Origin of the sequence: Erwinia sp. SLM-02, assembly GCF_037450285.1 — a bacterium.
Taxonomy (GTDB): domain Bacteria; phylum Pseudomonadota; class Gammaproteobacteria; order Enterobacterales; family Enterobacteriaceae; genus Erwinia.
The window spans coordinates 56,869-113,089 of record NZ_JAQISN010000006.1; the positions used below are offsets into that span (position 1 = coordinate 56,869).

56 protein-coding genes (2 of these 56 running past the window's edge) are annotated in these 56,221 nt (G+C 56.2%); 23 read left to right on the plus strand and 33 right to left on the minus strand.

Going from position 1 to position 56,221, the window contains the following annotated elements:
- A protein-coding gene (locus PGH32_RS23315) for a glycosyltransferase family 9 protein (RefSeq protein WP_337895330.1) crosses the window boundary here: on the plus strand, positions 1–519 show its 3' portion. Its footprint begins 498 nt before the window's first position; 519 of the gene's 1,017 nt are visible here — the last part of the coding sequence; its start codon lies off the left edge, out of view; it ends in the stop codon at positions 517–519.
- Here the strand turns inward: PGH32_RS23315 and PGH32_RS23320 are convergent.
- From PGH32_RS23320 to rfaQ, 3 genes are read right to left on the minus strand one after another with little or no spacing between them, the layout of a single operon-like run.
- A complete protein-coding gene (locus PGH32_RS23320) occupies positions 508–1,617 on the minus strand; it encodes a glycosyltransferase (RefSeq protein WP_337895331.1) in 1,110 nt (369 codons plus the stop codon). The genes PGH32_RS23315 and PGH32_RS23320 overlap by 12 nt on opposite strands.
- A 3-nt stretch (positions 1,618–1,620) precedes the next feature.
- On the minus strand, positions 1,621–2,748 hold the full coding sequence (locus PGH32_RS23325; protein WP_337895332.1) for a glycosyltransferase family 4 protein: 1,128 nt from the start codon (positions 2,746–2,748) through the stop codon (positions 1,621–1,623).
- Complete coding sequence (rfaQ, locus tag PGH32_RS23330; RefSeq protein WP_337895333.1) at positions 2,745–3,815, minus strand: putative lipopolysaccharide heptosyltransferase III; 1,071 nt, start codon at positions 3,813–3,815, stop codon at positions 2,745–2,747. The genes PGH32_RS23325 and rfaQ overlap by 4 nt, the downstream gene beginning before the upstream one ends.
- A gap of 161 nt (positions 3,816–3,976) precedes the next feature.
- On the opposite strand from rfaQ, the gene PGH32_RS23335 reads away from it, so the two are divergent.
- Complete coding sequence (locus tag PGH32_RS23335; RefSeq protein WP_337895334.1) at positions 3,977–4,933, plus strand: polysaccharide deacetylase family protein; 957 nt, start codon at positions 3,977–3,979, stop codon at positions 4,931–4,933.
- Between the two features lies 1 nt (position 4,934).
- Complete coding sequence (locus PGH32_RS23340; RefSeq protein WP_314425759.1) at positions 4,935–6,029, plus strand: glycosyltransferase family 9 protein; 1,095 nt, start codon at positions 4,935–4,937, stop codon at positions 6,027–6,029.
- 6 nt (positions 6,030–6,035) lie between these two features.
- Here PGH32_RS23340 and PGH32_RS23345 read toward each other — a convergent pair whose 3' ends face one another.
- Genes PGH32_RS23345 through rfaD form a run of 6 tightly spaced genes read right to left on the minus strand, consistent with a single transcriptional unit; the run spans position 6,036 to position 12,394 of the window.
- On the minus strand, positions 6,036–7,019 hold the full coding sequence (locus PGH32_RS23345) for a glycosyltransferase family 2 protein (RefSeq protein ID WP_337895335.1): 984 nt from the start codon (positions 7,017–7,019) through the stop codon (positions 6,036–6,038).
- The gene (locus tag PGH32_RS23350; RefSeq protein WP_443112828.1) at positions 7,012–8,247 is read right to left on the minus strand and encodes an O-antigen ligase family protein; all 1,236 of its coding nucleotides are present in this window, start codon (positions 8,245–8,247) and stop codon (positions 7,012–7,014) included. The genes PGH32_RS23345 and PGH32_RS23350 overlap by 8 nt, the downstream gene beginning before the upstream one ends.
- A 19-nt stretch (positions 8,248–8,266) precedes the next feature.
- The gene (locus PGH32_RS23355; protein WP_337895337.1) at positions 8,267–9,436 is read right to left on the minus strand and encodes a glycosyltransferase; all 1,170 of its coding nucleotides are present in this window, start codon (positions 9,434–9,436) and stop codon (positions 8,267–8,269) included.
- Positions 9,433–10,398, minus strand: coding sequence for a lipopolysaccharide heptosyltransferase RfaC (gene rfaC, locus PGH32_RS23360; RefSeq protein WP_337895338.1), 966 nt, complete (start codon positions 10,396–10,398; stop codon positions 9,433–9,435). The genes PGH32_RS23355 and rfaC overlap by 4 nt, the downstream gene beginning before the upstream one ends.
- A complete protein-coding gene (rfaF, locus tag PGH32_RS23365) occupies positions 10,399–11,445 on the minus strand; it encodes an ADP-heptose--LPS heptosyltransferase RfaF (RefSeq protein WP_314425748.1) in 1,047 nt (348 codons plus the stop codon).
- 16 nt (positions 11,446–11,461) lie between these two features.
- Positions 11,462–12,394 (minus strand): ADP-glyceromanno-heptose 6-epimerase, encoded by a 933-nt coding sequence (gene rfaD, locus PGH32_RS23370; RefSeq protein ID WP_105594452.1) that lies wholly within the window; start codon positions 12,392–12,394, stop codon positions 11,462–11,464.
- Between the two features lie 227 nt (positions 12,395–12,621).
- Here rfaD and kbl point away from each other — a divergent pair, with 227 nt between their 5' ends.
- Both kbl and tdh read left to right on the plus strand, forming a co-directional pair.
- Positions 12,622–13,818, plus strand: coding sequence for a glycine C-acetyltransferase (gene kbl / locus PGH32_RS23375; RefSeq protein WP_314425744.1), 1,197 nt, complete (start codon positions 12,622–12,624; stop codon positions 13,816–13,818).
- Between the two features lie 12 nt (positions 13,819–13,830).
- The gene (gene tdh / locus PGH32_RS23380) at positions 13,831–14,862 is read left to right on the plus strand and encodes an L-threonine 3-dehydrogenase (protein ID WP_337895339.1); all 1,032 of its coding nucleotides are present in this window, start codon (positions 13,831–13,833) and stop codon (positions 14,860–14,862) included.
- 35 nt (positions 14,863–14,897) lie between these two features.
- Here tdh and PGH32_RS23385 read toward each other — a convergent pair whose 3' ends face one another.
- On the minus strand, positions 14,898–15,833 hold the full coding sequence (locus tag PGH32_RS23385) for a divergent polysaccharide deacetylase family protein (protein WP_337895340.1): 936 nt from the start codon (positions 15,831–15,833) through the stop codon (positions 14,898–14,900).
- Positions 15,834–15,835: 2 nt separating this feature from the next.
- Positions 15,836–17,143 (minus strand): murein hydrolase activator EnvC, encoded by a 1,308-nt coding sequence (envC, locus tag PGH32_RS23390; RefSeq protein WP_314425737.1) that lies wholly within the window; start codon positions 17,141–17,143, stop codon positions 15,836–15,838.
- Between the two features lie 352 nt (positions 17,144–17,495).
- Between envC and PGH32_RS23395 the strand changes: the two genes are divergently transcribed.
- From PGH32_RS23395 to cysE, 5 genes are all read left to right on the plus strand, one after another.
- Positions 17,496–17,927 (plus strand): rhodanese-like domain-containing protein, encoded by a 432-nt coding sequence (locus tag PGH32_RS23395; RefSeq protein WP_314425734.1) that lies wholly within the window; start codon positions 17,496–17,498, stop codon positions 17,925–17,927.
- Positions 17,928–17,944: 17 nt separating this feature from the next.
- Positions 17,945–18,199: a glutaredoxin 3 gene (gene grxC / locus PGH32_RS23400; RefSeq protein WP_314425731.1), complete on the plus strand. Its 255-nt coding sequence runs from the start codon at positions 17,945–17,947 to the stop codon at positions 18,197–18,199.
- A gap of 83 nt (positions 18,200–18,282) precedes the next feature.
- Positions 18,283–18,744, plus strand: a complete 462-nt coding sequence (secB, locus tag PGH32_RS23405; protein WP_123337460.1) for a protein-export chaperone SecB — start codon at positions 18,283–18,285, stop codon at positions 18,742–18,744.
- The gene (gene gpsA, locus PGH32_RS23410) at positions 18,744–19,763 is read left to right on the plus strand and encodes an NAD(P)H-dependent glycerol-3-phosphate dehydrogenase (RefSeq protein WP_314425727.1); all 1,020 of its coding nucleotides are present in this window, start codon (positions 18,744–18,746) and stop codon (positions 19,761–19,763) included. The genes secB and gpsA overlap by 1 nt, the downstream gene beginning before the upstream one ends.
- A 68-nt stretch (positions 19,764–19,831) precedes the next feature.
- Positions 19,832–20,653, plus strand: a complete 822-nt coding sequence (gene cysE / locus PGH32_RS23415; RefSeq protein ID WP_314425725.1) for a serine O-acetyltransferase — start codon at positions 19,832–19,834, stop codon at positions 20,651–20,653.
- 14 nt (positions 20,654–20,667) lie between these two features.
- On the opposite strand, the gene trmL is transcribed toward cysE, so the two are convergent.
- Genes trmL through cpxR form a run of 3 tightly spaced genes read right to left on the minus strand, consistent with a single transcriptional unit; the run spans position 20,668 to position 23,254 of the window.
- Positions 20,668–21,141 (minus strand): tRNA (uridine(34)/cytosine(34)/5-carboxymethylaminomethyluridine(34)-2'-O)-methyltransferase TrmL, encoded by a 474-nt coding sequence (gene trmL / locus PGH32_RS23420; RefSeq protein ID WP_337895341.1) that lies wholly within the window; start codon positions 21,139–21,141, stop codon positions 20,668–20,670.
- 38 nt (positions 21,142–21,179) lie between these two features.
- On the minus strand, positions 21,180–22,559 hold the full coding sequence (gene cpxA, locus PGH32_RS23425; RefSeq protein ID WP_337895342.1) for an envelope stress sensor histidine kinase CpxA: 1,380 nt from the start codon (positions 22,557–22,559) through the stop codon (positions 21,180–21,182).
- Positions 22,556–23,254: an envelope stress response regulator transcription factor CpxR gene (gene cpxR, locus PGH32_RS23430; protein ID WP_105594464.1), complete on the minus strand. Its 699-nt coding sequence runs from the start codon at positions 23,252–23,254 to the stop codon at positions 22,556–22,558. Before cpxR ends, cpxA begins: the two co-directional genes overlap by 4 nt.
- A gap of 152 nt (positions 23,255–23,406) precedes the next feature.
- Here cpxR and cpxP point away from each other — a divergent pair, with 152 nt between their 5' ends.
- The 5 genes from cpxP to PGH32_RS23455 all read left to right on the plus strand — a co-directional run bounded on the left by cpxP (position 23,407) and on the right by PGH32_RS23455 (position 28,248).
- Complete coding sequence (gene cpxP, locus PGH32_RS23435) at positions 23,407–23,916, plus strand: cell-envelope stress modulator CpxP (RefSeq protein WP_314425718.1); 510 nt, start codon at positions 23,407–23,409, stop codon at positions 23,914–23,916.
- Positions 23,917–24,106: 190 nt separating this feature from the next.
- Positions 24,107–25,003 (plus strand): CDF family cation-efflux transporter FieF, encoded by an 897-nt coding sequence (fieF, locus tag PGH32_RS23440; protein WP_314425715.1) that lies wholly within the window; start codon positions 24,107–24,109, stop codon positions 25,001–25,003.
- Positions 25,004–25,219: 216 nt separating this feature from the next.
- Positions 25,220–26,182: a 6-phosphofructokinase gene (gene pfkA, locus PGH32_RS23445; protein WP_123337500.1), complete on the plus strand. Its 963-nt coding sequence runs from the start codon at positions 25,220–25,222 to the stop codon at positions 26,180–26,182.
- Between the two features lie 144 nt (positions 26,183–26,326).
- Positions 26,327–27,316 (plus strand): sulfate ABC transporter substrate-binding protein, encoded by a 990-nt coding sequence (locus PGH32_RS23450; RefSeq protein ID WP_105594468.1) that lies wholly within the window; start codon positions 26,327–26,329, stop codon positions 27,314–27,316.
- Between the two features lie 185 nt (positions 27,317–27,501).
- Complete coding sequence (locus PGH32_RS23455) at positions 27,502–28,248, plus strand: CDP-diacylglycerol diphosphatase (RefSeq protein ID WP_314425708.1); 747 nt, start codon at positions 27,502–27,504, stop codon at positions 28,246–28,248.
- A 29-nt stretch (positions 28,249–28,277) separates the two neighbouring features.
- Here the strand turns inward: PGH32_RS23455 and yhjD are convergent, their stop codons facing one another.
- Both yhjD and PGH32_RS23465 read right to left on the minus strand, forming a co-directional pair.
- Complete coding sequence (gene yhjD, locus PGH32_RS23460) at positions 28,278–29,276, minus strand: inner membrane protein YhjD (protein WP_314425707.1); 999 nt, start codon at positions 29,274–29,276, stop codon at positions 28,278–28,280.
- Positions 29,277–29,330: 54 nt separating this feature from the next.
- Positions 29,331–30,230: a LysR family transcriptional regulator gene (locus tag PGH32_RS23465; protein WP_337895343.1), complete on the minus strand. Its 900-nt coding sequence runs from the start codon at positions 30,228–30,230 to the stop codon at positions 29,331–29,333.
- A 115-nt stretch (positions 30,231–30,345) separates the two neighbouring features.
- On the opposite strand from PGH32_RS23465, the gene PGH32_RS23470 reads away from it, so the two are divergent.
- A complete protein-coding gene (locus tag PGH32_RS23470; RefSeq protein ID WP_314425700.1) occupies positions 30,346–31,104 on the plus strand; it encodes an SDR family NAD(P)-dependent oxidoreductase in 759 nt (252 codons plus the stop codon).
- Between the two features lie 90 nt (positions 31,105–31,194).
- On the opposite strand, the gene PGH32_RS23475 is transcribed toward PGH32_RS23470, so the two are convergent.
- Positions 31,195–32,046 carry a PhzF family phenazine biosynthesis protein gene (locus PGH32_RS23475; protein ID WP_314425698.1) on the minus strand — a complete coding sequence of 284 codons (852 nt, stop codon included), beginning with the start codon at positions 32,044–32,046 and terminating at the stop codon, positions 31,195–31,197.
- A gap of 128 nt (positions 32,047–32,174) precedes the next feature.
- Between PGH32_RS23475 and PGH32_RS23480 the strand changes: the two genes are divergently transcribed.
- Positions 32,175–32,798, plus strand: coding sequence for a glutathione S-transferase family protein (locus tag PGH32_RS23480; RefSeq protein ID WP_314425696.1), 624 nt, complete (start codon positions 32,175–32,177; stop codon positions 32,796–32,798).
- A 24-nt stretch (positions 32,799–32,822) separates the two neighbouring features.
- Here the strand turns inward: PGH32_RS23480 and PGH32_RS23485 are convergent, their stop codons facing one another.
- Complete coding sequence (locus tag PGH32_RS23485) at positions 32,823–34,277, minus strand: aminotransferase-like domain-containing protein (RefSeq protein WP_314425693.1); 1,455 nt, start codon at positions 34,275–34,277, stop codon at positions 32,823–32,825.
- 138 nt (positions 34,278–34,415) lie between these two features.
- Here PGH32_RS23485 and PGH32_RS23490 point away from each other — a divergent pair, with 138 nt between their 5' ends.
- A complete protein-coding gene (locus PGH32_RS23490; protein WP_337895344.1) occupies positions 34,416–35,003 on the plus strand; it encodes a LysE family translocator in 588 nt (195 codons plus the stop codon).
- Positions 35,004–35,095: 92 nt separating this feature from the next.
- On the opposite strand, the gene mqo is transcribed toward PGH32_RS23490, so the two are convergent.
- The gene (gene mqo / locus PGH32_RS23495) at positions 35,096–36,700 is read right to left on the minus strand and encodes a malate dehydrogenase (quinone) (RefSeq protein ID WP_443112827.1); all 1,605 of its coding nucleotides are present in this window, start codon (positions 36,698–36,700) and stop codon (positions 35,096–35,098) included.
- 311 nt (positions 36,701–37,011) lie between these two features.
- Positions 37,012–37,467 carry a carboxymuconolactone decarboxylase family protein gene (locus tag PGH32_RS23500; protein ID WP_314425896.1) on the minus strand — a complete coding sequence of 152 codons (456 nt, stop codon included), beginning with the start codon at positions 37,465–37,467 and terminating at the stop codon, positions 37,012–37,014.
- Between the two features lie 90 nt (positions 37,468–37,557).
- Here PGH32_RS23500 and pdxR point away from each other — a divergent pair, with 90 nt between their 5' ends.
- A complete protein-coding gene (pdxR, locus tag PGH32_RS23505) occupies positions 37,558–38,997 on the plus strand; it encodes a MocR-like pyridoxine biosynthesis transcription factor PdxR (RefSeq protein WP_337895345.1) in 1,440 nt (479 codons plus the stop codon).
- A gap of 31 nt (positions 38,998–39,028) precedes the next feature.
- On the opposite strand, the gene tpiA is transcribed toward pdxR, so the two are convergent.
- The gene (gene tpiA / locus PGH32_RS23510) at positions 39,029–39,796 is read right to left on the minus strand and encodes a triose-phosphate isomerase (RefSeq protein ID WP_337895346.1); all 768 of its coding nucleotides are present in this window, start codon (positions 39,794–39,796) and stop codon (positions 39,029–39,031) included.
- A gap of 117 nt (positions 39,797–39,913) precedes the next feature.
- Positions 39,914–40,501 (minus strand): YiiQ family protein, encoded by a 588-nt coding sequence (locus tag PGH32_RS23515; protein WP_314425894.1) that lies wholly within the window; start codon positions 40,499–40,501, stop codon positions 39,914–39,916.
- 88 nt (positions 40,502–40,589) lie between these two features.
- Between PGH32_RS23515 and PGH32_RS23520 the strand changes: the two genes are divergently transcribed.
- On the plus strand, positions 40,590–41,024 hold the full coding sequence (locus PGH32_RS23520) for a DUF805 domain-containing protein (protein ID WP_314425682.1): 435 nt from the start codon (positions 40,590–40,592) through the stop codon (positions 41,022–41,024).
- On the opposite strand, the gene fpr is transcribed toward PGH32_RS23520, so the two are convergent.
- Positions 41,025–41,771, minus strand: a complete 747-nt coding sequence (gene fpr / locus PGH32_RS23525; protein ID WP_314425678.1) for a ferredoxin--NADP(+) reductase — start codon at positions 41,769–41,771, stop codon at positions 41,025–41,027. It lies immediately after the preceding gene.
- A gap of 308 nt (positions 41,772–42,079) precedes the next feature.
- Between fpr and emrD the strand changes: the two genes are divergently transcribed.
- Positions 42,080–43,258: a multidrug efflux MFS transporter EmrD gene (gene emrD / locus PGH32_RS23530; protein WP_337895347.1), complete on the plus strand. Its 1,179-nt coding sequence runs from the start codon at positions 42,080–42,082 to the stop codon at positions 43,256–43,258.
- Between the two features lie 52 nt (positions 43,259–43,310).
- Here the strand turns inward: emrD and glpX are convergent, their stop codons facing one another.
- The 3 genes from glpX to PGH32_RS23545 form a co-directional block, all read right to left on the minus strand.
- Positions 43,311–44,321 (minus strand): class II fructose-bisphosphatase, encoded by a 1,011-nt coding sequence (gene glpX / locus PGH32_RS23535; protein ID WP_337895348.1) that lies wholly within the window; start codon positions 44,319–44,321, stop codon positions 43,311–43,313.
- 93 nt (positions 44,322–44,414) lie between these two features.
- Complete coding sequence (gene glpK / locus PGH32_RS23540) at positions 44,415–45,926, minus strand: glycerol kinase GlpK (RefSeq protein ID WP_314425672.1); 1,512 nt, start codon at positions 45,924–45,926, stop codon at positions 44,415–44,417.
- A 54-nt stretch (positions 45,927–45,980) separates the two neighbouring features.
- Positions 45,981–46,823, minus strand: coding sequence for an MIP/aquaporin family protein (locus PGH32_RS23545; protein ID WP_314425669.1), 843 nt, complete (start codon positions 46,821–46,823; stop codon positions 45,981–45,983).
- A gap of 444 nt (positions 46,824–47,267) precedes the next feature.
- Between PGH32_RS23545 and zapB the strand changes: the two genes are divergently transcribed.
- Positions 47,268–47,507: a cell division protein ZapB gene (gene zapB / locus PGH32_RS23550; protein WP_123337548.1), complete on the plus strand. Its 240-nt coding sequence runs from the start codon at positions 47,268–47,270 to the stop codon at positions 47,505–47,507.
- Positions 47,508–47,571: 64 nt separating this feature from the next.
- Here zapB and rraA read toward each other — a convergent pair whose 3' ends face one another.
- From rraA to priA, 7 genes are all read right to left on the minus strand, one after another.
- The gene (gene rraA, locus PGH32_RS23555; RefSeq protein WP_314425663.1) at positions 47,572–48,057 is read right to left on the minus strand and encodes a ribonuclease E activity regulator RraA; all 486 of its coding nucleotides are present in this window, start codon (positions 48,055–48,057) and stop codon (positions 47,572–47,574) included.
- Between the two features lie 105 nt (positions 48,058–48,162).
- Complete coding sequence (locus tag PGH32_RS23560) at positions 48,163–49,092, minus strand: 1,4-dihydroxy-2-naphthoate polyprenyltransferase (protein ID WP_314425660.1); 930 nt, start codon at positions 49,090–49,092, stop codon at positions 48,163–48,165.
- Between the two features lie 173 nt (positions 49,093–49,265).
- Positions 49,266–50,597, minus strand: coding sequence for an HslU--HslV peptidase ATPase subunit (hslU, locus tag PGH32_RS23565; protein WP_314425658.1), 1,332 nt, complete (start codon positions 50,595–50,597; stop codon positions 49,266–49,268).
- 12 nt (positions 50,598–50,609) lie between these two features.
- Positions 50,610–51,140: an ATP-dependent protease subunit HslV gene (hslV, locus tag PGH32_RS23570; protein ID WP_105594491.1), complete on the minus strand. Its 531-nt coding sequence runs from the start codon at positions 51,138–51,140 to the stop codon at positions 50,610–50,612.
- A gap of 90 nt (positions 51,141–51,230) precedes the next feature.
- Positions 51,231–52,232 carry a cell division protein FtsN gene (gene ftsN / locus PGH32_RS23575; protein ID WP_337895349.1) on the minus strand — a complete coding sequence of 334 codons (1,002 nt, stop codon included), beginning with the start codon at positions 52,230–52,232 and terminating at the stop codon, positions 51,231–51,233.
- 172 nt (positions 52,233–52,404) lie between these two features.
- Positions 52,405–53,442, minus strand: a complete 1,038-nt coding sequence (gene cytR / locus PGH32_RS23580) for a DNA-binding transcriptional regulator CytR (RefSeq protein ID WP_314425653.1) — start codon at positions 53,440–53,442, stop codon at positions 52,405–52,407.
- A 250-nt stretch (positions 53,443–53,692) separates the two neighbouring features.
- Positions 53,693–55,891, minus strand: coding sequence for a primosomal protein N' (priA, locus tag PGH32_RS23585; RefSeq protein WP_314425650.1), 2,199 nt, complete (start codon positions 55,889–55,891; stop codon positions 53,693–53,695).
- 243 nt (positions 55,892–56,134) lie between these two features.
- Here priA and rpmE point away from each other — a divergent pair, with 243 nt between their 5' ends.
- On the plus strand, positions 56,135–56,221 hold the beginning of the coding sequence (gene rpmE / locus PGH32_RS23590) for a 50S ribosomal protein L31 (RefSeq protein ID WP_105594495.1). Its footprint extends 126 nt past the window's final position; only the first 87 of its 213 coding nucleotides appear in the window; the start codon lies at positions 56,135–56,137; its stop codon lies beyond the right edge, outside the window.

Sequence of the window (56,221 nt, forward strand, 5' to 3'; positions counted from 1 at the left end):
AGCGAGCGCCAGCAGGCCGCCCAGCGTTTTGCAGACAGGCGCTCAACTGAAGGGCCGGTGCTGGCGGTGCATATCAGCAGCCGCAGTCCCAAACGCCGCTGGCCGCTGGAGCGCTATGTCGAGATTATCCAGCGCCATCTGGCGACCAGTCGCGGCAGCGCGGTGATCTTCTGGTCACCACAGGGAACGCTGGCGCCCGATGATGTCGGCGATGAGCATCGTGCCGAGCAGGTACTGGCTGCCTGCGCCAGCGAACGTGTTTCCCTCTATCCCACCGCCTCGGTGCGCGAACTGGTGGCGGCATTTGAACACTGCGACCGCCTGCTGTGCAGCGACGGAGGCCAGATGCATCTGGCCTCGGCGATGAATAAAAAGCAGGTCGTGCTGTTTGGTGATACGGACAGCCAGGTCTGGCATCCGTGGTCAGGCGACTACCGAATAATGCAGACGCCTTCCGGTGAATGCGCCGATGTCAGCGTCGATGAGGTCTGGCATCAGCTGCAAAGCTTAGCGGATTGATTTCGCCTGAAGCGCCAGATACTGCCGGCAAACGGGTTCCAAATCATATTCGCTGAGTTTCTGGCTATCGATTAACGGTGGCGACTGCCAGGTCGCCGCTATCTTCCCGGCCAGTGAATCGGTATTCAGCTCGGCCAGCGCGTCGCTCATTCCCATACGTTCGAGAATTTCGGCTGGCCCGCCGGGGCAGCGCGTACTGACCACCGGGGTGCCGCACAGCAGGGCTTCCACCAGCACGTTGCCGAAACCTTCACTGTCCGAACTTAGCACCAGCATCCTGGCATGTTTAATCAACGGGTAAGGGTTAGCCTGGAAACCGGCGAAAACCACCCGGTCATCAATACCCAGCCGAACGGCCAGATCCTTCGTTTTGGCGATTTGGTCTTCGTTGCCGGTTCCTGCCAGGACCAGTTTGGCCGGAATGCCCGATGCCGCGAAGGCCTCCAGCAGGCGGTCGTGCCGCTTGTGCGGGTGAAAACGCCCGACGTGAACAATGTAAGGCACACCCGCGACGGATAATGGCTCCGCGGCCTGCTTTAAAATACCTTCAATATCAAAAGGATTATTAATTACCGCCAGACGGGAAGGCGAAATCGCCAGCTTTTGGGTCATGTCTTCTCCCACCGCACGGGATACCGCAACGATGTTTTTTCCCTGATAAATCCGGGCGATTTTACGCAGCTTCAGCCAGCGGCTGAACCCGCTGCGGTGCCCAAGATACGAGGTGGAGAGAATACCGTGGATGCAGTACCACAGCTTCTGCGGCGGAATGGTTTTGCAGCGCGCGACAATGCGATCGGTTTTATGCAGATTGGAGAAGATGAGATCGTAGCTGCCGTGATGCGATTCGCTTACCGCGATGGCATCATCCAGCGCGGCGGCGCGGCGCGACAGCTCGGTGAGCTTACGCCACGGCGCGCTGCTCGGACTTTCCACGACCTGATAATCGATCCCGTCCGGGATAGCGTAATTACACACGTTGCGCAGTGAAAACAGGCTGACATCATGGCCCATCTTCTGCATTCCTTCGCACAGCGTCAGCACCACTTTCTCGGCGCCGCCGCCCGGCAGGCCGTCAATAATCATCAAAATACGCATCGGTTAGTCCAGAATCTGTTGATAAAGCGATATCAGCTGCTGCGACAGCCGCAGCGGGGTGGAAGCCATAACCTGTTCGCGCGCCGCCAGTGCCATATTGCTGTCGGTCGCCTGTTCAGGAAGCGCCATGACCGCATCGCGCAGTGCCGGAACATCCAGCGCGTCACACACGAAGCCATTACGGCCCGGCTGAATAAACTCTGCGCCACCGCAGGTGGTCGAGGTGATGACCGGCAGGCCGCAGGCCATGGCTTCGAGAATAACATTGGGGAACGGATCGTACAGCGTGGGCAGCAGCAGCCCATCGGCGGCCTGATACCACGGCAGCGTATCCGACTGCATCCCCACGAAGCGGATCCGATCGGCGCAGCCCAGCTCTGTAGCCAGTGCCCGATACTGTTTTTCCGCTTTATCTTTGCCGACCACCAGCAGATAACGATCGGTGTTGGCTACGGCACGTATTGCCGCTGCCAGCCCTTTACGTTCGAAGCCGGAACCGACATAAATCAGCACGCTGGCGTTAAGCGGGAGCGAAATTTTTTGCCGGATAGCCGCGCGCGTCGTGCTGTCTGCCGGTACGAACTGGGCAGTATTAATCGCGTTATAGATAACGTGAATTTTGTTACTGGCAACGCCAAACCGCTGAATGATCTCCTGCTTGACCATCTCCGCATTGCAGATAACGGCTTTCAGTTCCGGGGCTTCATACATCGCTTTTTCCGCCGCCATCACGTAACGATGATAGCGATTCGCCAGCAGCAGTTTATGCCGCCAGCCCGGCATCAGTTGACCACGCAGCTCAAGCCAGCGCTGGTGAACACCGTCCCCGGCGCGATAGATATCGCATCCGGCAATACGCTCGTGGCTTTGAACGATATCGAAGTTTTCACGCTGCCATAGCGCCCGCGCGGCGTCGGCAAAACCACGCTCGCGGCTGATGCGGCCCCATTTTGTCGGGTTGCAGATATGCAGATGCCAGTTGGGCTGGCGCTGTCCCTGCCATTCGCGGGTAATCACATTCAAATCAAGCGACTGCTGGTCCAGCGCTTCCAGCGCGCGTGAGATGAAACGTTCGGCACCCCCATCGGGGCGGTATTTTTGCCGTACGATAGCCAGTCTGATGGGCTTCATGCTAAGAGCCTCCGTGCTGCGGCCAGTACATCGTCAACGGGAATGGCATCCAGATAACGTTCGCTGGTCTTCGTATCAACACTGTCCGGATCCGGCAGGGGGGCGTAGTCGCCTGCCCAGATGATCTCGCCCTTCACCTGCCACGGCCGCCAGAACACCAGTTTGGAGGGGCCAAACAGCGCGACCGTCGGCGTTTGCAGGGCCGCGGCCATATGCATTGGAACGGAATCCACGCCGATAAACAGCTGCGCACCGTCAATCAGTGCGGCAAGCTGAGTCAGCGTCAGCTTCCCGGCCAAAGAGACAACCCCCTCACGTGAGGCCAGGCGGGCGATAATCCCCTCCACCATGGCTATCTCTTTCCCGTCCGGGCCAGAGGTCATGACCACTTTTCGCCCGTCATCGAGCAGCCCCTGAAGCGTGGCGGCAAACTTCTCTTCGCTCCAGCATTTGAAGAACCAGCGGGAGGTCGGCTGCACAACGACATAATCTTCCGAACCGGCCAGATCCCGAACGATCTGACGATCCTCAGCGGAGTAGTGCATGGCGACGTTGTCCTGCCGCTCCGGGAGCCGTAAAGGCGCCAGCAGCGACAGGTTCTGCTCCACGGTATGCAGCGAATTATGGTCTGCCGTGGAAACCAACTGCGTATGGCACCGACGCCACAGCCTTCCCTGACGCTTAGGGAAATCAAACCCCAGCCGCACACGTGCGCCGGTGAAGCGGGTAATGATGGCACTGCGCCACTGGTCTGCCAGATTCAGTACCATATCGTAATGCCGTTTTCTCAGCGTGCTCATCAGCCGCCATTCCTGACTAATCTGGAAGCGTACACCCTGTTTTTTCCAGCTGCGGTCGATGGCATAAATCCGGTGAATATCCGGATGACAGCTGAGCATGGTGCGGGTTTCCTCAAAAAGCAGCACATCAATCTGAGCATCAGGAAAGGCAGCTTTTAACGAGTGAATAACCGGCGTAGTCAGCAACATATCGCCATGGTGGCGAAACTTGATCACCAGGATACGTGATACCGGGTGAGGGATGTGGGACAGATCCAGAGATTCCATGCTTTATCGCTGTTCAATAAACCAGTTGTTGATTCTAAAGCAGTCACCCTGGCGTGGCTAGCCTCGCCGCCCGGTATCGCCGGGGTGAAAGGAATTACCTTTGCGCTTTGCTGGCCCGCTACGTAACATAGCCGCAGGTAATTGTGCTGACAGGAAAGAATATGGGTAAGCCCGCGTTTATCATCACCATCGATACCGAAGGCGATAATCTTTGGCAAAATCACGATCGGATCGTCACCGAAAACACCCGGTTTTTGCCCCGTTTCCAGCAGCTTTGTGAAAAGTACGCTTTTAAGCCGACCTGGCTGACGAATTATGAAATGGCGGTCGATCCGGCCTACGTCGAGTTTGCTCGCGACGTGATTGCCCGTGATACCGGGGAAATCGGCATGCATCTGCACGCGTGGAATAATCCACCGATACAGGACCTGACCGGTGACGACTGGCGGCACAAACCCTATCTGATTGAATACCCTGACGCGGTCATTCGCGAGAAAGTCAGCTATATCACCCGGCTGCTGGAAGACACTCTGCAGACGAAAATGCGCAGCCACCGCGCCGGGCGCTGGGCGTTTAATGAATTTTATGCCGGTTTACTGATTGAGCTGGGCTATCAGGTCGACTGTTCTGTTACGCCACGCGTGAACTGGCAGTTCTCGCCGGGCGCGCCGCAGGGCAACGGCGGTACTAATTATCAGCACTTTCCCGATCGCGCCTATTTTATCGATCCGCAGGATATCTCCCGGGCGGGCGATTCGCCGCTGCTGGAAGTGCCAATGAGCATTCAGTACAAGCACTCGGCGCTGATGAACGGGGTTAAGCAGGGCTGGGATCGGCTGCGTGGAAAGCAGCGCAGTCCGTCGGTCCACTGGCTGCGGCCAGGGCGCGGTAACCTACAGCAAATGATCGGCGTGGCGGAAAAAACGCTGGCCGAGGGCAGCGACTATGTGGAGTTCATGCTGCACTCGTCGGAGTTTATGCCCGGCGGCAGCCCGACGTTCAAAACCGCAGCGGATATCGATGCGCTGTACGACGATCTGGAACAGCTGTTCAGCTGGCTGCAGTCGCGTACGACGGGATTAACCTTATCAGAATATTACCAGAGTAAAGTGGGTTGAGATGTCGAAGAAATGGAAGATTAAGCTCGCGAACTTTTTCCTTGACCGCTATACCGCCAGATACGGTCGTCTGCAGGATAAATCCACTTTCAACAGTGGGATTCATTTCGACAATATCGTTATCTATTCGACAACGGCACTCGGCGATTTTATGTTCAATACGCCCGTTATCCGCGCCGTACGCGAACGCTATCCGCATGCGCATATCACGCTGGTTGTGCATGAGAAAAACAGAGAGCTGGTGGAAGGCGGTCGCGACTATAACCGCGTTGTTTACTGGAACAGCAAAATCAAAACGCTGGGCCCACTGCTGAAATCATTACGGGAGCATCAGCCCGATCTGGCTCTGATCATGCATTCACATCTGCCCTATGATGTGATTAGCGCAGTGATGTCCGGCGCGAAATACATTATTCGCGATAACTACAGCTCTGGCATCAGCGGGCTGGAGAAATGGCTGACCAACTATGTCTTCCATTACTACGGACACTTTGTTCGTCGCAAGCTTGAGCTGGTTTCTATTCTGGGCTGCCGCAGTGACGATCCCACCATGGAAATCCCCGCACCCTTCGAGCGGGCGGTGAAAAATCCTGACCAGTTAACCATTGGTTTCCAACTGGGCGCATCAACCGAATCGCGCTGCTGGCCCGTTTCTCACTATGTCAGCCTGGCCGAAATGCTGGTGGCTGCCCGGCCGGGTGTGAAGATTGTGCTGATCGGGGGCGGGACGGACAAAGAAAGAGCGCAGCGCTTTCTGCAAAGCGTGAGTGCGGCCACCCTGGAACAGGTTGACGACCGGATTGGTAAAACCGGGTTACAGCAGATGATTACGCTGCTGGATGGCTTCGATCTGCTGGTGACCGGTGATACGGGGCCGCTGCACGTGGCGATTGCACTCAAGGTAAAAACAATCAGTCTTTTTGTCACTGCCGATCCGCGCTCTACCGGACCCATTCAGGATCTGGAACTGCATCGCGTTATTCATCTTTCCCGCACCGGCTATACGATGCCGCTGGAAGCAGAAAGCCCGATGGGGGTGATTCAGCCGCAGCGGGTCTATGATGAGGTTGTGGAACATCTGCAGCTGGTTCGGTAATCGTTGTTACCACTTCAGCCGCCAGCGAAGTTTCGACAGCCAGGTATCGATATAAGCGAATCGCATCTGCCGGACCTTTTTCTTCGGTACGGTAGTGCCATCGCACAGCTCGGCGGCCTGCGCTAATACCGTCCGGACTTTTTCCGGATAGAAGTAGTAGCCGTAGAGCTTCCTGGACATGGCCTTCACTTCGTTAAAGCAGTTCAGCAGCATCAGGGCGGCGAGCTGTTTTATCGCCTTATCGTGGCCGTGCTGCGCCGCAAAATTCAGCATCTTCTGCATCGCAAACAGCATATCTTCAATGTCCTTTTCTTTAACATTGCGGGTTATGCCCTGGCTGTTGTCGCGATAAAAATAGAGTTCGTGATCGATATGGCCGATTTTTTGGGTCTTGAAGTAGAAGAAGGGCGTAAAGATCACATCTTCATAGCGCCGGCCCGTTTCGAAAGATTCACCGATAAGCAGGGTGCGGTGGAAAATCCTGTTCCAGAGATGCCACATGGAGCGGCTGAAAAGCGGCATCAGGCAGCTGACCCCCTGACTGAAGTCGCTGGCGAAAAAGGCTGACTCAGCGGGCAGGGGATCGCTCGGGGCTGAATCCGCAAAGATATGATATTTGAAATCTATTAACTCATATCGTCCGGAAAACAGCAGCGGGCGAAGCGTCTTCAGATAGTGGCGGCTGAGTAAATCATCGCCGTCGAGGAAGGTGACATACTGCCCGCTGGCATGCTGGAGCCCAACGTTGCGTGCGTGTGCTATCCCCCCGTTTTGCTGGGAGATAAAGATAACGTGTGGATGGGCGTAGCGATCCAGCACCTTTTGCGCCAGGGCGGCTGAACCGTCCGTCGAGCCGTCATTAACCAGTACGATCTCAATATCATCATCAACCTGCCGCAATAATGATTCCAGGCTGTCACCCAGAAAATCTTCATTATTATAGAAGGGAATAATAATGCTGAGCAGACGGCCGTTTTCAGCCTCACTCATTGGCATGTTCCCGGGTTTTCTTCAGCGACAGCACGCTGAATATAATCGCCAGAGAAAACGTGATGGTCGCCTCTGAGCTGAAGAAAAGAACGTCACTCAGGCCATAGAAGATCAGTGCCGCACTGACGCCAAGCAGCATCGCGTTTCGTTCGGGCCTGAAAGACTGAACGATCAGGGAAACATAGATTGCCAGCAGGATGAGGACGCCCCAGATACCCTTCAGGGAGTAGGTTTCCAGCACTTCATTATGCATGTGTACGTTAAGATAGCGCTTGGCATTATATAACTTCGGTTCCCCGGCAATGATTTTTAGCGCTTCTTCCGCCCGGTGCTCAGCGGATTGACCCAGTGGCGCATCATTTCCCGTTCGGATAGCGATAATTTGCATCCAGACCCGGGAGAAAATGGAGTTACTCACCTTAGAATTATTGAGCGTTGCATAATTTTTTTGTGCATCATCAATTCTTTTTTCAATTTTATCCTTGAAGATAAATCCGCAGGCGGCAAGCAGCAGTGGAAGAAGCAGTATAATCACGATCTTATGCCGGTGAGATATCACGTTTTTCGTCGCAAGTACCGACAGCCCAATCAGTATCGGGTAAAGCAGCATAGCGGCACGCGTGCCCGTAAATACGATAGAGGCATAGGTAAACATAAACGCCAGCGCATAAAGCACCAGCCGATATCGGGTTTTCAGCATCAGAATGGACTGCATCATCAGCAGGCTAACGGCGGTAAGAATGTAGGCCACTATCGTGGCGCGATCGAAGCCCAGCTCAACGCGTGTATATCGTAACGCAATGCTTTGGTAGAACGCATAGAGATTAATGACAATCCCCGCGGCAATACATAAACAGATGATTTTACGTTGCAGGTTCAGACGTTCATTAAGGGCCAGCAGCAGTACAAAAGCCGTGGCAATAAACAGCCTGGACATGTTCATATAAGAGCGATAGATATTGATGTAGTCGCCCGGAGCTTTATATACAACCAGCCAAAAAAGGGTGCTGAAGGACAATGTCAGAAACAGTCCCGGCAGGATCAGGTTTTTTTTGTTATGGATGTAATATCTAAAATTGAACAAAAAACAGAAAAAAGCGAAGTACCCGCTCAGATAGAATAAATCACGCCCCGTACTGGGTAAAAAAGGCAGTGTCAAAATACTGATTGCACAACACGAATAGGCAAGATAACTCCATAATGGTGACGGAGTGGTGTTGTTGAAAATGCCGGCTAAATTTCTCACATCATTTCTCTTTTTTGTAATATTCAAGCGTGGTGTTAAATTCATCCTTAAATACTTCAAAATTAAAGTTTTCTAGTGTGAAGCGTTGTGCATTTCTGCTGTAGGACTCGTAGTGATTTTCCATCATCAGTTTTTCGACGGCGTTCGCGCAGTCGATATGTGAAACCAACTTTGCATCGACCAGGGAATCCTGAATGGGATCGTAAACCTGATGGGGGAAATCGACTTCAATACCCGTAAGCGTTTTATGCTGTTCAATACTGACTGAAGGGACGATGCCGATGCCGCAAACGCCCTCTTTAACCGCTTCTGGCTGTCCGTCCACCATGGGGAAGACAACGGGAACGCCAAAATATAAAGATTCCATGCATGAAAGCCCAAATGGCTCGGTCACCGGGGTGCTGAGATAAATGTCCGTACGGTTAAAAAAATCCGCAACATTATGCTGAAAGCCGCTGAACGTAACCCGATCGCCCAGCTGTAACCTTTCTGCCAGCGCCTCAAATTCAGCCCGGTCCGGACCTTTCCCGGCAATTTCCATCACCACGTTATGGCCACGGGCCAGCAGCTCTTTCAGGGTCAGTAATCCAACGCTGATGCCCTTCAGGCTGACCAGACGTGATGCCGTGCCCAAACGAACCGATGTGCTCAGATGGCGCGGCGAGTCCTGGATTCCGTCAGGGGTTTTAATACGGTTAATCACCACCTTATGCGGGCAGGGCAAATTGAAGCGCAGCTCCATGACCCGTTTAGAAGCATAAGAGGCGGAAATAACCCCATCAAGCATCGAGAAAAAACGCAGCGTCTTGGCGTTTTTAGCATAGCGCCATGAACAACCGTGATCGTAGTAAAGCAGCTTGCCGCGTTTGGGTTTTGCAGCCAGCCCTGGGATCAGATCCCAGACGATAATCACGTCTGCACTGGCGCGGGAAATTTTCCACTGCAGAAGATACTTTCGCAGAAACTGCGGGCAGCGCAGCGGCAACGCGTTAAAAAGACGCGTTGCAAATGTCACCTTTTGATGCGGCATTTGCTGCGCAATCTCTTTACCCACTTCGCTACTTACACAGATGATTTCGTTACTGTTATCATCCGCTTCATTAAGATACTGCAAAAAAAGGCGCTCTACGCCGCCCATTTTTCCCAAATTAATGATGTGTAGTTTCTTCATGAAATGACCTTGCTCAATGCCTCATGCACGGACGCAGCACTTAACGTTTCCATGTTTTTATCCGGAGAAATCAGCGCAAACTGATTCTTGCCGTAACCCCCGATCAGCCCGGGATCGGTTGGGCCATAAAGCGTGATGTTCGGGCGGTCCAGCGCGGCGGTCAGATGGCTCAGGCCGGTATCGACCGAGACGACCGCACGTGCGCCAGCCAGCGTCCGGGCGACCTGCTCCAGCGTCAGCTTTGGCAGCACGTCAACGAAATCAAAGCCTTCAGCCAGGCGAATAGCCCGCTGATGCTCGTGTTCCGCACCCCAGGGAAGCTTTATCCTTAACCCTGTAGGCGCTATTAAACCAATAAGTTCACGCCAGTGGCTTTCCGGCCAGTGCTTATTGTCGCGCGTAGTGGCATGCAGAAACACCAGATACCGATGAGCATCTTCCGGCAGCGCATCAACAAAGTGTTGGGCAATGGCGTAATCACCCGTTGTTTCCGGCAGCGTGTAACCCAGGCTTTTGGCGAACAGCTCCCGTGTACGCTGTACGGCGTGCTGCTGCTTGTTGATCGGGTGACGACGGTCGTACCACCAGCTGGCAAAAGGTTCACGTGCGCTGCGGCTGTCCGCACCGTGCTTGACGCCTTTTGCCAGGCGTGTGACCAGCGCCGCACTTTTAATCAACCCCTGCGCATCCAGCACCACATCATACTCTCGCGACTGTAGCTCGCGCTTGAATGCCACGCGCTCTTCGCGGTTCTGGCTGCCAAACCAGTGTTTACGCCAGCGGCGAATGGCCACCGGCAGCACGCGATCCACGGCAGGATGCCAGGATGGGATCTGAGCAAAGCCCTCTTCAACGACCCAATCAAAACGAATTCCGGGAATAGCCTGCATTGCGTCCGTTAATGCTGGTAGCGAGTGCAATACATCTCCCATCGAGGAGGTTTTAATAATCAGAACCCGCATTCAAACTCCTGGAGTAGGGCAAAGCGTTTCCAGCTCGGCGATAACGCGCGCTGGAGTAATATCAATCAAACTCTGGTGATAGCCTTCTGCAGCATCACCCTTGCGCACTTTATGATAGCCCTCGATCAAACGTATCACCCGGGCCTTGTCGGACAGCGGCGGCGTAAAATCAGGGCTGCTTGGACCGTACAGTGCGACCAATGGGCGATCGAGGGCCGCGGCAATGTGCATCAGCCCTGAGTCGTTGCTCACTACGGCATGGCAGCAGGCCAGTAGGATCACCGCCTGTTCCAGCTGGGTTTCGCCAGCAAGATTGCGGCAGTGCTGTCGGCTGTTTTCGTCCAGTGCCGCAAGGATTTGTTCGCCGGTTTCATGGTCTTTTGCCGAACCGAACAACGCTACCTGATAGCCCTGGTCGATCAGATGCTGCGCCAGCGCGGCATAGTGATAGTGCGGCCAGCGTTTCGCGGGGCCAAATTCCGCGCCCGGGCAAAAGCCAATCAGCGGTCGGTCGGCGGCGAGGTTAAACGCGGCGGCGGTTGTCTGCTTTTCCGCTTCCTGCACTGACAGCCTGGGCCACAGCAGCGGTTGGGGAAGGTCGCGGGCGCTGGCAATGCGCGATTTGTCGTATGCCAGCGCGACGTAACGCTGCACCATCAGCGGAAATGCAGCTTTATCGAGCGTGCGGATATCGTTCAGCAGGCCATAACGCATTTCACCGCGCCAGCCGGTGCGGCGTGGGACCGCAGCAAAAAATGGCACCAGCGCGGATTTAAACGAGTTGGGCAGCACAAAGGCGCGATCGTAGCCCTTATCCCGCAGCGCCTTGCCAAGCCGACGGCGTTCTCCCAGCTCCAGTGCGCCGTGGCCCAGCGGCATCGCCAGGGCCTCGTTCACTTCCGGCATGCGCGACAGCAGGGGCCGACACCAGGCCGGAGCCATGACATCAATCGTCGCTTCGGGATGTTCAGCCTTCAGCGTGCGATACAGGCTCTGCGACATCATCATATCGCCGACCCACGACGGGCCAATAACCAGAATTTTCATTGCCTGCCCCGCTCCGTTAACCGTTACGGTTCAGCCACGCCATATATTCAGCCACCCCTTCGGCGACGGTTTTGAACGGCTTATCGTAGCCAGCGGCGCGAAGTTTGGTCTGATCGGCAAGCGTAAATGCCTGATAGCGGCCTTTCAGTTTTTCCGGGAACGGAATGTATTCGATCTCACCTTTCTGGTGATAATTCAGTGCAGCATCCGCCACTTCCTGGAAAGATTCGGCGCGGCCGGTGCCGCAGTTAAAGATGCCGGAAACGCTGTTTTCCCAGAACCACAGGTTGACGGCCGCAACGTCTTCGACGTAGATGAAGTCGCGCTTAAATCCGTCGCTGCCCTCGAACAGTTTCGGATTCTCGCCGTTTTTCAGCTGGGTATTCAGGTGGAATGCCACGCTGGCCATGCTGCCTTTGTGGCCTTCGCGCGGCCCGTAAACGTTGAAGTAGCGGAAGCCACAAACCTGCGACTGCGCTTCAGGCAGGATGCTGCGGACATAATGGTCAAACAGCATCTTGGAGTAGCCATACACGTTAAGCGGCTCTTCAAACTGGCGCTCTTCAATAAAGTCGGCGTTACGGCCACCGTAAGTGGCGGCGGAAGAGGCGTACAGGAAGGGAATATCATGCTCAAGACAGTAATGCAGCAGCTCTTTAGAGTACTGATAGTTGTTATCCATCATGTACTTGCCATCCCACTCGGTGGTGGAAGAGCAGGCGCCTTCGTGGAACACGGCTTCAACGTCGCCGAAGTCTTCATCGGCCAGAATGGCAATCAGGAAGTCTTCTTTATCCATATAGTCTGCAACATCTAAATCAACCAGGTTGGCAAATTTAGTGCCGTCTTTCAGGTTGTCGACAACCAGGATGTCAGTATGGCCCTTATCATTCAGCGCCTTGATGATATTGCTTCCAATAAATCCAGCGCCGCCGGTGACGATAATCATGAGCTTTAACCTTTACAGTGGGGTAGAGCAGGAGGCTCCACGCGCTAATACTCTTATCATAACATCTCAACGAGCCGCAGACAGCCAGAGGAGTCTGTAACCGCAGGGCTGAGAAGAATTATTCCGTGAGATATGCTGCAATATTTGCATCTGACGCCATGTACGTCCGTCATTATGTTGTATTTTCAGTGCACAGTATCGCTGAAAATAGTTGGTGAGGGATAAACATGAAGGATGATTTTTATCAGCAGGTTAAGGAACAGCTGGTCGGTGCGGAACGTGACGGGTTGTTTAAACATGAGCGACAGATTGCGGGTGCACAGCAGGCGGTGATCCAGCTTGCCGACGGCAGCGAGCTGCTGAATTTCTGCGCCAATAACTACCTCGGGCTGGCGAATCATCCGGCGCTGATTACTGCTGCAAAATCAGGGTTGGACACGCACGGCTTTGGCATGGCCTCGGTGCGGTTTATCTGCGGAACGCAGGACAGCCATCGCCGGCTGGAACGTCAGCTAGCTGACTTCCTCGGGATGGAGGACAGCATCCTTTACTCCTCCTGCTTTGATGCCAATGGCGGACTGTTTGAAACCCTGCTGGGCGCTGAAGATGCGGTGATCTCCGACGCGCTAAACCACGCCTCAATAATTGACGGCATCCGCCTCTGTAAAGCCAAACGCTACCGCTATGCCAACAATGATATGGCCGAGCTGGAATCCTGCCTGCAACGGGCGAGGGAAGAGGGCGCCCGCCATATTCTTATCGCCACCGACGGCGTGTTTTCTATGGATGGCGTCATCGCCAATCTGGCGGGGATCTGCGATCTTGCCGATCGCTATCAGGCGCTGGTGATGGTGGATGATTCTCACGCGGTAGGTTTTGTCGGGGAAGCGGGGCGCGGCAGCCATGAATACTGCGGCGTGATGGGCAGAGTGGACATCATTACCGGCACGCTGGGTAAAGCGCTCGGTGGCGCATCCGGCGGTTACACGGCGGCCAAAAAAGAGGTGGTGGAGTGGCTGCGACAGCGATCCCGCCCCTATCTGTTCTCCAACTCGCTGGCACCTTCGATCGTCGCGGCATCATCACAGGTGCTTTCCATGCTGGCGGAAGGCGACGGGCTGCGGCAGCGGCTGTGGGATAACGTGAACTATTTCCGCACCGCGATGCAGGCCGCAGGATTTACCCTGGCCGGGGCCGATCACGCCATTATTCCCGTGATGCTGGGCGATGCGCGACTGGCGCAGACCTTTGCCAGCCTGCTACAGCAGGAGGGGATCTACGTCACCGGCTTTTTCTACCCGGTGGTGCCGGAAGGAAAAGCGCGTATCCGTACCCAGATTTCGGCCTCCCACACGCAGCCGCAGCTGGAACGCGCGGTGGCGGCTTTCACTCGTGTTGGCCGGCAGCTGGGCGTCATTGCCTGATAAGGAGGAGTGATGAAAGCGTTAGCCAAACTGCACGCCCGACCGGGCATCTGGATGCTCAATGATGCCCCGATACCCGAGCCGGGGCACAACGATGTGTTAATCAAAATCCGTAAAACGGCGATCTGCGGCACCGACGTGCATATCTATAACTGGGATGCCTGGTCGCAGAAGACGATCCCCGTGCCGATGATCACCGGGCACGAGTACGTGGGAGAGGTGGTAGCAGTGGGGCAGGAAGTGGTCGGTTTCCGCCCCGGCGACCGGGTTTCCGGCGAGGGGCACATTACCTGCGGGCACTGCCGTAACTGTCGGGGAGGGCGCACCCACCTGTGCCGCAATGCCATTGGCGTTGGCGTGAATCGTCAGGGCTGTTTTGCCGAATATCTGTCTATTCCGGCGGTTAACGCCTTCAAAATTCCCGACAATATTCCGGACGACCTGGCGGCCATCTTCGATCCCTTCGGCAACGCGGTACATACGGCGCTCTCTTTCGATCTGGTTGGCGAGGACGTATTGATTACCGGTGCAGGGCCGATCGGTATTATGGCGGCGGCCATCTGTCGCCACGTTGGCGCGCGGCATGTGGTGATCACCGACGTTAACGTATACCGGCTGGCGCTGGCGAAAAAAATGGGCGTGACCCGGGCGGTTGACGTCAGCCGGGAGGATCTGACGTCGGTGATGAGTGAACTGGGGATGACGGAGGGCTTTGATATCGGGCTGGAGATGTCGGGCGTACCTGCTGCTTTTCGTTCCATGCTGGGGGTGATGAACCACGGCGGGCGCATAGCCATGCTGGGCATTCCCTCAGAGGAGATGGCCATCGACTGGAATCAGGTGATTTTCAAGGGGCTGTTTATCAAAGGTATTTATGGCCGGGAGATGTTTGAAACCTGGTACAAAATGGTGGCGCTGCTGCAGTCCGGGCTGGATTTAACGCCGATAATTACTCATCGCTTCGACATCGATGATTTCCAGCAGGGATTTGATGAAATGCGATCCGGCCATTCGGGTAAGGTGATTCTGAACTGGTCGTCGTAAAACGTTGCCGCCAGCAGGCGCTGGCGGCAATGGGATTATCGTGTGAAATCAGGCTTTAATCCCGAAAACTGCTGCGACAGCGTTTTCAGTAGCGGGCTGTTGGCAACACTTTCAGCAACAATCCCCAGTGCCAGCGTGGCCGGAACCGGCGGGGTTTTCACCGGGCAGTTTTTGCCCACGCGGAACGGATTGCGCGGTTTGGCGGGCTGAGATTGCGTATCCGCCGGCAGCGGCGCGTTGCTGTAATGCTGCGGTTCGTTAAGCAGCTGGCTTGGACGCACCAGCGTGATATCGGCAGGCAGGGTTGGCAGCATCTGCTGCAGCACGCGTACCGTTGTGGGATGGGGATGCCCAATCGCGATAGCCGAGCCGTCCCGCTGAGCCAGCTTTACCGCCCGGGTAAACTGCCTGCGGATATCCGCCTCATTCTGCGTATCATCCAGGAATACGCGACGCTTGATCACCCTGACGCTGGTTCCGGCGGCGGCGCGCGTTGACTGGCTGTTGCCGATGGTCATGCTGTCGAGGAAATAAAAGTTATAGCGGTCAAGGACCTGCATCACCTTTTGCATACCGGGCAGGCTGGAGGTCATTGCGCTGCCCATATGGTTATTCAGCCCAACGGCATAGGGGACGTCTGCGGCGGCCTCGCGGACGATGCGCGCAATTTCATCCACGGACATGTCCGGGCGCAGGGTATCTTTTTCCAGGGGTTGTTTGCTGAGCGGGGCCATCGGCAGGTGGATGAGCACTTCATGCCCGCGCTGGTGGGCCTTGGTGGCCATCTCCCGCGCGTGCGGCGCATTAGGCAGCACCGCGACGGAAATGGCCGCAGGCATCTGCAGCACCTGATTCTCCTGCGCGGGGCGATAGCCAAAATCATCGATCACGATGGAAAGCTTTCCGGCAAACGACGGGCTGGTCATGAGCAGTGCAACCAGCAGGCCGCTGAATTTCCTTAACTGAAACAAACTTATCTTCCTAACCACGGCAGTGGATTAACGGCCTGTCCCTGGCGGCGGATTTCGAAATAGAGTGAAGGCGTGCCGCGGCCACCGCTGTTGCCGACCAGCGCGATGGGCTGTCCTGCCCTGACCTGGGTTCCCACGCTCACCAGCGCACTCTGATTATAGCCATACAGGCTCATATCACCCTTACCGTGCTCCACGACGACAACCAGCCCGTAGCCCTGCAGCCAGTCGGCCATCAGCACCCGGCCATCGGCGATCGCCTTCACTTCCGTTCCTTCCGGCGCGGCGATCACCAGGCCCTTCCAGCGTAGCTCGCCCTGCAGCTGTTCACCAAAGCGGTGTTCAATACTGCCGCGCACTGGCCACAGTGCCTGTCCTGCCGGCCGGCCAAGCCCACCGGTGCGGGAAACCAGTGCCCGCTCGCTTTCGGTAGGCTTATAGGTGGTGCCTTTACGCTTCGCCTGCGCTTCACGCTCGCGGACCTTCTGCGCCTCACGGGCTTCGCGCTCGGCACGGGCTTTCGCTTCCCGTTCGGCTTTGGCTATCTTGTCGCGCAGGCGGCTTTCGTTCTGCCGCAGCTCGACAAGCTGTGCCTGGTCTTTCTCAAGGGAGGATTCCAGCGTTGTCAGCGTCTTTTTCCGCGCCTGCCGCGCACCCTCAAGCTTTTGCTGCTGCGTCTGCTGCTGTTCAAGCAGGGATTTTTGCTGCGCCTGCTTGTCTACCAGGCTGGCTTTTTGTGCGGAAAGATCGCTGCGGGTTTGCTTCAGCTCATCGATGGATTTTTGCCGGGCATCGTTGAGATAGCCGAAATAGGCCAGCATGCGCTCGCTGCGCTGGCTCTCTTCGCCGCTGAGGATCAGCTGCAGGCCGCTGTGCTGACCCTGGCGGAAAGCGGCATCCAGCTGCTGCGCCAGCATCGATTCCTGCTGCTGCTGCTGCTTCTGAAGCTTGCTGATGGAGGCGGTGAGGGAACTGATATCTTTACTCAGTGAACCCAAACCCGACTGCGTTTCACGCAGCTGGCGGCTGGCCTGAGCGATGACTTTTTCCTGAGCCTGGAGCTGATCGATAAGTTTGCTGCGCTGCTGTTTTTGCAGCTGGACGCTTTTCTCTTTTTCAGCGATATCCTGCTGGATACTCTGCAGTTGTGACTTGTTGTCTTCGGCGGCGGAGGCAGAAAAAGACCACAGCAATGCGCTGGTGCACAGGACACTGACGGTCAGGATGGACAAGCTTGCACGTAGCGATGGCGCAGATGCCGGCTTGTTACGTGGGGTCCATGAATGTATCACTGTTGCTTTTTCCCTCATAGCTTAGGATTATTCCACGATGAACAGCAGCTTACCAGCCATCTCTACCGGGTTTTCAGTTACTGACAGTAACAGTAATTGCGACTCAGTACGGGATTTTCACGCGGCCGGCACGCTTCTCACAACGTCGAGAGACTTCGGCCATTATGGCCGACTGCGCAACAAATAACCGTTCAGGATCGATACACTGTTATCTCAGGATAGTATTTTTCACATAAGGCAACTTTTTTTTGTAATCTGCCGCAGAAAACATAACTCTGAGCAGCTTATCGACTGTACATGACAGCCCTGGCAGGTATACTCAGAAGCCTTATTTTTAGCTTATTAACCCTTCCGGGAGTTGTTACCCCTCATGCAAGATATTATGCAGTTTGCAGGCAATCACACAATTTTAAGTCTGGCGTGGGTTGTTTTGCTGGTTTTGGTGATCGTGACTACCGTTAAGGGTCTGTTCTCCAAAGTAAAAACGATTAGCCGCGGTGAAGCGACCCGTTTAATCAACAAAGAAGATGCCGTGGTTGTAGATGTGCGTGGGCGCGATGACTTCCGTAAAGGCCATATTTCAAATGCCATTAACGTACTGGCTGCAGATATCAAAAAAGGCAGCTTCAGCGAACTGGAAAAACACAAAGCGCAGCCGGTGATTGTGGTTTGTGCCACCGGCACCTCGGCAAATGAATCCGCGTCGCAGCTGAACGCTGCCGGATTTGCGCAGGTGTATGTGCTGAAAGACGGCGTTTCCGGCTGGAGCGGCGAGAATCTGCCGCTGGTTCGCGGTAAGTAAACTTCAGGAGTGTCGGCATGGCTAACATTGAGATCTATACCAAAGCGACCTGTCCTTTCTGCCATCGGGCCAAAGCGCTGTTGGATCAGAAAGGCGTGAGCTACCTCGAGATCCCGATTGATGGGGATGCCGAACTGCGTGAAGTAATGATCAAACGCAGCGGCCGGACTACCGTTCCTCAAATTTTTATTGATGCACAGCACATTGGCGGCTGTGACGATCTCTTTGCGCTCGACGGCCGCGGCGGTCTTGACCCGCTGTTAAAAAAGTAACGGGCTGAGCACGCACTGAGCGCTCACAGACTGAATAACACTGCGGCACAATAACGGATTATTAACCCATAGGATTACGTATCATGTCAGAACAAAACAACACCGAGATGGCTTTCCAGATCCAGCGTATCTACACCAAGGATATTTCTTTTGAAGCGCCAAACGCTCCACAAGTATTCCAGAAAGAGTGGGAACCTGAAGTTAAACTGGATCTCGATACCGCGTCGACTCAGCTGGCTGATGACGTGTATGAAGTGGTACTGCGCGTCACCGTTACCGCGACGGTAAACGATGAAGCCGCATTCCTGTGTGAAGTTCAGCAGGCGGGTATTTTCTCCGTTAGCGGTATCGAAGGCACGCAGATGGCGCACTGCCTGGGCGCATACTGCCCGAATATCCTGTTCCCGTATGCCCGTGAATGCATCACCAGCCTGGTTTCTCGCGGTACGTTCCCGCAGCTGAATCTTGCACCGGTTAACTTCGACGCGCTGTTTATGAACTATCTGCAGCAGTCAGAAGGTGCAGCGCCGCAGCAGGATGCTTAATGCGTAACTCTCATGCTTCCATGAGCGTCATCGGTGCCGGCTCGTACGGCACCGCCCTGGCGATTACGCTGGCTCGTAACGGCCACGAAGTGGTGCTGTGGGGACATAACCCGCAGCATCAGGCACAGTTACAGGCCGATCGTTGTAACACCGCTTTTCTTCCCGATGTGCCTTTCCCTGATACCCTACAGATAGAAACCGACCTGGCGAAAGCGATTGCTGCCAGCCGGGATTTGCTGGTAGTGGTGCCGAGCCACGTATTCGGTGACGTTCTGCAGCAGATCAAACCGCATCTGCGTGCGGACTCCCGTCTGGTGTGGGCGACAAAAGGCCTGGAGAAAGAGACCGGCCGCCTGCTGCAGGATGTTGCGCGTGAAATCCTTGGCGACACGATCCCGCTGGCGGTGATCTCCGGCCCGACCTTTGCCAAAGAACTGGCTGCGGGTTTGCCAACGGCCATTGCCCTGGCGGCAACCGACAGCGTGTTCGCAGATGAATTACAGCAGCTGCTGCACTGTGGTAAAAGTTTCCGGGTATACAACAACCCTGATTTTATCGGCGTTCAGCTCGGCGGCGCGGTGAAAAACGTCATCGCTATCGGAGCGGGAATGTCGGATGGTATTGGCTTTGGTGCCAATGCCCGTACGGCGCTGATTACCCGAGGCCTGGCTGAAATGAGCCGCCTGGGAGCCGCACTGGGAGCGGATCCCACCACGTTTATGGGTATGGCTGGTCTGGGTGACCTGGTGCTGACCTGTACCGACAACCAGTCGCGCAACCGTCGTTTTGGCATGATGCTGGGCCAGGGCGCAGATGTTGAAGGTGCCCAGCACACCATCGGTCAGGTGGTGGAAGGTTTTCGCAACACCAAAGAAGTGAAAGCGCTGGCTGCGCGTTTCGGTGTTGAAATGCCAATCACCGAGCAGATTTATCAGGTACTTTACTGTGGTAAGAATGCGCGCGAGGCGGCGTTAAGCTTGCTTGGGCGTACCAGGAAAGATGAGAACAGCGGTAGCTGAATTCGCATTCATCGTACCGCCGTCTGCTGGCGTCCCGATCGGACGCCATTTTTAATGGGGAGTGAGTCATGTCGTGTGTAGAGCCTGAACTGATCTGGGATAACATCAAAACGGAAGCGCGTGCGCTGGCCGATTGTGAACCTATGCTGGCCAGTTTTTACCACGCTACCCTGCTCAAGCATGACAATCTCGGCAGCGCGCTGAGCTATATGCTGGCTAACAAGCTGGCGAATCCGATCATGCCGGCGATCGCCATCCGTGAAGTTATCCAGGATGCCTATTCGCAGGATCCGTCGATGATTGTCTCCGCCGCCTGCGATATCCAGGCGGTGCGCCAGCGCGACCCGGCGATCGATAAATACTCGACGCCGTTACTTTATCTGAAAGGTTTCCACGCGCTGCAGGCGTATCGCATTGGCCACTGGCTGTGGCATCAGGGCCGTCGTGCGCTGGCGGTATATCTGCAGAACGAAGTGTCCGTCTCGTTTGCCGTGGATATTCACCCGGCGGCGAAAATTGGCCGCGGTATCATGCTTGACCACGCCACGGGGATTGTTGTGGGTGAAACGGCGGTTATCGAAGACGATGTCTCTATCCTGCAGTCCGTTACCCTTGGTGGTACCGGTAAAACCAGCGGCGATCGCCACCCGAAGATCCGTCAGGGAGTGATGATTGGCGCAGGCGCGAAGATCCTCGGCAATATCGAAGTTGGCCAGGGCGCGAAGATCGGTGCGGGTTCCGTCGTTCTGCAACCGGTGCCGCCGCACACGACCGCGGCCGGCGTCCCGGCGCGTATTGTCGGCAAGCCTAACAGCGATATGCCATCAATGGATATGGACCAGCACTTTAACGGCATGGTGCCAGGCTTCGAGTTCGGTGACGGGATCTGAGCCTGGCTCAAATCTCAGCTTCTCAGCAACGCACCCGCATAGCCGAGCTGCCGCCACGCTTCATACACCACCACCGATACCGCATTTGACAGGTTCATGCTGCGGCTTTCTGCCATCATTGGGATCCGAATTTTTTGCTGTGCGGGCAGGGCATCCAGAATGCTCGCCGGCAGGCCGCGCGTTTCCGGGCCAAACAGCAGATAATCGCCATCCTGATAGCTTACCGCGCTGTGGGCAGGGGTTCCCTTGGTGGTGAGTGCAAACAGGCGCTCAGGCGCTTCTGCGGCGACAAACGCCTCATAGTTTGCATGATGCTTAATGGCGGTGAATTCGTGGTAGTCCAGCCCGGCGCGGCGCAGTCGTTTATCATCCCAGGCAAAACCCAGCGGCTCGATAAGATGCAGCTGAAAGCCGGTATTGGCGCACAGGCGAATAATATTGCCGGTATTCGGCGGAATTTCAGGTTCGAATAAAACGATATGTAGCATGGAACGGCCCTCTGATACGAGGGCCGAAGGATAGCAAATTATTCGTGCTGAGTGGTATACAGCGGCAGCCAGATGGTCAGCCGGAGCCCGCCCAGTGGGCTGTCATCGGCTTTGACCCAGCCATGGTGCTGCTGAATGGCGTTTTCCACAATCGCCAGCCCCAGTCCGGTACCGCCGGATTCACGGTCGCGGGCTTCATCGGTACGGTAGAACGGCCGGAAAATCTGTTCCCGATCCTCCGGGCTGACGCCCGGGCCATCATCATCCACATGGACGGTGACGCCTTTTTTATCAACCGAGAAGCTGACCGAAATTTTGCTGTGCGAGTAGCGCAGGGCGTTACGGACGATATTTTCCAGCGCGCTGTCGAGCGTGCTGGGGTTACCGTACAGCGGCCACGGACCCGGTGGATAAGGCACCTCCAGCGACTTGCCCATCTGTTCCGCTTCGAACTTCGCGTCCTCCAGTACATCCGACCACAGGTGATTGGCTTTTATCGCCTCGCTGACCAGCGCATTTTTGTGCTGAGTTCGCGATAGCACCAGCAGATCGTTAATCATACCGTCCAGGCGCTGGGCCTCCATCTCAATACGCTCCAGCTCTTTGGCTTCGCCGTGGCGGCGGCGCATCAGTGCGGTGGCAAGCTGCAGGCGCGTCAGCGGGGTACGCAGCTCATGTGAGATATCGGATAACAGCCTCTGCTGTGAGGTCATCATCCGTTCCAGCGCGCTGACCATCTGATTGAAGCTGGCACCCGCGGCAAGGAATTCCTGCGGTCCGGCTTCCAGTTCCGGGCGCTGGCGTAAATTCCCGGCGGCAACATCATCCGCTGCGTGTTTCAGCTTACGAGCGGGTTTTGCCAGGCTCCACGCCAGCCAGAGCAGCAGCGGTGAACTGATCAGCATGGTGACGATCAGCAGCAGCAGCGGCCGGTCAAACAGCAAATTAATAAAGTCGAGCTGTGAACTGCTGGCGGGACGGATCAGATAAAGCTGGTAGCTGTCTTCCCCATCCCGCACGGAGAACGGGCCCGCCATTTCCAGGCGGCCATATTTTTTCTTCTGCGGCTGATCGGAATTATCAGACTGGCCGATAAAGTTACGGATCACCTGCATTTCACTGTGCTGTGCGCCAATGACCCGGCCTTCGCTGGTGACCAGCAGCAAGCGCTGGCCGGGGGGAGCCCACTTGTCAATTGCGCGAAACAGCCTGCGCCACCACATCAGATCGTTGGGCGGATCCTGTGACAGCTCCGCCTCAACGTGCTGCTCAATCATCACGCCCTGCCGCTCCTCGCTATCCAGCAGCGGCGTCATCTGGCGGGAGTCGAGTTTCGGCAGCATTAACACCAGCATCAGCACCAGTGCCAGCGTCAGCCAGAATATGGCAAAGATGCGGGTGGTCAGGCTGGATATCATGTTGCGGATACCATCAGATAGCCGCGTCCACGCAGCGTCTTGAACCACGGATGCTCATCTTTACGCTCCGGCAGTTTGCGCCGCAGGTTTGAGATGTGCATATCGATGGCGCGATCGAACGGCGTCAGGCGCTTGCCAAGCACTTCCTGGCTCAGATGTTCACGTGATACAACCTGGCCTAAATGCTGTGCCAGCAGGTAGAGCAGGGTGAATTCTGTGCCGGTCAGATCCAGCGTCACGCCGTCGAAGCTGGCTTCCTGTCGGCCCGGGTTCAGGCGCAGTAAATCCACCTCCAGCGTGGGCGAACTGTTATCGTGCTGTTGCTGCTGCTCACTCCAGTTGGAGCGGCGCAGAATGGCACGAATACGCGCGACCAGTTCGCGATCGTTGAACGGTTTTGGCAGGTAATCGTCCGCCCCCAGCTCAAGGCCGAGTACACGGTCCAGCTCGCTGCCGCGAGCGGTCAGCATAATCACCGGCGTCTGATGCTGTTGACGTAGTTCTTTCAGGGTATCGATGCCGTTTTTCTTCGGCATCATCACATCGAGTAATAGCAGGTCGACACTGCTATCCAATAGCGCCAGCGCCTGTTCACCGTCACCGGCAACCAGCACATTGAAGCCTTCCATTTCCAGCAATTCTTTCAGCAGCGAAGTCAATTCGCGGTCATCGTCAACCAACAGGATTTTATTCATTTTTTATTGCCCTCCGCAGGCAAAATACCGTGAACGAACGCGCTCAATCTATGACTTTACGTAGTTTTACACCCCCTGACGCTAGTTTGCAGCTGGCCCCGTAGACTGAATCTCGTTGAATCGAAATACGGAAACAAACTTGGGAGTAAACGATGCGCAGAGTTACCGCCGTCGTTGTGGTTCAGGCGCTGGTGCTTAGCCTCTCCACCGCATGGGCCGCTGACGCTACGACGAATGACGAGATGCATCACAATGATGGAGCAGGCAGCACACTCAGGCTGGTTCCGCAAAATCACATGTTTGATGGCATCAATTTGACGGAGCAGCAGCGTCAGCAACTACGGGATCTGATGCAGCAGGCACGGCACGATCGTTCTCCTATAAGTATTAACGATTTAGAGCAACTGCACGAACTGATTATTGCAGATAAATTCGATCAGGCAGCTTACGAAGCTCAGGTGGAAAAAATAGCGCAGGCGGAGGTTGGGCGCCAGGTTGAGATGGCCCGGGTACGCAACCAGATGTATCACCTGTTAACACCACAGCAGCAGGCTGTCTTAGAGCAGAAACACCAGCAGCGCATCGATGAATTGCGCAAGCTAACGAACTCGCAGCAGGCTTCGCCTCTGCAGGCAGTACGTAACACCAGCAGTAACCCGTAAAGTACCAGTAAATACTATCCCTGTTTTCCTTGCCATAGACACCATCCCTGTCTTCCCCCTCATGATGAGGGGGTTTTTTTTGCCCATCAGATTCTCACGCTTCTCCGTATGCGCCGGCGCGCAATAATCCCGGGGATTTTTTGTGCTCAAATCTCGTATACTGTCGGTACTTATCCTGCCGGAGTGCGTCATGAATCAACGCTATGCTCGGCTGGTCAACTCGGCAGCACTGGCCGCTACGGTTCTTGCTTCACTGCTGTTGATCATCAAAATTTTCGCCTGGTGGCACACCGGATCGGTCAGCGTACTGGCGGCGCTGGTGGACTCACTGGTAGACATCGCCGCCTCTCTGACTAATCTTCTGGTGGTTCGCTACTCGCTGCAGCCTGCCGACGCGGAACATACCTTTGGGCACGGCAAAGCCGAATCGCTCGCCGCTCTGGCGCAAAGTATGTTTATTTCAGGTTCGGCCCTGTTTCTGTTCCTCACTGGCCTGCAGCACCTGGCCACACCTGCGCCGATGCATGCGCCGCTGGTGGGGATGATTGTGACCGTTATTGCGCTATTTTCTACGCTGATCCTGGTGACTTTTCAGCGCTGGGTAGTGCGCCGCACCCAGAGCCTGGCGATACGCGCCGACATGCTTCACTATCAGTCTGACGTGATTATGAACGGGGCAATACTGCTGGCGCTTGGCCTGAGCTGGTACGGTTTTCATCGTGCGGATGCGCTGTTTGCCTTAGGTATTGGCGTTTGGATCCTGTATAGCGCGTTAAGAATGGGGTACGAAGCCGTGCAGGCTCTGCTCGATCGCGCGCTACCCGATGAAGAACGGCAGGCTATTGAAGAGATTATCGCTGCGAAAGCCGGCATCCAGGGGGCCCACGATATTCGCACCCGCCAGTCCGGGCCAACCCGCTTTATTCAGCTCCATCTGGAAATGGATGACGATTTACCGCTGGTTAAGGCGCATAAGATAGCGGATGAGCTGGAGCAGACGCTGCTGGCGCGTTTTCCCGGTTCAGATGTCATTATTCATCAGGATCCGTGTTCCGTAGTGCCAGTGGAGCCAAAAAATAATTTTTAGTCGTAAACTTTTTTTAAATGAAGACGTTAGCTTTGTTACGTGTAAAACGTGAGTTACCGCAAAAAAAATAGGCAAATCTAGCCTGACCTGAATCAATTCAGCTAACAAGTTTTGATATACTATCAGCTTAACTTAGTCGGTTATCTCTTGTGCGCGCGTCCTGCCGCTCCCGGCGTTCAGAATTCAACATTTGCATCAACAAGTTCAGAGGTTGTCATGATCAAGAAAATCGGTGTACTGACAAGCGGCGGCGACGCCCCAGGTATGAACGCTGCAATCCGCGGCGTCGTGCGCGCGGCGCTGAGTGAAGGACTGGAAGTTTTTGGTATTTATGACGGCTATCTGGGCCTGTATGAAGATCGCATGGTCAATCTGGATCGCTACAGCGTTTCCGACATGATTAACCGCGGCGGTACGTTCCTTGGATCTGCACGTTTCCCGGATTTCCGTAAAGACGAAGTGCGTGCGGTTGCCATTGAGAATATGAGAAAGCGCGGTATTGATGCGCTGGTGGTCATCGGCGGTGACGGCTCCTACATGGGTGCCAAGCGTCTGACCGAAATGGGCTTCCCGTGCATCGGCCTGCCGGGCACGATCGATAACGACGTTGCCGGTACCGACTACACCATCGGTTATTTCACCGCGCTGGAAACCGTGGTGGAAGCCATCGACCGCCTGCGTGATACCTCCTCTTCACATCAGCGTATTTCTATCGTTGAGGTGATGGGCCGCTACTGTGGCGATCTGACCCTGGCCGCGGCGATTGCCGGTGGCTGTGAGTTTATCGTGCTGCCGGAAACCCCTTATACCCGTGAAGAGCTGCTGGCGGAGATCAAAGCCGGTATCGCTAAGGGTAAAAAGCACGCGATTGTGGCGATTACCGAGCACATCTGCGATGTGGATGAGCTGGCGAAGTACATCGAAGTTGAAACCAAGCGCGAAACCCGTGCAACGGTGCTGGGCCATATCCAGCGCGGCGGCGCACCGGTCGCCTATGACCGTATTCTCGCTTCCCGCATGGGCGCCTACTCCATTGAACTGCTGCTGCAGGGCTACGGCGGTCGCTGCGTGGGTATTCAGAACGAGAAAATGGTTCACCATGACATCGTCGATGCGATTGAAAACATGAAGCGTCCGTTCAAGGGCGACTGGCTGGAAACGGCCAAAAAGCTTTACTGATAAAAAACAAGGCGCTGCGCTCCAGCGCCTTTTTTATGCAAAGTGTTATTCCATAAAGTTATTACAGCTTCTTTTTAATTCTTTAATTCGCAGTCTGCTTTATGTCACGCTCCTTCTCAGATTAAACCTTTGGGAGTGCGTGCAATGAAGAAGTGGAGTGTGGGAATTACCCTGTTACTGGCCTCAACCAGCGTGCTGGCGAAGGATATTCAGCTGCTGAATGTCTCTTACGATCCAACACGTGAACTGTATGAGCAATATAATAAAGCGTTCAGCGCTCACTATAAGCAGGAAACCGGTGACAACGTGGTGATTCGCCAGTCGCACGGCGGTTCCGGCAAACAGGCCACCTCGGTAATTAACGGGATTAAAGCGGATGTTGTTACCCTTGCGCTGGCCTCAGACGTTGATGCCATTGCGGAACGTGGCCGCATTGATAAAAACTGGATCAAGCGCCTGCCGGATAACTCCGCGCCGTACACTTCAACGATTGTTTTCCTGGTACGCAAAGGTAACCCTAAACAGATTCACGACTGGCCGGATTTGATTAAGCCGGGCGTCTCCGTGATTACCCCGAACCCGAAAACTTCCGGCGGCGCACGCTGGAACTATCTCGCAGCCTGGGGATGGGCACTGGATCAGAACAACGGCGATCAGGCGAAAGCACAGGAATACGTTAAGTCGCTGTTTAAGAACGTTGAAGTTCAGGATTCTGGCGCACGTGGCGCCACCAACACCTTCGTTGAACGCGGCATTGGCGATGTGCTGATTGCCTGGGAAAACGAAGCGTACCTGGCGGTGAACAAACTGGGTAAAGATCAGTTTGAAATTATCACCCCGAGCGAATCAATCCTGGCCGAGCCGACCGTTTCCGTGGTGGACAAAGTGGTCGACGAGCGCGATACCCGTAAGGTTGCCGATGAATATCTGAAGTATCTCTATTCGCCGGAAGGCCAGACAATTGCGGCGCAGAACTTCTACCGACCGCGTGATGAGGCGGTGGCGAAGAAATTTGCCAGCACCTTCCAGCCGGTGAAGCTGTTTACCATCGACGGCAAGTTCGGTGGCTGGACGGCGGCGCAGAAAACCCACTTTGCTGAAGGTGGCACCTACGATCAGGTGATGAAGCGTTAAACACCAATCAGGATAAGCGTAAAAAGGCCGACAACACTGTCGGCCTTTTTGTTGTTAGCTGCAGCATGGCGGAGCCGTATTTACCGCTCATCCCGCTGTGAAAGCGCTCCCGCCGATGATTTCACATGACCTTGCGGCCGGCTTCGATTACATTGTGAACGATCGACGGCTGAGGTAAAAATTTGATGCATGGAAGAAAGCGCTTAGCGATTTTGCTGGTGGGGGTGATAGCGGCATCGGCTGGCGCTATGGCTCTGTATTTCAATAACAATGCCGATGCGTTGTGGAAGATTGTTAGCCAGCAGTGCGTGGCGGGCGAGCAGCAGAAAAACGATCCCGCTCCGTGCAGCCTGGTCAGTGAAGCCGATGGTTATGTGGTGCTGAAAGACCGCAACGGTCCGCTGCAGTTTTTACTGCTGCCGATAGCAAAAATCACCGGTATTGAGAGCCACAAACTGTTAAGCCCGGCTACGCCGAACTTTTTATCCGAGGCCTGGCGCGCCCGGCACTTTATGGAAGAACGTCGCGGTTCGGCGATTAATGACCGGGTCTATTCGCTGACGGTGAATTCCCAGTGGGGACGCACGCAGAATCAGCTGCATGTGCATATTTCCTGCCTGCGGCCTGACGTTCGCCAGCGGCTGGATGCACTCGATAGCACGCTGACTGCGCAGTGGCAGACCTACAGACTGGGTGAACATGACTACGTTATACGGGCGATCACCCGCGATGAGTTTAAGCGCACCAGCCCGTTTATCCGCATCGCCAACGAACTGCCCGACGCACGCGAAAAAATGGGCAGGTACGGTGTGGCCATTGCCGCGCTGAAAGACGGGCGGCGAGCGCTGATGGTGGTGGAGCGTAACTGGCTGCTGTTGAACCGGGGCTCTGCGGAAGAGTTGCAGGATCACAGCTGCGCCCTGCTGAAATAGTCAGGCCGGATCCCTCCGGCCCGATAATATTATTTTCCGACCGGCTCCGGGTCGTCTTTATACTGCGCGGTGGCGATCCATGCCGCGCAGAACAGCGTCAGGCGGGCAAAGAAATAGAAAAACGCCATCAGCCCCAGCACGGAACCGAAAGCGGCACCGGACGGTGAGGAAGCCAGCTTCGGCAGCGTCAGGGTCATAATAAACTTAATCACCTCAAAGCCAATCGCCGCCAGCAGTGTCCCGCGCAGCAGCGCCTTTTTACGCGGCTTGTGGCGCGGGAGGATCCAGAAAATCCACAGGAACAGCAGATAGTTGGCAAAGATGGAGATCGACAGCGCAATGGTCGTCATGGCCGGGCGCAGCCACTCGATATCCTCCAGCCCCAGCGCCCGTACGATCGACGCCTGGGCCGCGCCGGCAATGGAGGTCAGCGACAGCGTGATAATCAACGCCAGCACCAGCCCCGTCAGCGAAATAAAATCTCGGGAATATTTGAACCAGACTTTTTCCTGATCCTGCGGCGTCCGCTCCCAGACATCACGGGACTGAGCGCGTATCGCTTCACGCAGATTACCCATCCAGCTGATACCCGAATACAGCGCCACCAGCAGGCCGGTTATCCCAACCGTGGTACGCTGTTGAATCGCCGTATTTACCGTATTTTTTAATGTGGCCGCCAGTGCGGGATCGCTGATGCTGGTAACGATCTTATCGATCAGCTCGGTCAGGAGATCCTGATTTGAGGCAAGCAAAAATCCGACGGCGGCAAAAGACACCATCAGGATAGGGATCAGCGAGAGAAATGAGAAATAGGTAATCGCCGCACCAAACTGGCTGCCGAGCCGATCGTTAAATCGTTCACCCGCACGAATGAAATGCGCTACCGCCGGAATGGCACGGAACCAGCTGACCAGCCGGGAAACCCGGGTGATGGATTTATCGACCGTATGGTTCCCGGTTTTGATGTTGATCAGCGGTTTTTCCGCCGTGTGTGTTGCCTGGGGATCGCGCCGTTGAGTATCCGCCATGAATCTTTCTCAGTCCTTTTAATTAACGTTTAATTGCACATTATAGCCTGCCGATCAGGCAACGTAGCGTTTCAGCGCCTGGCTCAGCCATTCAATGAACACCTGAACCCGTCGCGCCTGATTCCGCCGATGCGGCCAGAGCAGCGACAGCTGCATCGGACAGGCCGGGAAATGGGGCAAAATCTCGACCAGTTTTTTTTCTTTCAGCGCGCTCTGCACGCCCACGCGCGGTACCTGAATAATGCCCAGGCCGGCCAGGCAGGCCGAGCGATAGGTTTCCGTACTGTTCACGGTGACCGCCCCGCCGGTTTTAATCAGGGTGGTGGTTTTACCATCAAAATATTCAAAACCGCCGGCCTGAATGCCGAGCTGCTGGCTGTAATGCACCATGGCATGCTGGGAAAGGTCCTTCAGCGATTCCGGCGTACCGAAGCGCGCCAGATAGTCAGGGCTGGCACAGTTAATCAGCGGAAGATGGCCCAGCGGCCGCGCGACCAGCCCGGAATCTTCTAATACACCCACGCGTACCACGCAGTCGAAGCCCTCCCGCACCACATCCACCCGGCGATCGCTGCTGCTCAGCTCCAGTTCAATCCCCGGATAGTGCTGAAGAAATTCGGGCAATAGCGGGATCAGATAGCCGCTGGCCAGGCTGACCGGCATGTCCACCCGCAGCCGTCCGCTGAGCGTGGCCGGATCGTGCTGGAACATCGAGTCCATTTCCTCCAGCGTGGCCAGCACATCACGGCAGCGCTCATAGTAAATCTGACCGTCCTGGGTCAGCTGTACCCGCCGCGTTGTCCGGTGCAGCAGGCGCGAACCAAGACTGTTTTCCAGCGCCTGAATCTGGCGTGACAGGCTGCCTTTGGGTAGCCCAAGGCTGTCCGCGGCCCGGGTAAAACTCTGCATTTCCGCCACGCGTACAAACACTTTCATTGTGTGTATTTTATCCATTATTTCTCTTATTGTTGTTGTGAGTGCAACAGTGAAGCGTAGTTAAGGCTATTTATAGTACGTCAGAGCAGTAATATCCTGTTTTTTGTCCACAGCCCACCCCCTGGAGAAACAAATGAGCGAGAAAATTGCACTGATCACCGGCGGAAGCCGCGGTTTAGGCCAGAATGCAGCGTTAAAACTGGCACAGAAAGGGATTAATATCATTCTGACCTGGCACAGTCAGGAACAGGAAGCGCAGGCGGTCGTCGCGCAAATTCAGGCACTGGGTGCGCGTGCAGTGGCGCTACAGCTGGATGTGGGCGACAGCAGCCGCTTCGATGCCTTTGCCGGACGCGTGCGGCAAACGCTGCAGGAAGTGTGGCAGCGTGACAGCTTTGATTACTTATTCAACAATGCAGGAACCGGCCTCTATACGCCGTTTGCCGACACGACCGAAGCGCAGTTTGACCAGTTGGTGAACGTCCATTTCAAGGGGCCGTTCTTCCTGACTCAAAAGCTGCTGCCGCTGATTGCCGACGGCGGGCGCATTCTGAATGTGTCCAGCGGGCTGGCGCGCTTTACGCTGCCGGGTTCCGGTGCTTACGCGGCCGTTAAAGGGGCGATGGAAGTGCTGACGCGCTATCAGGCTAAAGAGCTGGGAGCGCGCGGCATTGCGGTCAATATCCTCGCTCCCGGCGCAATCGAGACGGATTTTGGCGGTGGTCGGGTACGTGATGATGCCGCGATGAATGCGGCGATTGCCGCACAGACCGCGCTGGGCCGCGTGGGCCTGCCGGACGATATCGGCAACGCCGTCGCCGCTCTGCTGAGCGAGGAGTGCCGCTGGGTTAACGGCCAGCGTATTGAAGCGTCAGGCGGTATGTTCCTGTAATTCACCTGATTACGATTCACTATCGCGGCAGGGAGCGCAGTATCTGTGGCAGCCCCTCCGCGATAGTGAATCGAATTGCCCGCGTATGCCTTACAGTCGGATGGCGCCATCCAGCACCGTGACCGTCTGGCCACCGATCCATACGCCGTCGCTGGCGTAGGTCACGGTCACTCTTCCCGCACGCTGGATGGCGGTTCCCTGATGCACCACGTAGTCCAGCTCCACGCCCCGCGCCTGGAAATAGCGCGCCAGGCAGGCGTTCGCGCTGCCGGTCACCGGATCTTCCGTCAGAGAGCCTTGTTCAATCAGCAGGCCGCGCACCTCGTAGCCATCAGCAACGCCTTTTAGCGGCCCAAACGGCATCACACCGTTAACGTTGGATTTTTTAATCAGTCGGGCAAATTCGACGGCGTCCGGTTTGATCGCCAAAACCGCTTCCGCCGACTTCATCGGCACCAGCAGCCAGCGAATCCCCATATCGGCCACCATCACCGGCAGCTGTTCTTCCAGCTCATCGCTGTTGAGTGCGCTGGAAATAGGAGCGTCGCTGAACGGCGTCAGCACGGCCTCCGGTGAAGAGAAAGCCAGCGCACCGTCATCGCCGATGCGGATCTTCACCAGCCCGACGCCGCACTGCTGCACGATCTGCTGTGGATGGTTCAGCGGAATGCCGGACTCCAGCAGAGCGTGCGCCGTGCCCAGCGTTGGATGACCGGCAAACGGCAGTTCCATATCCGGGGTGAAAATACGCACGCGATAATCCGCCGCCGGTTCGGTTGCCGGTAAAACAAAGGTGGTTTCGGAAAGATTTGTCCAGCGCGCGATGGTTTGCATCTGCTCATCGCTCAGGCCGTCGGCGTCCATAATCACCGCCAGCGGATTACCGTTAAACGGCGTGGAAGTAAAAACATCAACCTGTTTAAAAGGGCGTAGCTGCGTCATAACAATTCCTGTAACCGTAGGACTTATAGGGATACTGACCACACAGTGCGATGATCGGTCGCGGGGGTTGTCAGCCTCGATGATTATGGCTATTACTAGATAATATCAGATAAAAAAGTGACCATATTATGCTGAAAATACTGGGAAGAGCGTCTTCAATCAATGTCAGAAAAGTGCTGTGGCTGTGCGATGAGTTAGGCATCCCCTTTGAGCGCGAAGAGTGGGGCGAAGGTTTCCAGTCGCCGAAAGAAAGCGCCTTTAAAGCGCTGAATCCGAACGCGCTCATTCCGGTTATTCAGGACGATGATTTCATTCTGTGGGAATCCAACACCATTATTCGCTATCTGGCGAACGCCTACGGTGGTGAATGGCTATATCCGCAGGATCCGCAGTCGCGCGCGCGCGTCGATCAGTGGATTGACTGGCAGGCCACCGAACTGAACACCGCCTGGCGCTATGCGTTTATGTCGCTGGTTCGTCATTCCCCGGCGCATCAGGAGCCCACGCTGCTGGCGGCGGCCTGCAAGGGCTGGGAATACACCATGGGGATCCTCAATCAGCAGCTGGATAAAACCGGAGCCTACGTGTCCGGGGACACCTTCTCACTGGCGGACATTCCGGTTGGTCTGTCGGTTAACCGCTGGTATGAAACCCCGCTTGAACATGCCGAGTTTCCTGCCGTGCGCGCCTACTATGAACGTCTTACCGCGCGCGAGGGCTACGCGGCATGGGGACGAAACGGTACGCCTTAGCCATCGTCGCTGGCCGTGACGTCATTACGCCACGCCAGCGGCAATACCGCTCATTTCACAGGCCACGGCACCGGTGCGCTGAAGTGCCCAGATGTAGCGCTCATTAAAGGGGTAACAGCAGGAGAGGCGCAGGGCGTGATTACAGCGCTCGCTCAGGGTGTAAAGTGCACCGGGCGTCAGGCAGATTTTCTCCTGCAGCAGCCGGTGGAACAGCTCAACGCTGTCGATATTGCCGGGCAGTTCAACCCAAAAGACAAACCCTCCGCTGGGGCGGGTGGCGCGCGTTCCGTGCGGGAAATGGCGGGCGATAATGCCACGCGCTTCTTCCAGCTGGGCGGCGTAGCGGCGGCGCAGCGAGCGCAAGTGGTGATCGTAGCCGCCGGATTCCAGAAAGATCCCCAGCGTTTCCGACAGCAGGCGCGATTCGGCCAGCGAGGAAACGGATTTCAGCCGGGCCAGTTCCTGGCTAAAGCGCCCGGCGGCAATCCAGCCGAGGTGAAAATCGGGGGCTACGGTCTTGGTAAAGCTGCTGCAGTACAGCACCCAGCCGTTTTCATCAAAGGCTTTGACCGCGGGCGTCAGCGGCCAGCAGAACTGCAGCTCCGCATACAGGCCATCTTCCAGCAGCGGCACCTCGTACTGATTCACCAGCCGCGCCAGCCGCTTTTTCCCCTCCAGCGTCATACTGCTGCCCAGCGGATTCTGCGCGTTTGGCATGGCGATAATTGCCTGAATGCGCCGCTCCTGCAGCATCAGCTCCAGCGCATCCAGCGACAGGCCGTGCTGCGGGTCGGTGGGGATCTCCAGCACATTTAGCCCCAGGCTGGCAATCAGTGGGAAGAGGTAAAAATAGGTCGGTGTTTCCAGGCCAACGCAGTCGCCGGGCCGGGTGACCGCGCGTAGCGCCAGCTGAAGAGCTTCCATGCAGCCGTGAGTCAGCGTCACGTCGTCCGTACTGATGCGGATGCCTAAATCCATCGAGCGGCGGGCGATTTCACGGCGCAGGCGCAGGCTGCCCGGCGGCAGGGCATAGCGGCCAATCAGCTCGGGTTCGCGGCGCAGCAGAGAGGCCATAATGCGGCTGATTTTTGCCGTCGGGAAAAAATCGCTGTTCTGCGGGCAGGCCAGCGAGATATTGGTGTAGTCGGCGTGGTTTTGAGCGGCAAAAACGGCGTCGATAAGGTCGAGTTTTTTACTCCCCGGCGAGCGGACGCTGCTGCGCGGCGGAGACTGGTAGGTCAGTGAGGGGAGTGCATCACGCACGTAGTAACCGGACTGCGGCCGCGCCTCAATCAGGCCGCGATCCTCCAGGATGCCGTAGGCGGTCAGCACGGTATTAACGCTGACCTGGTGGCTGGCTGCGCAGCGACGAATGGCGGGCAGGCGGCTGCCGGGCATAAACGTACCCTGCTGGATCGCGGCGGCCAGCGTCTCGGCCAGATTGTGGTACAGCGTTGCCTGCGGTTCAGTAATGGACACAGATCGCTCCTCAACGTATGGGTACAGTGATAACTTAAATCACTTTGTACCCATAACAATACTGTTTTTCTGCATCTGTTACCATTCGTGCCGAGTGAATACACTGACTGTATTCACCCGGAATGCAGGAACTCTCTTATGCTCGATCTCTCTTTTGTCAGCTACGTCACCGTTATGTCAATCACGCCAGGCCCCAACAACCTGATGCTGGCGACCTCCGGGGTCAATTTTGGTATGCGCCGTACTTTACCGATGGTCACCGGGATTATGCTGGGCTGTGCGCTACAGACCGCACTGGCCGGGGCGCTGCTGGAAGTCCTGCTGACGTGGATGGGAGCGATCCGCCTGCCGCTGACGCTGCTGGGCTGCGGCTATCTGCTGTGGCTGTCGTGGAAGATTTTTCGTTCCGGTGCGCCGGAGCTACGCGGAAAAGCGCGTCCGATGACGATGACAGGCGGTGCGCTGTTTCAGGCGGTCAATCCAAAAGCCTGGCTGATGGCGATCAACGTGGCGCTGATGTATACCGTTAACAGCAGCATTCTGGCGGTGATGATCGGCTTTATGGTACTGAACCTGCCCTGCATCCTGGTCTGGGCGATGATGGGCGATCGCCTGGGTAAGCATCTGCAGGTGCAGTGGAAGCTGCAGCTGTTTAATACGGTGATGGCGCTGTCGCTGCTGGCCACCACGCTGTGGATGCTGGTAGAAGCGATCCAGATGGCGTAATTCCCCGGATCCAGCGCAAGAAAAAAGGCGGATATCCGCCTTTTTTCAGTTTCACTTCGCCACGCCGAAGCGTGGGTTTTTCTGCTACAACGTTACTTCCCGACGACGGCTGCTGCCTGTTCGCTGGTTTCATCGTTGGCAGAGGTCATTGGCGCGTAGTCCAGCTGCAGGATGCGGCTGGTGTCCGCCAGCTCTTTCTCCGTGGCGGCGACGTTACCGTTCAGCTTCTGGCCATAGAACGGAATAATCGCTTTCAGTTTGCTCTGCCAGTCTGACGACGCCATCTGCTCTTTGAACACTTTGCTCATCAGATCCAGCATAATCGGCGCAGCCGTTGACGCGCCCGGGGATGCGCCCAGCAGTGCGGAGATAGTGCCGTCCTGTGAGGTGACCACTTCGGTTCCCAGCTTCAGTACGCCGCCTTTTTTGGCATCTTTCTCAATAATCTGCACCCGCTGACCGGCTTTCACCAGCCGCCAGTCCTCTTTGCGCGCGTCCGGGAAGTATTCGCACAGCGCCTTGTGGCGATCGTCAGCGCTGAGCAGGACCTGGCCGACCAGATATTTCACCAGATCGAAGTTATCCATCCCCACGCGCATCATCGGCATCAGGTTGGATGGCGTAATGGAGCCAAACATATCCCACAGCGAACCCTGCTTGAGGAATTTGGTGGAGAAGGTGGCGAACGGACCGAACAGCAGAACCGGCTTGCCGTCCAGCGTACGGGCATCCAGGTGCGGAACGGACATCGGCGGTGCGCCGACGGACGCTTTGCCGTATACCTTCGCCAGATGGCGCTTCACCACTTCCGGATTTTCGCTGACCAGAAACTCGCCGCCCACGGGGAAGCCTGCGTAGTTTTTCATTTCAGGGATCGCCGATTCCTGTAGCAGCGTCAGCGCCGCGCCACCGGCACCGATAAAGACATATTTGGCGCGGATAGTGTCCTGCCTGCCGTCGTTGTTCAGGTCGGCCACGGTCACGTTCCAGCTGCCGTCGCTGTTACGGTGGACCTTGCGCACTTCGTGACGATTTTTCAGGCTGAAGTTCGGGTTCTTCTTCAGCGAGGTGACCAGCTGGCGGGTCACTTCACCAAAGTTGACGTCAGTACCGATCGGAATGCGGGTGGCGGCAACTTTCTGATCGCTGTCGCGACCTTCCATGACCAGCGGCACCCACTGTTTGATTTGTTCCGCGTCTTCTGAATATTCCATCTCGCGGAACAGGCTGCAGTTTTGCAGCGCCGCGTAGCGACGTTTCAGGAAACTGACGTTATCGTTGCCCCAGACGAAGCTGATGTGCGGCACGCTGGTAATAAAGCTGCGCGGATCGCGTAATACGCCACGTTCAACCTGGTGTGCCCAGAAACGGCGTGAAATCTGGAACGCTTCGTTAATTTCTACCGCTTTCTTAATGTCGATAGATCCATCGGCATTTTCCGGAGTGTAATTCAGTTCCATCAGCGCTGAGTGTCCCGTACCGGCATTATTCCAGCCGTTGGAACTCTCTTCGGCGACTGCATCGAGACGCTCTACCATGCCGATCCGCCAGTTAGGCTCCAGCTCCTGCAGGTAGGTACCAAGCGTGGCGCTCATCACTCCACCACCGATCAGTAATACATCAACGTGCTTTTCGTCTTCTACTGCGGCTTTGCTGGTCAAACCCAGCCCCGCCAGAAGTACTGCCATTTTACGCATGAGGATACATCTCCGTATGCTGAATGAATTCAACATGTTAAGCAGGTAAAACAGACCCAATATATCTCTGAACCAGTGAAGTTATTGCGCTAATTCAGGAATGCTAAGCGATTCCATCTGCATTTTTGCTGCAAGTTTAATCACTTTTAGGAAGCATCAGAAATATACCATTGTTACGGGCTAATTAAAAAAGTGTTTAAAGATTAAAAATGAGAATGATAAGTGCGCGGAAATTAGTAACATTTATACGGGCCGTTGAGCGGCCCGATATGTCGGCAGGAAATGAAGGGTAACTGGCTGAACAGGATGGATTAATTACGAGGAGCACTGTCCGGAAGCTTGCGAAGACTAATCGCCAGACGGTTATAAGCATTCATCAAACCAATCGCAATTGTCATATCGGTAATCGCTTTTTCGCTGAATTCTTTTTGCACGACCGCATAAACTTCATCAGGTGCATGGGTTTGTGCGATCAGCGTCAGGGATTCTGCCCAGGCCAGGGCTGCCTGTTCATTGGCTGAAAACCAGTTGCCTGCTTCGCGCCAGACCTGAGTGAGCACAATTTTGTCCCACGGCATCCCTTCTTTATGTAACGCTTTAGTGTGCATATCGATGCAGTATGCGCAGCCGTTAATTTGTGAGACGCGAAGGAAAATCAGTTCGATAATGCTCATCGGTAATCCGCACTGCGCTACATAACCATAGACGCCGCCCAGTGCCTTCATTCCGGCAGGGGAAGTGGCGTTAAAATCAATACGTTCGCTCATCATTGTGTCTCCAGAGACAGGGGTTGGCGTGAATGATCGACAGCGTTTGCTGCTGAAGGCTATTTTCATCGGTTTAATGGGGCGATAAAAGTGCCAGGAATTGAGAAAAAGAGTGGTCCATCCGCCGTACAGACGGCGGAACACATTGGGCTGCAGCGTTACGCCGGCTGTTCGCTGACGGAACAGATTCGTGCCGGGATGGCTCAGGCGATTGCGGAAGGCCGCGTTCCGGCAGGATCCCGCGTGCCCTCCTGCCGCGATCTGGCGGTTGCGCTGGGCGTTGCGCGCGGCACGGTGCGCAGTGCCTACGATATGCTGGTGGACAGCCAGCTGCTGGTGGCCCGTGGCGCAGCGGGTACCTGGGTCAGTGCCGTCCTGCCCGCCGCTCGCGCCGTGCCGCAAAAAGCACCGGTGCTGGCCCCGCTGGCGGATGTGGTCCACGCCTTTGATGTTCCGCCAATGACCTTCCAGATGGGGACAGCCGCCAGCGACGCCTTCCCGGCCAAAGTCTGGTCGCGGATTCTGGCCCGCCACGTTCGGGAGATTGCCGGAGGTGCAACGGGGTATGCCGATCCGCGCGGCAGCCTGATGCTGCGTCAGGAGCTGGTGAGCTATCTGTCGATTGCCCGCGGTATACGCTGCCAGGCGTCGCAGATCGTTATCACCAACGGCTACACCGGTGCGCTGGGCATTATTTGTCTGGCGCTGGGGCTGCGCGGCACGCGCGCCTGGAGCGAAGATCCCGGCTATCTGCTGGCTCGTCGCGCACTGACCCTGGCCGGGATCGAGGCGGTGCCGGTACCGGTGGATGGGCAGGGTATTTCCGTTGCGGACGGCATGCGGCTGGCAGCCGATGCCCGCGTGGCGCTGGTTACGCCGGGGCAGCAGTCGCCGCTCGGCGTGACATTATCCCTTGCGCGCCGCGGTGAGCTGCTGGCCTGGGCGCGTCAGCAGGATAGCTGGATTATCGAAGATGATTATCTCGGTGAGCTGCAGCTGCAGGGGCGGGCGGCCCCGGCGCTGGCGGCGCTGGATGCGGAACGCGTGCTGCATATCGGCACGTTCAGTAAAACGCTCAGCCCGGCGCTGCGTATGGGCTATCTGGTGGTGCCGGACACGCTGGCGGCACACTTTGCGGAAACGGTGGCGCTGCTGGCCCCGGCTTCGTCATCCGTTCTGCATAACGCGGTGGCGGAATTTTTGCGTGAGGGGCACTACATGCGCCATCTGCGGCGGATAAAGCGGCTGTATGCAGCCCGGCTCAGCGAGCTGCTGCAGGCGCTGGAACCGCATTTTGCGCAGCTGTCGCGTGCGGCGCTGGCGGTGATTATTCTGCTGCGGCAGGGCACCCGGGATGTGGAGATTGCAAAGGCGGCGCTGGCTCACGGTATGGCCCCGTCACCGCTGTCGGTGTGGTATCAGGATAAAACGGCTTACTGCGGACTGGTGTTAGGAATAACGAATTTGCCGGACGGTGGGTTTGCCGCAAGTGCGGCCAGGCTGAAGGCGCTGGTAGAGGAGTTTGGTTAACGCTCCCTGCCCCGAAGGGCAGGGATTAGGATCAGGCTTTTTTCGCTGCGGCAGCGGCTTTCACGATAACCGCGAACGCATCGGCTTTCAGCGAGGCACCGCCAACCAGCGCGCCGTCGATATCCGGCTGGCCGAACAGCTCTGCGGCGTTTTTATCATTAACGGAACCGCCGTACTGGATAATAACCTGTGCAGCCACGGTCGCATCCTGCTTCGCGATATGGTCACGGATGAACTTGTGTACCGCCTGGGCCTGCTCAGGAGTCGCAGATTTGCCGGTGCCGATGGCCCATACTGGCTCATAGGCGATAACAACGCCGTTGAAGGCTTTTGCACCCTGAGTTTTCAGCACCGCGTCGATCTGACGAGCGCAAACTTCTTCGGTTTTGCCCGCTTCGTTTTCAGCGTCGGTTTCACCGATGCACAGTACCGGGGTCAGGCCTGCGGCTTTTACGACGGCGAATTTTTTAGCGATGAACTCGTCGCTTTCTGCGTGATAGGTACGGCGCTCAGAGTGGCCGATAATGATGTATTTCGCACCGATATCTTTCAGCATGTCGGCGGAGGTTTCACCGGTGAACGCACCTGACAGGTTTACGTCAACGTTCTGCGCACCCAGTACGATATGGCTACCGGAAATGGCATGTTTTGCCTGATCCAGATAGATCGCCGGTGGGGCAATCGCTACGCCACAACCGTCAACACCGCTCAGCTCGTTCCGCAGACCGGCGATCAGCTCGTTGACCATGTGCTTGCTACCGTTCAGTTTCCAGTTACCCATCACTAATGGATGTCGCATTGTATCCTCCACGCTTAGAGAGTATTAAAGCTGCCGGCAGGCAGCGTTGTCTGCCGACAGTATAGAGATCAAAAATGCGAAAGGCTTTGCTTTTCGTCATCGTTTGCATGAATCGATTCAGGGGGTCGCGAGCGCCAGTTTTAGCGGTTCGATGGCGAAAGTAAGCCCCTTCTCGCCGTTATCCGCCACAATGTAGCGCAACGCCCCCTCCGTCTGCTGGTAATATCGCGAATTCTTGCCTTTCGTCAGCAGATCGTTCACCCGCTTCTGGCTCTGTTCTTCGCTGAGCATCGGTTCAAAGAACCGCACAAACGCCGTCATATAGGCCAGTGCCTTTTCCCGCGCGGCTTTCTGATCCGGCCCGGGGATCGGTAGCCAGGTAATCTGGAGCGTTTTGATCTTCCCGCTGCCGTGTTCAAGGGCCGTGGACGCATAAAGATTTTCGTTGATCTTACTGGCGGCACGCGTCAGATTGCTTTTATCATCTGACGTGTCAATTGCGCGATATTCACCTAACGGTAATGTTGCGTTGGCAGCATTATATTTTTCCCGAAACTGGCCAATGGTCATATCGAAGGTTGGGGCACCCATTTGCAGATAGGGTGCCGCAGGCATATGTTCAGCCCGGTCCTGAGGATCGGCTTTTGCTGTAGCGATGGTCAGTGTGGTCAGCAGGATAATCGCTGCCCAGATCGCTTGATTCATTTTCATGGCCCTAACCAGTAAACTCTGCTCAAGATTAAAACGGACAATGACTGGAAAAGTCAAAGGGCACCCGACGCTGGAATAAATAATGACTCTACAACAATGGTGTTTTTCGTTTCGTGGCCGTCTGAGGCGGCGTGATTTCTGGATCTGGCAGGTTGTCTGGATGCTGCTGTTGACGCTGTTGTTCAGCCTCGCCGGTAACGGTTTGATGGATATGCAGCTGGCGGCGTTCTGCGTGGTGGCCCTGCTGTGGCCGGTCAGCGCGGTGCTGGTCAAACGACTACACGACCGGAACAAAGGCGGCCAGTGGGCGCTGCTGCTCATCCTGGCATGGGTGCTGATGGCCGGGAACTGGTCGATGCTGCCGGGTGACGCACAGTGGCTGGTCGGCCGCTTTATCCCCACGCTGATTCTGGTCAGTATGATGGTTGAGCTGGGTTTTTTCCGCGGTACGGATGGCGATAACCGCTACGGTAAAGCGGCGCAGTACGTGGTGTTCCTGCGCCGTGGTGCCGCCTGATTACCAGTAGTGCTCGCTGGTCATGTGGCCCGGCTTGCGCTTGAAATGCTTGCGCATCCCGCGCGTATCTTTCAGCAACTGTTGGGTATCTTTCACCATCTCCGGGTTACCACAGAGCATGACGTGGCTGGACTCGGCATCGATTTTCAGGCCGGTCGCCGCCTCCAGCTCGCCGCTGGCAATCAGGGCCGGCACCCTGCCGGTCAGCGATCCTTCGGCTTCTTCGCGACTGACCACCGTCTGAATCTGCAGCTGGCCGTTATAGCGCTGCTGGAGCTGCTGCATCTGCGGCAGATAGCTCAGGTCCTGAGCATAGCGCGCGGCATGGAGCAGTACGATGTTCTTAAACCGTTCCAGCCCTTTCCCCTCTTCCAGGATCGAAAGATAAGGACCAATGGCGGTGCCGGTTGCCAGCATCCACAGCGTGTCGCACTGCGGGATTTCATCGATAACGAAAAAGCCCTGAGCATCCTGGGTAATCATCACTTCATCACCCGGTTTCAGCGCATAAAGCAGGGGGCTGAGTTTACCTTCCGGTACCAGCACCAGATAGAACTCCAGATTTTTATTGCTCGGTGCATTAACAAAGGAATAGGCGCGAACCACGCGCTCACCGTTCACTTCCAGCGACAATTTGGCGTACTGGCCGGCGGTAAAAGGGTCAATAGGGGCGGTCACAATGATACTGAACAGGCTGTCCGTCCAGTTCGTCACTTTTTCTACTCGGGCGTTGACCCAGGCGGCCATAACAAACTCCTTCATTCAGTTGTGGCAGAATTGGCGTCTCTGTGGCTATCTTCCTCAGCTGCGCGTGGTTTTTCCAGTTCCCGCCGACGTTAAAGCTCGTATAAACAAAGTATGAGCACGAATTTACCTAAGCGTAAAAAATGTTTTACAGCCGCGCCCGTTTTTGGTGACAGGTGCGGGTGGCCTATTTTTGGCCCGCCTCTCGCTTTGTCATCCATTCCTGATATTTTCTCCGGCAATAAGCGTATCCATTTATTTGATCCTCTGGATACGAAAAATTTTACCGTTATTTATACTAATGTGGCACGATGAAAAAGATTGAAAATGGGCACCTGTTAGTGGTGCTGATTGCCCTGCTGGCGGTCGGTCAGATGGCGCAGACCATATATGTTCCGGCGATGTCCTCCATAGCGGCCGCATTTCATGTCGGCGATGGTGCCGTTCAGCGGGTGATGGCGGCGTATCTGATGACCTACGGTGCCTCACAGCTGTTTTATGGCCCGCTGTCGGACAGCATTGGCCGCAGGCCGGTGGTTCTGCTCGGCATGGGGATATTCATACTCGGCTCGCTGACGGCCCTGCTGGCGCAAAGTCTGAACGGGCTGGTGCTGGGGGCGGCAATCCAGGGGCTGGGGACGGGCGTGGCGGGCGTAATGGCGCGTACCATGCCGCGCGATCTCTATGAGGGCAGGGCGCTGCGCCATGCCAACAGTCTGTTAAATATGGGTATCCTGGTCAGCCCGCTGATTGCGCCACTGATCGGTGCCGGGCTGACCCGGCTGTTCGGCTGGCAGGCGTGCTTTGCATTTCTCCTGCTGCTGTGTCTGGTAGTCAGCGGGGCTATCCTGCGATGGATGCCGGAAACGCGTCCTCAGGGTGTGCCGTCGCGCTCGCTGCTGTCACGCTATCGTCCGCTGCTGGCCGACAGCAGCTTTGTACGCTATCTGGTTATACTGATCGGTGCCCTGGCCGGTATTGCGGTGTTTGAAGCCAGCTGCGGCGTGCTGATGGGCGGCGTGCTGGGGATGAGCAGCTTCGCCGTCAGCCTGCTGTTTATCCTGCCGCTACCGGCGGCGTTTTTTGGCGCCTGGTTTGCCGGTAAAAGCGATAAACCCTTTAACACCATTATGTGGTACGCGGTGAACAGCTGTCTGCTGGCGGGCGTGCTGATGTGGATCCCCGGCTGGCTGGGCGTGATGAACCTGTGGACGCTTATCGTGCCCGCTTCGCTGTTTTTCTTTGGCGCAGGCATGCTGTTTCCGCTGGCTACGACCGGAGCAATGGAGCCGTGGCCCTACATGGCAGGGACCGCCGGTGCGCTGGTGGGTGGATTACAGAATCTGGGATCGGGCCTGACCGCGTGGTTTTCCGCGCTGCTGCCGCAAAATGGTCAGTTCAGCCTGGGGATGCTGATGTTTGCCACTTCGCTGCTAATCCTGCTCTGCTGGCTACCGCTGTCGAAGCGCCCGGAGCCGCAGACCGTCTGACATGATCGTTATTCGGCGGGGCCGGCAGTCAATGCTGGCCCCAGCGCGAGAATTACAGAATAAACGGGTGGAGGTTATCGTCTTTGCGGTCCAGGTAGTGAATGGACTGGATACGACGAATGGTGCGTGATTTACCGCGGATCAGCAGCGTTTCGGTGGTGGCCATAGTGCCTTTGCGCGTAATGCCCTTCAGCAGATCGCCGCTGGTGATGCCGGTGGCGGCGAAGATCACGTTATCGTTACGCGCCATCTGATCGAGCAGCAGCACTTTTCCGGCATCGATGCCCATTTCATGACAGCGCTGAATCTCCTGTTCGCCGAGGCGACGATTTTCAGGCGTATCGCCTTTTACCTCATGACGGGCCAGTAAGCGGCCCTGCATATCACCGTCCAGTGCCCGGATCGCTGCCGCAGAGATCACGCCCTCCGGCGCACCGCCAATACCGTACATCACGTCCACCTCGCTGTCTGGCATGCAGGTGAGGATAGAGGCCGCCACATCACCATCCGGGAAGGTAAACACGCGAACGCCCATTGCCTGCAGGCGGGCAATGACCGCATCGTGACGTGGCTTAGCCAGCAGCGTGACGGTCAGTTCGCTCAGCGATTTGTTCAGTGCGCCAGCGATGCGCTGCAGGTTCTCTTCCAGCGGAAGATTCAGGTCAATCACGCCTTTCGCACCGGGGCCAACCGCCAGCTTCTCCATATACATATCGGGGGCGTGCAGGAAGGTGCCTTTGTCGCCGACCGCCAGCACCGCCAGCGCGTTTGCCTGGCCCAGGGCGGTCATCCGCGTCCCTTCAATGGGGTCAACGGCGATATCGACCGCATCGCCATTGCCGCTTCCGACTTTTTCGCCGATATACAGCATCGGCGCTTCATCAATTTCCCCTTCGCCAATCACGATCTGACCGTCAATATCCACCTTATTGAGCATGATGCGCATCGCGTGTACCGCTGCGCCATCAGCGGCATTTTTGTCGCCGCGCCCCAGCCATTTATAGCCAGCCAGCGCCGCCGCTTCGGTGACGCGTGAAAATTCAATTGCCAGTTCTCGTTTCATGACGTGCCTCGGAAAAGTGATGAGGCGGGAAGTTTATCACAGGCGGGAAGTGAGGGAGGTGCCCGCAGTCGGCGACTGCGGGCGGGTAAGGCCTTAATTGTCCTGATCTTCCCACGCCTGAGCGCGGGCAACGGCTTTTTTCCAGCCTGCATACAGTACATTGCGCTGGGTGGTTTCAATGCCCGGACGGAATTCGCGCTCAATGACGGATTTAGCACGCACTTCTTCGAGATCTGTCCAGAAGCCGACGGCCAGACCGGCGAGGTACGCCGCGCCCAGGGCGGTGACTTCGCGGACTTCCGGGCGCTCAACGCGGGTGCCCAGGATATCCGACTGGAACTGCATCAGGAAGTTGTTGGCAACGGCACCGCCGTCCACGCGCAGCGACTGCAGGCGGGTATTGGCGTCATTCTGCATCGCTTCCAGTACGTCGCGGGTCTGATAGGCGATCGACTCCAGTGTGGCGCGAATAATGTGGTTGGCATTAGCGCCACGGGTCAGGCCAAAGATCGCGCCACGTGCATACGGGTCCCAGTAGGGTGCGCCCAGGCCGGTGAACGCCGGAACCATGTACACGCCGTTAGAATCTTTCACCTTGGTGGCGAAATATTCGGAATCCGTTGAGTCGCTGATCAGTTTCATCTCGTCACGCAGCCACTGAATGGAGGCTCCGCCGATAAAGACGGCCCCTTCCAGTGCATAGTTCACTTCACCGCGTGGGCCGCAGGCGATGGTGGTCAGCAGGCCGTGAGTCGAGGTAACCGCTTCTTTACCGGTGTTCATCAGCATAAAGCAGCCGGTGCCATAGGTGTTTTTTGCCATTCCCGGCTGCACGCACAGCTGACCGTACAGAGCGGCCTGCTGGTCCCCGGCGATACCGGCGATAGGAATACGCGTACCGCCTTTACCACCGATGTTGGTCTGGCCGTACACCTCGGAAGAGGATTTCACCTCTGGCAGCATTTCACGCGGAATATCAAGGATTTCCAGCATGCGCTGATCCCATTCCAGCTTGTGAATGTTAAACATCATGGTGCGTGAGGCATTAGTAAAGTCGGTGATGTGTACCCGTCCCTGCGTCATTTTCCACACCAGCCAGGAGTCGACGGTGCCGAACAGCAGCTCTCCGCGGCGGGCGCGCTCACGCGAGCCTTCCACGTGATCGAGGATCCACTTCACTTTGGTGCCGGAGAAGTACGGGTTAATCACCAGGCCGGTTGTGTGCTGGATATACTCTTCCAGGCCTTCTTTCTTCAGTTTTGCGCAGTAGTCAGCGGTACGTGGGTCCTGCCAGACGATCGCGTTGTAGATCGGCTTACCGGTTTCTTTGTCCCAGATGATGGTGGTTTCGCGCTGGTTGGTGATACCAATTGCCGCAATCTCATCAGAACGAATATCCGCATGCGCCAGCACCTCGACCAGCGTGGAGCTCTGTGAAGCCCAGATATCCATAGGATCATGCTCAACCCAGCCCGCTTTTGGGTAGATTTGCTGGAATTCGCGCTGCGATACCGCAACGATATTGGAGTCATGGTCCAGGATTACCGCACGTGAGCTGGTAGTTCCCTGGTCGAGCGCAACGATATATTTTTTCTCTACGGTCATAATTTTTTCCTGATGAGTTCAAGAGTGATACCCGCCGAAACGGGTATAGCAGGATTACGCTTTACGCTGTGCAGCGCGCTGTACCACTTCGTCCTGTTTTACCGCGGTCTGGCCCGGCAGATTGCGGCCGATCAGAGAACGGTAACCAAATGCTCCAACGATTGCACCGAGCATCGGTCCGAAGATAGGGACCAGGAAGTACGGAATATCGCGACCGCCGGTGAAGGCCATGCTGCCCCAGCCTGCGAGTGATGCGAACAGCTTAGGACCGAAATCACGCGCCGGGTTCAGGGCAAAACCGGTCAGCGGACCCATCGCGGCACCAATCACGGCAATCAGCAGGCCGATTAACAGCGGGGCCAGAGGACCGCGCGGCAGACCATTGCCGTCGTCGGTCAGTGCCATAATCAGCGCCATCATTACGGCGGTGATCACGGCTTCAACCAGGAATGCCTGCCCCACGCTAATGTGCGGGTTTGGGTAGGTTGAAAACACGCCGGCCACGTCCAGGCTTTCGACGCTGCCGCGCACCAGCTGGTGGGTCTGCTCGTAGTCGAGGAATAAATTGTAATACAGGCCGTACACCAGTGCAGCCGCGCAAAACGCGCCGGCTATCTGAGCAATGATATAGGGAACCACTTTACGCCCATCGAAGTTGGCAAATAACCAGAGGGCAATGCTGACTGCAGGGTTGAGATGCGCACCTGAGATGCCCGCGCTGAGGTAGATCGCCATGGCAACGGCAATGCCCCACACGATGCTGATTTCCCACTGACCAAAGCCGGCACCAGCGAGTTTTAATGCAGCGACACAGCCTGCACCAAAGAAGAGGATGGTCGCGGTACCAAGAAACTCGGCGATGCATTGTCCTTTAAGTGTGCTTGTTGCATGACTCATGTTGAAATTCCTGAAGGCGAGTTAAGAGTTTACTATCTTCGTTTTCTCATTCCCTGAGCCGCCCAAGTCTGTTGTAGGGCTGATGTAAATTTATCGTTAACGAGCATAAACGAGAAATAGCGAAATCAAAAGTTGTGTGCTGTGTCATAAAAATGAGCGAATTCGCGTGTTTCTGGCGCGTACTAATCACGATGTTGCGCGTTTAAGCGGTAACGAAATGCGAAAATATTTAACGCGGGGCCAATCGTCGTCGGTGAAAATGTTACGCAGACCAGGTCTACGCTGAAAATTGTTACAGACTGCGCCCCATATGGCTTAGCCGCTGGACTTGCCCTGCGCGTCTACTTACAATCGAAGGATCGTTGTTATCCGCGGAATGTCGGTTCACTCCTTATCCCTGCGGCTAGCATCATCAGCGCCCTGCGATTAGGAGAGGTTATAGATATGTCATTTGAAGTATTCGAGAAACTGGAAGCAAAAGTGCAGCAGGCGATTGATACCATCACGCTGTTGCAGATGGAGATCGAAGAGCTTAAAGAACAGAATGGAAATCTGAGTCAGCAAGTTCAACATGCTGCTGGCAACAGTGAAGCGCTGGTTCGTGAAAATCAGCAGCTAAAGGAAGAGCAGCATGTCTGGCAGGATCGTCTGCGGGCATTGCTGGGTAAAATGGAAGAGGTTTAAGGTTTCACTTTTATAAAGTGAATCTGCAGAGAGCGGGTGCCATCGGCACCCGTTTTTGTATTCGCTATTCGAGATCGAGCGGGTCTTCTGACAGGATCATGCCGGTGTTATCGGCATACAAATGATCGCCAGAGAAGAAGGTTACGCCACCGAAGTTAACGCGCACATCGCTTTCACCAATGCCTTCACCTGCCGCACCGGCGGGAATAGCTGCGATGGCCTGAATGCCAATATCCAGCTCTTCCAGGTCGTCTACCTGGCGCACTGAACCGTAAATCACGATGCCTTCCCACTCGTTCTGGACCGCCAGCCTGGCCAGGGCAGCGTCAACCAGCGCGCGGCGAACGGAGCCGCCACCGTCGACCAGCAGGATCCGCCCACGGCCGTTCTCCTCGAGCAAATCATAAAGCAGACCGTTGTCCTCGAAACATTTTACCGTAATGATTTGCCCACCAAACGAGGTGCGGCCACCAAAGTTTGAGAAGAGCGGTTCCACGACATTCACATCTTCATGATAGATGTCGCACAGTTCTGAGGTATCGTATTTCATAGGATTTCGTCTGTTTGCTACAGGAAGCTTAAGTATATCGCTTAATCATCACTGTTGGCAAAATCATCAATTGTTAAAAGTTGCGATGGCTCAAGCACATCGCGTTTAGCTGAGCAGCAGCCCAACGGCAAACAGCACGTTGATCAGCAGTGCCGTTTTGACCGTTCTCACCAGCAGCGGGCGCATCGCCATCGCGCTGGATTCATGCAGCACATAGCGCATCTGCTGCCACAGCAGCGGCACCGCCAGCAGGAACAGCCAGCCAAACGGGTGCGGATTATTCAGCAGCGTAAACAGCGCGAAGCAGGCTATCGCGCCGGTCAGCAGCAATACATGATAATGGCGCGCGCGCCGTGGCCCCAGGCGCACCGCCAGGGTGAATTTGCCGTTCAGGCGATCGTTTTCGATATCGCGCATGTTGTTGGCGTTCAGCACCGCGGTTGCCATCAGGCCGCAGCCGGTGGCCGGCATCAGCGGTAGCAGGTTCAGCTGGTGAGTCTGCAGATACCAGCTGCCGATGACGCCAAGCCAGCCGAAGAAGATCATCACCGATACATCGCCCAGGCCAAGGTAGCCGTAGGGTTTTCGACCCACCGTGTAGGCGATGGCGGCAACGATGGCCAGTGCGCCCAGCAGCAAAAAGCCCAGCATATCACTCAGCGTTTTGCAGGATCTTATCAGCAGCATAATGCCGCTCAGCATGGATAGCGCCACGGCAAGGGCCATCGCCATGCGCATCTGCTGCTGGGTTATCGCGCCTTTCTGCATGCCGCGCAGCGGGCCAATGCGTGCGGGCGTGTCGCTGCCTTTGATCGCGTCGCCATAGTCGTTTGCCAGATTTGAGAGGATTTGCAGCAGAACGGTGGTCAGCAGCGCCAGCAGCGCCGTGGTGAGATTGAACGATCCCTGCCACCATGCCAGCGCGCTGCCGGTAATAATCGATGCACAGGCCAGTGGAAGGGTGCGCGGACGCAAACTCTCAATCCATGCCTGTGGGTGACTGATTGGGGTAGCCAGCTGGCTGTTGTCGGTCATAGGCAGGCCTCTGCTTTGATGGGCGGATCCGGGAAAGCCGGATCAACGTTTATGAAGCAGTGTAAGGCGCTTAAGCCCGCCCGAAATTAACCCTGGTCAAGTTGGCTGAGAGTTTAGCCAAAAAAAACGGGGGCCAGTTTCCTGGCCCCCGTTAATGCGACAGCGTGCTGTCGTTACAGAATGAAGCGGCTGAGATCTTCGTCTGCAACCAGCTCATCCAGATGCTTGCTGACATAGTCGGCATCGATGGTGAAGGACTGACCGTTCAGATCGCTGGCGTCATAGGAGATTTCCTCCATCAGACGCTCCAGCACGGTATGCAGGCGGCGTGCACCAATGTTTTCAGCGGTTTCATTCACCTGCCAGGCGGCAGCGGCGATTTTGCTGATACCGTCTTCGGTAAAGTTGATGTCCACACCTTCCGTGCCCATCAGCGCTTTATACTGCACGGTGATTGAGGCGCTTGGCTCGGTCAGGATCCGCTCGAAGTCGTGTGTGGTTAACGCCTGCAGCTCAACGCGGATCGGCAGACGTCCCTGCAGTTCCGGGATCAGGTCTGACGGGCTGGCGACCTGGAAAGCACCGGAAGCGATAAACAGAATGTGATCGGTTTTCACCATCCCGTGCTTGGTCGAAACGGTACAGCCTTCCACCAGCGGCAGCAGATCGCGCTGTACGCCTTCACGAGAAACGTCAGGGCCGGATGACTCACCGCGCTTACAGACTTTATCGATCTCATCGATAAACACGATGCCGTGCTGCTCTACGGCTTCGATGGCATCCTGCTTCAGCTCTTCCGGGTTAACCAGCTTGGCGGCTTCTTCTTCCACCAGCAGCTTCATCGCTTCTTTGATTTTCAGCTTGCGCGGCTTCTGCTTCTGCCCACCGATATTCTGGAACATCGACTGCAGCTGGCTGGTCATCTCTTCCATGCCCGGAGGGGCCATGATTTCCACACCGGCAGAGACGGCGGCAAGATCGATTTCGATTTCTTTATCGTCAAGCTGGCCTTCACGCAGCTTCTTGCGGAACGACTGACGTGCGGCAGACGGTTCGGCAGGGGTTTCTGACTGGCCCCAGTTGTTCTTAGCCGGCGGGATCAGCACGTCAAGAATGCGGTCTTCCGCCATTTCTTCGGCGCGGTAGCGATTTTTTTCGATCGCCTGAGAGCGCACCATTTTAATCGCCGAGTCGGTCAGATCGCGGATGATTGAATCCACTTCTTTGCCTACGTAGCCCACTTCGGTGAACTTGGTCGCTTCAACTTTGATGAATGGCGCATTCGCCAGTTTTGCCAGGCGGCGGGCAATTTCGGTTTTACCGACGCCGGTTGGGCCAATCATCAGAATATTTTTTGGGGTAACTTCGTGGCGCAGCTCTTCGTCCAGCTGCATGCGACGCCAGCGGTTACGCAGGGCAATCGCCACGGCGCGCTTGGCGCCGTCCTGGCCGATGATGAATCTGTTCAGTTCGCTGACGATTTCGCGCGGGGTCATTTCGGACATAAATTGGGATCCTTACGCTTTAGACGCTAATTCTTCGATGGTGAGGTTGTGGTTGGTATAGATGCAGATATCACCTGCAATACCCAGCGCTTTTTCAACAATATCTCGCGCGCCGATGTCCGTGTTTTCCAGCAATGCACGGGCGGCTGCCTGCGCGTAAGGTCCACCTGAACCGATGGCAATCAAATCGTTTTCTGGCTGGATCACGTCACCGTTGCCGGTAATGATTAATGAAGCATTCTCATCGGCTACCGCCAGCAGAGCTTCCAGCTTGCGCAGCATACGGTCCGTACGCCAGTCTTTTGCCAGCTCAACGGCAGCCTTGACCAGGTGGCCCTGGTGCATTTCCAGTTTGCGCTCAAACAGTTCGAAAAGGGTAAAGGCATCTGCGGTACCGCCAGCAAAACCGGCAATGACTTTGTCATTGTAGAGACGACGCACTTTTTTAACGTTGCCTTTCATTACGGTATTACCGAGGGTAGCCTGGCCATCGCCGCCAATTACTACCTGGCCGTTGCGTCGTACACTTACTATTGTTGTCACGGGCGGACCCCTTGTTGCAGTTGGTGAGGTCCCCGCACTTTTTGTACGGGGGCACTGATGCAATCTGATATGGGGCGGCTTTTAGGGGTTTCAACCCCCAACGGCGAGAGGAATGCAATTTGCGTGGCCGGAACCCCGCAGATTTTTCAGCGCGCTGTCAGCGCCTGCACGGTTGCTGTATGGGCCAATCACCACGCGGTTCCAGCCGCCGCCGGTCGTAATGCGGCTTTCGAAACCTTCAAAGGCCAGCGCGGCACGAACGGATTCCGCCTGATCGGTCCCTTTGAAGGAGCCACACTGAACCATCCAGCGCTGCTGCTTCTCTTTTTCGACTTCTTTCGGCTTCGTTTCCGCTTTCGGCTGCGCGGCCACTTCCTGCTGACGCGCAGGTTCACGGGTGACCGTTACCGGCGCGGGTCGCTGCTGAGTCTGATTTTGCTGCTGCTGCGCCCGTTCAGCCTGCTGCGTTTGCTGCTGAGTCCGGGCCTGCTGATTCTGCTGCACCGGCGGGGTCTGCTGCGTTCTTACCGGCTGCTGGTATTGTTGCACCGGCTGGTTCTGCGGTGTTCTTACCGGCTGTTGCTGGACCTGCTGCGGCATCCGTGACTGCTGCTGTAGCTGGTTCTGGCGCTGAATCGTCTGCTGACGCTGAGCGGGCGTTTGCTCATTCCACGGGACTTCATTCAGCTGGGTTGGCTGCTGGCGCATATCGGCCTGCATCTGTTCGAGTAGCTGGCGCTGTTCGTTAGTCAGCTGCGTCTGCGTATGCGCTTCTCCGCCCGATGACGGTTCAGTTGGCGTAGGCACGCCAATCTGGCGATTCTCTAACTCTTTAATATAGCGCCAGCGTTCTTCGGGTTTAGGTGGCAGCCCGTTCCCGGTTGCTTTGTGATCGGTGATGACCGGCGTGTCTTCTTTTTTATGATGCGCAATAAACCACAGACCCCCCACAAAAATGACGAGGACTGCCACGGCCAGCACGGTCATGAATTTAGATACCCCTGAGCCACCGCTGCGCTTTTTACTGCGACTATTGGTCTTGCGACGCGTCCCTGCCGAACGCCCGCGGCCTACATAATCTTTTTGTGCCACTATCGTTCCGTTAATCATCAATGAAAGAAGGCCGGGTAAAATCGCGATGGTCACCCGGCTACAGCCCGTCATGTTACTTAAGGGTCGGAAGTTTGACCAGCAGCGATCTTACTAAGAATCCGCTGATTTTGCGCCAGGTCGCAGTTGGCGAAAATGCCCGTTACACAAGATGTTAATCTTCGTCGTGCAGTGAAGGCGCTGTGCTACCACGGATCTTCAACTCAAAATCCAGTAGACGGGAGCCAACATTTACCATCCGCCCCTGAAGCTGCTCCAGCAAGAGTAGCATCGCTTCCCGGCCGATGTTAAAACGCGGCTGGGCAACGGTGGTCAACTGCGGGTCACTGTAGCGTGATAACTCAATGTCATCAAAGCCAATGATCGACAGATCCTTCGGTATTTTCAGGCCCATATTTTTCGCCTGCGACATGGCACCCAGCGCCATAATGTCACTGTGGCAAAACAGGGCATCGGGTGGTTTTGGCAGCGACATCAGCTTTTTCATCGCCTGCGTTCCGGCGTCAAAGGTAAAATCACCGCGCACGATATACTGGGGATCCACACTGATGCCGTTGCGGCGCAGTGCCTGAATATAGCCCTGCAGACGATACTGACACAGTGGCATATCTTCCGGCCCGGCAATGCAGGCGATGCGGCGATGGCCCAGCTTTTGCAGATGATTGACGGCTTCAAATGCCGCGGTCAGATTGTCGATATGCACCGTCGGAAGCTCCAGCTCAGGTGCAAATTCGTTGGCCATGACCATGGGAGGAAGATTGCGCTGCTCTTCCAGTCCGGCTTCGAAAGGAAGCTGAGAGCCCAGCAGTACCATGCCGTCGATTTGACGCGTCAGCATCAAATTCAGGAATGATTTTTCCTGTTGATTCTGATGGGCACAGTCACCGATCAGGACCAGATAGCCCTGATCTGCGGCAATAACCTCGATTCCCCGAATGATTTCGCTGAAGAACGGGTCACAGATATCCGGCACGATGACCAGAATGGTGCGTGATTCACTGCGGCGGGCGCTGCGCGTCATGGAATGTGGGGAATAACCAACCGCAATAACCGCCTGTTCAACTTTACTACGTGTCGCGGCGGAGACCTTTTCCGGGTTCATCAGGGCGCGGGAGACCGTTGCCGTTGATACGCCTGCTTTTTCAGCTACGTCCTTCATGGTCGCTGCTGGTGTCTCTTGATTCTGCTCCAACGCTTTTCTCCTCACGCCAGCCGAAACTGACCTGACCGACGGGTGATAATGTTTTCTTTCCGGGGTGGCCCGCTTATCCCTTTGCTGGCCCTTGCGCATTTTTACAGATGCAGCGGACTGCTGTTACTTAATTTGCATAAAAAATGTGACTTGTGCGACTTTTTTCGATCGAGGCCGCAACTTTGACATGCAAACGTTTCCGTCTGCATCTTTAACCGGGTTCGACGATCGATGAACGATATCGGCGTTTTTAACCTTCAGCGGGATCGATATCCAGCGACCATTTGACTTTGCGCGACTGGGGCAGTGTGCCAACCAGCGGCAGGCTGGATTTGATCAGCCGCTGCAGCACCGCACGTGAAGGGTGCTGCAGCAGCAACTGCCAGCGATACCGGCCGCTGCGCTTGGCCTGCAGGGCCGGAACCGGCCCCATTACCCAGAAACTGTCGTCTTTCAGCGGGCTGGCTTCCAGCAGGTTGCGCAGCTGCTGGAGAAACAGGGAAGCCTGCTGATTATCATGATCGTCGGCGCGGAACAGCGCATGGCTGGTAAACGGCGGCAGGAAAACGCTTTTGCGCTCGCTCAGCGCCTGCTTAGCGAAGGCGTCATAGCCCTGCTTCAGCAGAGTTTGCAGCAAAGGGTGGTCAGGGTGATGGGTCTGCAGCATGACTTCGCCCTGTTTGCCTGCCCGACCTGCCCGTCCTGCCACCTGGGTGTAGAGTTGGGCGAAGCGTTCAGCGGAACGGAAATCGGCAGAGAACAGGGCACCATCGACGTCGAGTAGAGAAACCAGCGTGACGTCGGGGAAATGGTGCCCTTTAGCCAGCATCTGAGTACCTACAAGGATCCGTGCGCCGCCGCGATGCACTTCCGCCAGCTGCTGTTCCAGTGCGCCTTTGCGGCTGGTGGTATCCCGATCGATACGCGACAGCGGCACGCCGGGGAACAGCGTACTGAGATTATGCTCCAGCTGTTCCGTACCCAGCCCGACGGGCACCAGGTGCGTCGTTCCGCACTGGGGGCACTGATGGGGAATGGGCCGCTGACTGTCACAGTGGTGGCAGCGCAGCTGGCGCTGATTCTGATGCAGCGTGTAGTAACGGTCGCAGCGCTGGCATTCGGCAATCCATCCGCACTCGTGGCACAGCAGCGTTGGGGAAAAGCCTCTGCGGTTGAGGAACAACAGGACCTGATTATCGGCCTTTAAGTGCTCACCTATTTTCCTGATAAGCAGCGGAGATAATCCACCCTGAAGCTTCACGCCTTTCAGGTCTATCAGTAGTTGCGTGGCGCGCGTGGCGTTACCTGCACGTTTGCTGAGGCTGAGCAGGTGATATTTGCCTAACTGCACGTTGTGCAGCGTTTCCAGTGCCGGCGTGGCGGACCCCATCACCACCGGAATATCCTCCTGCCGGGCACGCAGCACCGACAGATCGCGGGCGTGATAGCGCCAGCCCTCCTGCTGTTTATATGAGCCGTCGTGTTCTTCATCAATAATGATGGCACCCAGCCGGGCAAAGGGGGTGAACAGCGACGAGCGCGTCCCGATAACAATCGCCGTTTCGCCACTGCGGGCGCGCAGCCAAACGGCAAGGCGCTCACTGTCGTTCAGCCCGGAGTGCAGCACGTCCACCGGCGCGTTAAAACGTTCACGAAAACGGGCAATTGTCTGTGGCGTCAGGCCAATTTCCGGTACCAGCACCAGCGCCTGGCGCCCGTTGGCCAGAATATTCTCCAGCACGCTGAGATAAACTTCGGTTTTGCCCGAACCGGTGATCCCGTCCAGAAGCCAGGCGGAAAAGCGATCGTCTGCACTGCGGATTGCGCCTACCGCCGTGGCTTGTTCGGTGTTCAGCCGCAGGCGCTCACCGCTGACGGCAAAAGTCTTGCGCCAGTCCTGCATTGCGCGGGTTACCGCGTGAAGTTCGCACAGTCCCTTAGCCCTCAGCGCCTGCAGCGTCGCCTCGGTGATATCGTGCTGGCTGACCTCATGGCGGTAAAGCGGGCGCTGGCGAAGCGCGGCGAGAGCCTGCTGCTGTTTTGGTGCGCGCTTCAGGCTTTCCGGCGGCGTGGCGCGGCCCTGCTCGGTGATTGCCCACTGCCAGAGCGGTGCCTCCTCCGCAGCTTTCCCCTGGCGCAACAGGACCGGCATGGCGTGAAACAGCACTTCTCCCAGCGGGTAGTGATAATAGTCCGCTGCCCAGAGCAGGATGTGCCACAGGGAAGGGGGGAAGAGGGAGGCGCTGTCCAGCACCTCATGCACGCTTTTCAACTGGTCCAGCGGATAGTCGCTCTGTTCGCCAATGCTGACCACCACGCCAATCGCTTTACGTTTGCCGAAAGGCACGCTGACGCGGCCACCGGGAACGGCATGGCTGAGGTGGGCAGGCAACAAATAGTCAAAGTTGCGGGCAAGTGGAACGGGCAGTGCGACCTGAACAACGGGCATGGCTTCATCCGGGTGAAAAGCAGGGCCATTTAGTGTACACTGTGTCGTTCGCAATGTGCGGATCCGATTGCAGCAGGCGGTTAATTTCTGTATAATTCGCCGCCGTTGATACGGTATTTTGTATCGCGATGCCCACAACCTTCGAGGTTGGGGTATATCACCTGACTATTAATCTTCGTGTGGTGCCGGTGCAGGAAAAATTCCTGGCGCGGGAGAGCGACACGGCCTTAACTGAGGTTTCCCATGAAAAAAGGTATTCACCCAAATTACGTTGAAATTACTGCTAAATGTTCTTGCGGTAACGAAATCAAAACTCGTTCTACTACGGGT

Excerpts from the sequence above, each read along its gene's own strand:
- PGH32_RS23320 (WP_337895331.1), bottom strand. The coding sequence starts at position 1,617 with ATGCGTATTTTGATGATTATTGACGGCCTGCCGGGCGGCGGCGCCGAG.
- PGH32_RS23325 (WP_337895332.1), bottom strand. The coding sequence starts at position 2,748 with ATGAAGCCCATCAGACTGGCTATCGTACGGCAAAAATACCGCCCCGAT.
- rfaQ (WP_337895333.1), bottom strand. The coding sequence starts at position 3,815 with ATGGAATCTCTGGATCTGTCCCACATCCCTCACCCGGTATCACGTATC.
- PGH32_RS23335 (WP_337895334.1), top strand. The coding sequence starts at position 3,977 with ATGGGTAAGCCCGCGTTTATCATCACCATCGATACCGAAGGCGATAAT.
- PGH32_RS23340 (WP_314425759.1), top strand. The coding sequence starts at position 4,935 with ATGTCGAAGAAATGGAAGATTAAGCTCGCGAACTTTTTCCTTGACCGC.
- PGH32_RS23345 (WP_337895335.1), bottom strand. The coding sequence starts at position 7,019 with ATGAGTGAGGCTGAAAACGGCCGTCTGCTCAGCATTATTATTCCCTTC.
- PGH32_RS23355 (WP_337895337.1), bottom strand. The coding sequence starts at position 9,436 with ATGAAGAAACTACACATCATTAATTTGGGAAAAATGGGCGGCGTAGAG.
- rfaC (WP_337895338.1), bottom strand. The coding sequence starts at position 10,398 with ATGCGGGTTCTGATTATTAAAACCTCCTCGATGGGAGATGTATTGCAC.
- rfaF (WP_314425748.1), bottom strand. The coding sequence starts at position 11,445 with ATGAAAATTCTGGTTATTGGCCCGTCGTGGGTCGGCGATATGATGATG.
- rfaD (WP_105594452.1), bottom strand. The coding sequence starts at position 12,394 with ATGATTATCGTCACCGGCGGCGCTGGATTTATTGGAAGCAATATCATC.
- kbl (WP_314425744.1), top strand. The coding sequence starts at position 12,622 with ATGAAGGATGATTTTTATCAGCAGGTTAAGGAACAGCTGGTCGGTGCG.
- tdh (WP_337895339.1), top strand. The coding sequence starts at position 13,831 with ATGAAAGCGTTAGCCAAACTGCACGCCCGACCGGGCATCTGGATGCTC.
- envC (WP_314425737.1), bottom strand. The coding sequence starts at position 17,143 with ATGAGGGAAAAAGCAACAGTGATACATTCATGGACCCCACGTAACAAG.
- PGH32_RS23395 (WP_314425734.1), top strand. The coding sequence starts at position 17,496 with ATGCAAGATATTATGCAGTTTGCAGGCAATCACACAATTTTAAGTCTG.
- grxC (WP_314425731.1), top strand. The coding sequence starts at position 17,945 with ATGGCTAACATTGAGATCTATACCAAAGCGACCTGTCCTTTCTGCCAT.
- secB (WP_123337460.1), top strand. The coding sequence starts at position 18,283 with ATGTCAGAACAAAACAACACCGAGATGGCTTTCCAGATCCAGCGTATC.
- gpsA (WP_314425727.1), top strand. The coding sequence starts at position 18,744 with ATGCGTAACTCTCATGCTTCCATGAGCGTCATCGGTGCCGGCTCGTAC.
- cysE (WP_314425725.1), top strand. The coding sequence starts at position 19,832 with ATGTCGTGTGTAGAGCCTGAACTGATCTGGGATAACATCAAAACGGAA.
- trmL (WP_337895341.1), bottom strand. The coding sequence starts at position 21,141 with ATGCTACATATCGTTTTATTCGAACCTGAAATTCCGCCGAATACCGGC.
- cpxA (WP_337895342.1), bottom strand. The coding sequence starts at position 22,559 with ATGATATCCAGCCTGACCACCCGCATCTTTGCCATATTCTGGCTGACG.
- cpxR (WP_105594464.1), bottom strand. The coding sequence starts at position 23,254 with ATGAATAAAATCCTGTTGGTTGACGATGACCGCGAATTGACTTCGCTG.
- cpxP (WP_314425718.1), top strand. The coding sequence starts at position 23,407 with ATGCGCAGAGTTACCGCCGTCGTTGTGGTTCAGGCGCTGGTGCTTAGC.
- fieF (WP_314425715.1), top strand. The coding sequence starts at position 24,107 with ATGAATCAACGCTATGCTCGGCTGGTCAACTCGGCAGCACTGGCCGCT.
- pfkA (WP_123337500.1), top strand. The coding sequence starts at position 25,220 with ATGATCAAGAAAATCGGTGTACTGACAAGCGGCGGCGACGCCCCAGGT.
- PGH32_RS23450 (WP_105594468.1), top strand. The coding sequence starts at position 26,327 with ATGAAGAAGTGGAGTGTGGGAATTACCCTGTTACTGGCCTCAACCAGC.
- PGH32_RS23455 (WP_314425708.1), top strand. The coding sequence starts at position 27,502 with ATGCATGGAAGAAAGCGCTTAGCGATTTTGCTGGTGGGGGTGATAGCG.
- yhjD (WP_314425707.1), bottom strand. The coding sequence starts at position 29,276 with ATGGCGGATACTCAACGGCGCGATCCCCAGGCAACACACACGGCGGAA.
- PGH32_RS23465 (WP_337895343.1), bottom strand. The coding sequence starts at position 30,230 with ATGGATAAAATACACACAATGAAAGTGTTTGTACGCGTGGCGGAAATG.
- PGH32_RS23470 (WP_314425700.1), top strand. The coding sequence starts at position 30,346 with ATGAGCGAGAAAATTGCACTGATCACCGGCGGAAGCCGCGGTTTAGGC.
- PGH32_RS23475 (WP_314425698.1), bottom strand. The coding sequence starts at position 32,046 with ATGACGCAGCTACGCCCTTTTAAACAGGTTGATGTTTTTACTTCCACG.
- PGH32_RS23480 (WP_314425696.1), top strand. The coding sequence starts at position 32,175 with ATGCTGAAAATACTGGGAAGAGCGTCTTCAATCAATGTCAGAAAAGTG.
- PGH32_RS23490 (WP_337895344.1), top strand. The coding sequence starts at position 34,416 with ATGCTCGATCTCTCTTTTGTCAGCTACGTCACCGTTATGTCAATCACG.
- mqo (WP_443112827.1), bottom strand. The coding sequence starts at position 36,700 with ATGCGTAAAATGGCAGTACTTCTGGCGGGGCTGGGTTTGACCAGCAAA.
- PGH32_RS23500 (WP_314425896.1), bottom strand. The coding sequence starts at position 37,467 with ATGAGCGAACGTATTGATTTTAACGCCACTTCCCCTGCCGGAATGAAG.
- tpiA (WP_337895346.1), bottom strand. The coding sequence starts at position 39,796 with ATGCGACATCCATTAGTGATGGGTAACTGGAAACTGAACGGTAGCAAG.
- PGH32_RS23515 (WP_314425894.1), bottom strand. The coding sequence starts at position 40,501 with ATGAATCAAGCGATCTGGGCAGCGATTATCCTGCTGACCACACTGACC.
- PGH32_RS23520 (WP_314425682.1), top strand. The coding sequence starts at position 40,590 with ATGACTCTACAACAATGGTGTTTTTCGTTTCGTGGCCGTCTGAGGCGG.
- fpr (WP_314425678.1), bottom strand. The coding sequence starts at position 41,771 with ATGGCCGCCTGGGTCAACGCCCGAGTAGAAAAAGTGACGAACTGGACG.
- emrD (WP_337895347.1), top strand. The coding sequence starts at position 42,080 with ATGAAAAAGATTGAAAATGGGCACCTGTTAGTGGTGCTGATTGCCCTG.
- glpX (WP_337895348.1), bottom strand. The coding sequence starts at position 44,321 with ATGAAACGAGAACTGGCAATTGAATTTTCACGCGTCACCGAAGCGGCG.
- glpK (WP_314425672.1), bottom strand. The coding sequence starts at position 45,926 with ATGACCGTAGAGAAAAAATATATCGTTGCGCTCGACCAGGGAACTACC.
- PGH32_RS23545 (WP_314425669.1), bottom strand. The coding sequence starts at position 46,823 with ATGAGTCATGCAACAAGCACACTTAAAGGACAATGCATCGCCGAGTTT.
- zapB (WP_123337548.1), top strand. The coding sequence starts at position 47,268 with ATGTCATTTGAAGTATTCGAGAAACTGGAAGCAAAAGTGCAGCAGGCG.
- rraA (WP_314425663.1), bottom strand. The coding sequence starts at position 48,057 with ATGAAATACGATACCTCAGAACTGTGCGACATCTATCATGAAGATGTG.
- PGH32_RS23560 (WP_314425660.1), bottom strand. The coding sequence starts at position 49,092 with ATGACCGACAACAGCCAGCTGGCTACCCCAATCAGTCACCCACAGGCA.
- hslU (WP_314425658.1), bottom strand. The coding sequence starts at position 50,597 with ATGTCCGAAATGACCCCGCGCGAAATCGTCAGCGAACTGAACAGATTC.
- priA (WP_314425650.1), bottom strand. The coding sequence starts at position 55,891 with ATGCCCGTTGTTCAGGTCGCACTGCCCGTTCCACTTGCCCGCAACTTT.